Origin of the sequence: Pseudomonas sp. NPDC089395 (assembly GCF_044749525.1) — a bacterium.
Taxonomy (GTDB): domain Bacteria; phylum Pseudomonadota; class Gammaproteobacteria; order Pseudomonadales; family Pseudomonadaceae; genus Aquipseudomonas.
Genome location: NZ_JBIVID010000005.1, coordinates 336,808 through 387,481, shown reverse-complemented (window position 1 = coordinate 387,481; position 50,674 = coordinate 336,808). Strand labels below are relative to the sequence as shown.

General features: G+C 63.5%; 49 protein-coding genes and 2 pseudogenes (1 of these 51 cut by a window edge). 26 read left to right on the top strand and 25 right to left on the bottom strand.

The window, feature by feature from the left end; genetic code table 11:
* Together ACIPZG_RS14630 and ACIPZG_RS14625 are read left to right on the top strand one after the other, a co-directional pair.
* Positions 1 to 388: pseudogene (locus ACIPZG_RS14630) on the top strand (hypothetical protein); the annotation flags it as partial.
* Between the two features lie 91 nt (positions 389 to 479).
* Positions 480 to 1,376 (top strand): formate/nitrite transporter family protein, encoded by an 897-nt coding sequence (locus ACIPZG_RS14625; RefSeq protein WP_400714802.1) that lies wholly within the window; start codon positions 480 to 482, stop codon positions 1,374 to 1,376.
* Between the two features lie 2 nt (positions 1,377 to 1,378).
* Here ACIPZG_RS14625 and ACIPZG_RS14620 read toward each other — a convergent pair whose 3' ends face one another.
* Positions 1,379 to 2,473: an MBL fold metallo-hydrolase gene (locus ACIPZG_RS14620; RefSeq protein WP_400714799.1), complete on the bottom strand. Its 1,095-nt coding sequence runs from the start codon at positions 2,471 to 2,473 to the stop codon at positions 1,379 to 1,381.
* Between the two features lie 129 nt (positions 2,474 to 2,602).
* On the opposite strand from ACIPZG_RS14620, the gene ACIPZG_RS14615 reads away from it, so the two are divergent.
* Positions 2,603 to 3,676, top strand: a complete 1,074-nt coding sequence (locus tag ACIPZG_RS14615) for a diguanylate cyclase (RefSeq protein ID WP_400714829.1) — start codon at positions 2,603 to 2,605, stop codon at positions 3,674 to 3,676.
* Between the two features lie 4 nt (positions 3,677 to 3,680).
* Here the strand turns inward: ACIPZG_RS14615 and ACIPZG_RS14610 are convergent, their stop codons facing one another.
* The gene (locus ACIPZG_RS14610) at positions 3,681 to 4,001 is read right to left on the bottom strand and encodes a DUF2025 family protein (RefSeq protein ID WP_400640921.1); all 321 of its coding nucleotides are present in this window, start codon (positions 3,999 to 4,001) and stop codon (positions 3,681 to 3,683) included.
* A 182-nt stretch (positions 4,002 to 4,183) separates the two neighbouring features.
* Between ACIPZG_RS14610 and ACIPZG_RS14605 the strand changes: the two genes are divergently transcribed.
* Together ACIPZG_RS14605 and ACIPZG_RS14600 are read left to right on the top strand one after the other, a co-directional pair.
* Complete coding sequence (locus tag ACIPZG_RS14605) at positions 4,184 to 5,398, top strand: ATP-binding protein (protein ID WP_400714797.1); 1,215 nt, start codon at positions 4,184 to 4,186, stop codon at positions 5,396 to 5,398.
* 12 nt (positions 5,399 to 5,410) lie between these two features.
* Positions 5,411 to 5,539 (top strand): annotated as a pseudogene (locus ACIPZG_RS14600) (SDR family oxidoreductase); the annotation flags it as partial.
* Between the two features lie 54 nt (positions 5,540 to 5,593).
* Here ACIPZG_RS14600 and ACIPZG_RS14595 read toward each other — a convergent pair.
* From ACIPZG_RS14595 to ACIPZG_RS14565, 7 genes are all read right to left on the bottom strand, one after another.
* Positions 5,594 to 6,463 (bottom strand): efflux RND transporter periplasmic adaptor subunit, encoded by an 870-nt coding sequence (locus ACIPZG_RS14595; protein WP_400714794.1) that lies wholly within the window; start codon positions 6,461 to 6,463, stop codon positions 5,594 to 5,596.
* Positions 6,464 to 6,474: 11 nt separating this feature from the next.
* The gene (locus ACIPZG_RS14590; protein WP_400714791.1) at positions 6,475 to 6,681 is read right to left on the bottom strand and encodes a DUF1656 domain-containing protein; all 207 of its coding nucleotides are present in this window, start codon (positions 6,679 to 6,681) and stop codon (positions 6,475 to 6,477) included.
* On the bottom strand, positions 6,668 to 8,656 hold the full coding sequence (locus tag ACIPZG_RS14585) for an FUSC family protein (protein WP_400714788.1): 1,989 nt from the start codon (positions 8,654 to 8,656) through the stop codon (positions 6,668 to 6,670). The genes ACIPZG_RS14590 and ACIPZG_RS14585 overlap by 14 nt, the downstream gene beginning before the upstream one ends.
* Before the next feature lie 186 nt (positions 8,657 to 8,842).
* Positions 8,843 to 8,959: a cytochrome c oxidase subunit CcoM gene (gene ccoM, locus ACIPZG_RS14580; RefSeq protein WP_008097462.1), complete on the bottom strand. Its 117-nt coding sequence runs from the start codon at positions 8,957 to 8,959 to the stop codon at positions 8,843 to 8,845.
* Between the two features lie 135 nt (positions 8,960 to 9,094).
* On the bottom strand, positions 9,095 to 9,244 hold the full coding sequence (locus ACIPZG_RS14575) for a hypothetical protein (RefSeq protein ID WP_400714785.1): 150 nt from the start codon (positions 9,242 to 9,244) through the stop codon (positions 9,095 to 9,097).
* Positions 9,245 to 9,311: 67 nt separating this feature from the next.
* The gene (locus ACIPZG_RS14570; protein ID WP_400714782.1) at positions 9,312 to 9,644 is read right to left on the bottom strand and encodes an aspartate-semialdehyde dehydrogenase; all 333 of its coding nucleotides are present in this window, start codon (positions 9,642 to 9,644) and stop codon (positions 9,312 to 9,314) included.
* A gap of 108 nt (positions 9,645 to 9,752) precedes the next feature.
* Positions 9,753 to 10,451: a M949_RS01915 family surface polysaccharide biosynthesis protein gene (locus ACIPZG_RS14565; protein WP_400714781.1), complete on the bottom strand. Its 699-nt coding sequence runs from the start codon at positions 10,449 to 10,451 to the stop codon at positions 9,753 to 9,755.
* Between the two features lie 132 nt (positions 10,452 to 10,583).
* Here ACIPZG_RS14565 and rapA point away from each other — a divergent pair, with 132 nt between their 5' ends.
* Both rapA and ACIPZG_RS14555 read left to right on the top strand, forming a co-directional pair.
* Positions 10,584 to 13,430, top strand: a complete 2,847-nt coding sequence (rapA, locus tag ACIPZG_RS14560; protein WP_400714778.1) for an RNA polymerase-associated protein RapA — start codon at positions 10,584 to 10,586, stop codon at positions 13,428 to 13,430.
* 170 nt (positions 13,431 to 13,600) lie between these two features.
* A complete protein-coding gene (locus tag ACIPZG_RS14555) occupies positions 13,601 to 15,865 on the top strand; it encodes a putative bifunctional diguanylate cyclase/phosphodiesterase (protein WP_400714775.1) in 2,265 nt (754 codons plus the stop codon).
* Here the strand turns inward: ACIPZG_RS14555 and ACIPZG_RS14550 are convergent.
* Positions 15,765 to 16,652, bottom strand: coding sequence for an NAD(P)-dependent oxidoreductase (locus ACIPZG_RS14550; protein WP_400714772.1), 888 nt, complete (start codon positions 16,650 to 16,652; stop codon positions 15,765 to 15,767). The genes ACIPZG_RS14555 and ACIPZG_RS14550 overlap by 101 nt on opposite strands.
* 168 nt (positions 16,653 to 16,820) lie before the next feature.
* Positions 16,821 to 17,126 (bottom strand): DUF2288 domain-containing protein, encoded by a 306-nt coding sequence (locus tag ACIPZG_RS14545; protein WP_400714769.1) that lies wholly within the window; start codon positions 17,124 to 17,126, stop codon positions 16,821 to 16,823.
* Between the two features lie 360 nt (positions 17,127 to 17,486).
* On the opposite strand from ACIPZG_RS14545, the gene ACIPZG_RS14540 reads away from it, so the two are divergent.
* From ACIPZG_RS14540 to ACIPZG_RS14510, 7 genes are all read left to right on the top strand, one after another.
* Entirely contained in the window at positions 17,487 to 18,602 is a 1,116-nt protein-coding gene (locus ACIPZG_RS14540; RefSeq protein WP_008097477.1) for a branched-chain amino acid ABC transporter substrate-binding protein, read from the top strand.
* A gap of 187 nt (positions 18,603 to 18,789) precedes the next feature.
* Positions 18,790 to 19,713 carry a high-affinity branched-chain amino acid ABC transporter permease LivH gene (gene livH, locus ACIPZG_RS14535; RefSeq protein ID WP_008097482.1) on the top strand — a complete coding sequence of 308 codons (924 nt, stop codon included), beginning with the start codon at positions 18,790 to 18,792 and terminating at the stop codon, positions 19,711 to 19,713.
* A complete protein-coding gene (locus ACIPZG_RS14530; RefSeq protein WP_400714766.1) occupies positions 19,710 to 20,966 on the top strand; it encodes a high-affinity branched-chain amino acid ABC transporter permease LivM in 1,257 nt (418 codons plus the stop codon). The genes livH and ACIPZG_RS14530 overlap by 4 nt, the downstream gene beginning before the upstream one ends.
* Positions 20,963 to 21,730, top strand: coding sequence for a high-affinity branched-chain amino acid ABC transporter ATP-binding protein LivG (livG, locus tag ACIPZG_RS14525; protein ID WP_008097486.1), 768 nt, complete (start codon positions 20,963 to 20,965; stop codon positions 21,728 to 21,730). The genes ACIPZG_RS14530 and livG overlap by 4 nt, the downstream gene beginning before the upstream one ends.
* Positions 21,731 to 22,432, top strand: coding sequence for an ABC transporter ATP-binding protein (locus tag ACIPZG_RS14520; protein WP_016498257.1), 702 nt, complete (start codon positions 21,731 to 21,733; stop codon positions 22,430 to 22,432).
* 176 nt (positions 22,433 to 22,608) lie between these two features.
* Entirely contained in the window at positions 22,609 to 23,283 is a 675-nt protein-coding gene (locus ACIPZG_RS14515) for a COG3650 family protein (protein WP_400714763.1), read from the top strand.
* Positions 23,284 to 23,386: 103 nt separating this feature from the next.
* A complete protein-coding gene (locus ACIPZG_RS14510; RefSeq protein WP_400714760.1) occupies positions 23,387 to 24,994 on the top strand; it encodes an NAD(P)/FAD-dependent oxidoreductase in 1,608 nt (535 codons plus the stop codon).
* Positions 24,995 to 25,109: 115 nt separating this feature from the next.
* Here the strand turns inward: ACIPZG_RS14510 and ACIPZG_RS14505 are convergent, their stop codons facing one another.
* The 6 genes from ACIPZG_RS14505 to dinG form a co-directional block, all read right to left on the bottom strand.
* Positions 25,110 to 25,574 carry a glycine zipper 2TM domain-containing protein gene (locus ACIPZG_RS14505; RefSeq protein ID WP_400714757.1) on the bottom strand — a complete coding sequence of 155 codons (465 nt, stop codon included), beginning with the start codon at positions 25,572 to 25,574 and terminating at the stop codon, positions 25,110 to 25,112.
* 235 nt (positions 25,575 to 25,809) lie between these two features.
* Positions 25,810 to 26,457 (bottom strand): pyridoxamine 5'-phosphate oxidase, encoded by a 648-nt coding sequence (gene pdxH / locus ACIPZG_RS14500; RefSeq protein WP_400714754.1) that lies wholly within the window; start codon positions 26,455 to 26,457, stop codon positions 25,810 to 25,812.
* Positions 26,458 to 26,476: 19 nt separating this feature from the next.
* Positions 26,477 to 27,460, bottom strand: coding sequence for an OmpA family protein (locus ACIPZG_RS14495; RefSeq protein WP_008090629.1), 984 nt, complete (start codon positions 27,458 to 27,460; stop codon positions 26,477 to 26,479).
* Between the two features lie 99 nt (positions 27,461 to 27,559).
* A complete protein-coding gene (locus ACIPZG_RS14490; RefSeq protein WP_008090630.1) occupies positions 27,560 to 28,705 on the bottom strand; it encodes an EstA family serine hydrolase in 1,146 nt (381 codons plus the stop codon).
* Between the two features lie 140 nt (positions 28,706 to 28,845).
* On the bottom strand, positions 28,846 to 31,080 hold the full coding sequence (locus tag ACIPZG_RS14485) for a beta-agarase (protein ID WP_400714750.1): 2,235 nt from the start codon (positions 31,078 to 31,080) through the stop codon (positions 28,846 to 28,848).
* 81 nt (positions 31,081 to 31,161) lie between these two features.
* Positions 31,162 to 33,306, bottom strand: a complete 2,145-nt coding sequence (dinG, locus tag ACIPZG_RS14480; RefSeq protein WP_400714747.1) for an ATP-dependent DNA helicase DinG — start codon at positions 33,304 to 33,306, stop codon at positions 31,162 to 31,164.
* A 98-nt stretch (positions 33,307 to 33,404) separates the two neighbouring features.
* Between dinG and ACIPZG_RS14475 the strand changes: the two genes are divergently transcribed.
* On the top strand, positions 33,405 to 33,869 hold the full coding sequence (locus ACIPZG_RS14475; protein WP_008090634.1) for a CopD family protein: 465 nt from the start codon (positions 33,405 to 33,407) through the stop codon (positions 33,867 to 33,869).
* Positions 33,870 to 33,874: 5 nt separating this feature from the next.
* Here ACIPZG_RS14475 and ACIPZG_RS14470 read toward each other — a convergent pair whose 3' ends face one another.
* The 3 genes from ACIPZG_RS14470 to ACIPZG_RS14460 all read right to left on the bottom strand — a co-directional run bounded on the left by ACIPZG_RS14470 (position 33,875) and on the right by ACIPZG_RS14460 (position 35,664).
* A complete protein-coding gene (locus tag ACIPZG_RS14470; protein ID WP_400714744.1) occupies positions 33,875 to 34,150 on the bottom strand; it encodes a DUF1145 domain-containing protein in 276 nt (91 codons plus the stop codon).
* A gap of 20 nt (positions 34,151 to 34,170) precedes the next feature.
* Complete coding sequence (locus ACIPZG_RS14465) at positions 34,171 to 34,884, bottom strand: OmpA family protein (protein WP_400714741.1); 714 nt, start codon at positions 34,882 to 34,884, stop codon at positions 34,171 to 34,173.
* A gap of 87 nt (positions 34,885 to 34,971) precedes the next feature.
* Positions 34,972 to 35,664: an OmpA family protein gene (locus tag ACIPZG_RS14460; protein ID WP_400640883.1), complete on the bottom strand. Its 693-nt coding sequence runs from the start codon at positions 35,662 to 35,664 to the stop codon at positions 34,972 to 34,974.
* Between the two features lie 158 nt (positions 35,665 to 35,822).
* On the opposite strand from ACIPZG_RS14460, the gene ACIPZG_RS14455 reads away from it, so the two are divergent.
* The 5 genes from ACIPZG_RS14455 (at position 35,823) to ACIPZG_RS14435 (ending at position 40,074) form a co-directional block, all read left to right on the top strand.
* Positions 35,823 to 36,317 carry a DUF6231 family protein gene (locus ACIPZG_RS14455; protein ID WP_400714738.1) on the top strand — a complete coding sequence of 165 codons (495 nt, stop codon included), beginning with the start codon at positions 35,823 to 35,825 and terminating at the stop codon, positions 36,315 to 36,317.
* Between the two features lie 2 nt (positions 36,318 to 36,319).
* Positions 36,320 to 36,796, top strand: coding sequence for a YchJ family protein (locus ACIPZG_RS14450; RefSeq protein ID WP_400714735.1), 477 nt, complete (start codon positions 36,320 to 36,322; stop codon positions 36,794 to 36,796).
* A 2-nt stretch (positions 36,797 to 36,798) separates the two neighbouring features.
* Positions 36,799 to 37,275, top strand: coding sequence for an LEA type 2 family protein (locus tag ACIPZG_RS14445; RefSeq protein WP_008090641.1), 477 nt, complete (start codon positions 36,799 to 36,801; stop codon positions 37,273 to 37,275).
* Positions 37,276 to 37,282: 7 nt separating this feature from the next.
* On the top strand, positions 37,283 to 37,486 hold the full coding sequence (locus ACIPZG_RS14440) for an SEC-C metal-binding domain-containing protein (protein WP_008090658.1): 204 nt from the start codon (positions 37,283 to 37,285) through the stop codon (positions 37,484 to 37,486).
* A gap of 146 nt (positions 37,487 to 37,632) precedes the next feature.
* Positions 37,633 to 40,074, top strand: coding sequence for a penicillin acylase family protein (locus tag ACIPZG_RS14435; protein ID WP_400714732.1), 2,442 nt, complete (start codon positions 37,633 to 37,635; stop codon positions 40,072 to 40,074).
* Between the two features lie 47 nt (positions 40,075 to 40,121).
* On the opposite strand, the gene ACIPZG_RS14430 is transcribed toward ACIPZG_RS14435, so the two are convergent.
* Together ACIPZG_RS14430 and ACIPZG_RS14425 are read right to left on the bottom strand one after the other, a co-directional pair.
* Positions 40,122 to 40,547 carry a type II toxin-antitoxin system HicB family antitoxin gene (locus ACIPZG_RS14430; RefSeq protein ID WP_400640875.1) on the bottom strand — a complete coding sequence of 142 codons (426 nt, stop codon included), beginning with the start codon at positions 40,545 to 40,547 and terminating at the stop codon, positions 40,122 to 40,124.
* A gap of 22 nt (positions 40,548 to 40,569) precedes the next feature.
* A complete protein-coding gene (locus tag ACIPZG_RS14425; protein WP_400640874.1) occupies positions 40,570 to 40,752 on the bottom strand; it encodes a type II toxin-antitoxin system HicA family toxin in 183 nt (60 codons plus the stop codon).
* 207 nt (positions 40,753 to 40,959) lie between these two features.
* On the opposite strand from ACIPZG_RS14425, the gene ACIPZG_RS14420 reads away from it, so the two are divergent.
* From ACIPZG_RS14420 to pdeM, 5 genes are all read left to right on the top strand, one after another.
* Positions 40,960 to 41,976 carry a ligase-associated DNA damage response exonuclease gene (locus ACIPZG_RS14420; protein WP_400714729.1) on the top strand — a complete coding sequence of 339 codons (1,017 nt, stop codon included), beginning with the start codon at positions 40,960 to 40,962 and terminating at the stop codon, positions 41,974 to 41,976.
* Complete coding sequence (locus ACIPZG_RS14415) at positions 41,973 to 43,631, top strand: ATP-dependent DNA ligase (protein ID WP_400714727.1); 1,659 nt, start codon at positions 41,973 to 41,975, stop codon at positions 43,629 to 43,631. The genes ACIPZG_RS14420 and ACIPZG_RS14415 overlap by 4 nt, the downstream gene beginning before the upstream one ends.
* 82 nt (positions 43,632 to 43,713) lie before the next feature.
* A complete protein-coding gene (locus ACIPZG_RS14410) occupies positions 43,714 to 44,829 on the top strand; it encodes a succinylglutamate desuccinylase/aspartoacylase family protein (protein ID WP_400714724.1) in 1,116 nt (371 codons plus the stop codon).
* A gap of 67 nt (positions 44,830 to 44,896) precedes the next feature.
* Positions 44,897 to 47,350 carry a ligase-associated DNA damage response DEXH box helicase gene (locus tag ACIPZG_RS14405; protein ID WP_400714721.1) on the top strand — a complete coding sequence of 818 codons (2,454 nt, stop codon included), beginning with the start codon at positions 44,897 to 44,899 and terminating at the stop codon, positions 47,348 to 47,350.
* On the top strand, positions 47,347 to 48,006 hold the full coding sequence (gene pdeM / locus ACIPZG_RS14400; RefSeq protein ID WP_400714718.1) for a ligase-associated DNA damage response endonuclease PdeM: 660 nt from the start codon (positions 47,347 to 47,349) through the stop codon (positions 48,004 to 48,006). Before ACIPZG_RS14405 ends, pdeM begins: the two co-directional genes overlap by 4 nt.
* Here pdeM and ACIPZG_RS14395 read toward each other — a convergent pair whose 3' ends face one another.
* Together ACIPZG_RS14395 and dcd are read right to left on the bottom strand one after the other, a co-directional pair.
* Positions 48,007 to 48,234: a hypothetical protein gene (locus ACIPZG_RS14395; protein ID WP_400714715.1), complete on the bottom strand. Its 228-nt coding sequence runs from the start codon at positions 48,232 to 48,234 to the stop codon at positions 48,007 to 48,009.
* Between the two features lie 96 nt (positions 48,235 to 48,330).
* Positions 48,331 to 48,897, bottom strand: a complete 567-nt coding sequence (gene dcd, locus ACIPZG_RS14390; protein WP_008096785.1) for a dCTP deaminase — start codon at positions 48,895 to 48,897, stop codon at positions 48,331 to 48,333.
* Between the two features lie 329 nt (positions 48,898 to 49,226).
* Between dcd and ACIPZG_RS14385 the strand changes: the two genes are divergently transcribed.
* The gene (locus ACIPZG_RS14385) at positions 49,227 to 49,436 is read left to right on the top strand and encodes a cold-shock protein (protein ID WP_003254922.1); all 210 of its coding nucleotides are present in this window, start codon (positions 49,227 to 49,229) and stop codon (positions 49,434 to 49,436) included.
* A gap of 192 nt (positions 49,437 to 49,628) precedes the next feature.
* Here ACIPZG_RS14385 and apbC read toward each other — a convergent pair whose 3' ends face one another.
* Positions 49,629 to 50,674, bottom strand: the 3' portion of a protein-coding gene (gene apbC / locus ACIPZG_RS14380) for an iron-sulfur cluster carrier protein ApbC (RefSeq protein WP_400640861.1). The gene runs 49 nt beyond the window's last position; 1,046 of the gene's 1,095 nt are visible here — the last part of the coding sequence; the start codon falls outside the window, past its right edge; the stop codon is at positions 49,629 to 49,631.

The following is a 50,674-nucleotide window of genomic DNA, read 5'->3' as shown; positions in this document are numbered from 1 at the left end:
CATGATCAAACTCTTCAGTTCAATACTGCTTGGGTTTTTAAGAAACCCTAAACTTGGCTCAGCAATCTCAAATGACTATGTGATTTCTCGCATGGCCACTTGTGATGCTGATAATCTTTGTGACTATCAGTCCGTACTCACAAGCACCCACACGAATTGCTTGATTCGATTTGTTAAAGAGCGTTTGGTCAAGAGCTTTTCGTCTCAACCGAGGCGCGCATTCTACGCTTTCCTCATTTGCTGTCAAGCGTTTATTTTGAAGTTTTTTGAATCAGCTTTCTTTCAAAAGCCTTTCACCTCAACAACTTACCGCTTGCCTCGTTGCGTTCAACGCTGCGAGGAGGCGAATAATACGCGCTTTGAAATCAGAGTCAACACCTTGATCTGAAAAAACTTTCAATTGTCATTTGAAAGCCTCCAGGCAACTAAATGCCTTCCCCGTCGCTCTGTAGAGAAATACCCCGTGGAGCGTAACGGCCATGAGCGATGCGCAGAGCGACAAGACCCCCGGCCTTTCCCCGGACGAGGAACAGGAGGTCAGCCATAACCAGCCCCCGCGGGCAGCCGTGCTCCATGAAATCATTCGCTCCCAGGGTGACCTGGAGCTTGAGCGCACCCTCGCGGCGCTGTGGTGGTCTGCCCTGGCAGCGGGTCTGACCATGGGTCTTTCCTTCATGGCCATGGGGCTTTTCTATTCGCGCCTGCCAGAGGGCGAGAGTGCCCAGGTGGTCGCCAGCCTCGGCTACAGCGCGGGATTTCTCGCCGTGATCCTGGCGCGCCAACAGCTGTTTACCGAGAACACCCTGACCGCCGTACTGCCCGTCATGACCACACCGACTCTCGCCAACCTCGGACGCCTGCTGCGCCTGTGGAGCGTGGTACTGCTGGGCAACCTGGCGGGGACATTGCTGGTCGCCTGGGTCATGCTCGAACTCCCGATCTTCGACAGCAAGACCGACGTGGCCTTCCTAGAAGTCGGCCGCAAGGTCATGACCAACGACATGAGCCAGATGTTCGCCAAGGGCATCGTCTCGGGCTGGATGATCGCCACCATGGTCTGGATGATCCCGTCCATGGAGCACGCCAAGATCTGGATCATCCTGATGATCACTTATCTAATGGCGCTGGGTGACTTCACCCACATCGTCGTCGGTTCGGTGGAAGTGTCCTATCTGGTCTGGGCGGGCGAGCGGACCTGGCAAGAGTTCTGGCTACAGTTCGCGCTGCCGACGCTGGTCGGCAACATCATCGGCGGCAGCTTCATCTTTGCCCTGATCAGCCATGCCCAGGTCCGTAGCGATAGCGGCAAGCCGCCCTCGCAGCTATTAAGAGAAGAAAAACCCACATCACCCGCCCAGCGCGACTCCCGGGAATGACCTCATTGCCCCGCCAGCGCGCGCTCGGCCCCCCTGCCCCGCTCGCGCGCCGGCCGCGGTTGCCACCAGTTCTGCCCTTCGTGTGGCGAATCGAGACTGACCCGCTCGCCCATCTGCGGCGTGCTCAGGCGCACTTGCGCGGCGCCAGCCAAGGCGACGATACGTTCGAAGGGTTCCTGCCAACCATGGATCGACAGGTCGAAGGTGCCATTATGAATCGGCAGCATCCAGCGCCCGCGCAGGTCGAGATGCGCTTGCAGGCTTTGCTCCGGCTGCATGTGCACGTTGGGCCAGGCCAGGTTGTAGGCGCCAGTCTCGACCAGGGTCAGGTCGAATGGGCCAAAGCGTTCGCCGATCTGGCGGAAACCGTCGAAGTAACCAGTGTCGCCACTGAAGAACAGGCGCACCGGCTCATCGATCACCACCCACGAAGCCCACAAAGTCCGGTTGCTGTCGAACAACCCACGCCCCGAAAAATGCTGAGCGGGCGTGGCGATGAAGCGCACGCCGTCGACCTGTGCCTCCTGCCACCAGTCGAGCTGGGTGACCTTGTTCGGCGGCACACCCCAATCGACCAGCCGATCACCCACCCCGAGCGGTGCCAGGAAGCGTTCAGTGCGCGGGGCCAGGCGGCGAATGGCCTGTTCGTCGAGGTGATCGAAGTGATCGTGGGAGAGAATGACCGCCGCCAGGGGTGGCAATTGTTCCAGTGTCAGCGGTGGCGCGTGGAAGCGCAGTGGCCCGGCCCATTGCACCGGCGAGGCCCGCTCGGCAAACACCGGGTCGGTAATAAAGAAGCGCCCGCGCAGTTTGAGCAATACCGTGGAGTGGCCCAGGCGCCAGAGGCTGTGGTCCGGGGCGTCGAGTACCTGCTGGCGAGTCATCGGCTGCACGCTGATCGCGGTCGCCGGCCGGGTTTCGGGTGGTTTGCGCAGGAACAGGTACTTGAGGCCGATGCGCAACTTCTTCAGCACCCCGTCCTGGGGCAGGCTGGCCTGGTTATGAAAGCGTCCGTCCCGCTGGGGCGCCGACTCACCGCCGGGGTTAGCCATGGGAATCATGAGCAGCAGCACTCCGAGCAAGAGGAAAGCCTTCATGTTACTCCACAGTGATCGCACTAACCGTGAATTGGCTTGCAAGGTCATTTTTCGACGATGAAACACTGTTCAACAATATTCACGCGACTTATGCGATAAACGGCGCCTCAACAAAAGAAGAAAACCATGATGGATAACCGCCGCGGCAAGGGACTCTCTTTCGTCAAGCGCATCTACCTGCCGCGCATTATTGGCTTGGGTATTGGGCTGCTCAGCGTGGCTGCCGCTATGGCGCCGCTGTCGCCCCCCACCTGGTCCTGGCTGCTTTTGCTGTTCAACGGCCTGCTCTGGCCGCATGTCGCCTATCAGTGGGCGCGACGTTCAGCGGCGCCTTATAAGGCCGAACACCGCAACATGCTGCTGGATTCGCTGATGGGCGGATTCTGGACCGTGGCAATGCAGTTCAACCCGCTGCCCACGGTCACCGTGCTGTCGATGATGACCATGAACAATGTGGCCGCCGGCGGCAAACGCCTGGTCGGCCAGGGTGTCCTGGCGCAGTTGGCGGGCATGGCGCTGGCCAGCGCACTGCTGGGCACCGGCCTGCACCTGGACACCACACCGCTGCAGATTTACGCGTGCCTGCCAATGCTGACCTTGTATCCGCTGGCCCTGGGCTGGGTCTGCTACCACCTGGCGATCCAGCTCGCCGAGCACAAACAGCGTCTGAGCGCCCTGAGCCTGACTGACAGCCTGACCGGTCTGCTCAACCACGGCGCCTGGAAAGACCTGCTCGTGCAGCACTTCCAGGCCTGTCAGCAGCAACAACGGCCAGCCGTGATCGCCCTGATCGACGTCGACCATTTCAAGACCATCAACGACACCTTCGGCCACGTGGTCGGCGACTGCGTGCTGCGCCAGCTGAGCGAGGATCTCAAGCGCCACCTGCGCGAGGACGACCAAGCCGGGCGTTATGGCGGCGACGAATTCTGCCTGATCCTGCCAGGCACCAGCGAGGCTCAAGCCTGCCTGGCCATGGAACGCCTGCGCGAGCGTGTGGCCGGCTATCGCAACCCACAGCTGCCCCACCTGAGGATCAGCCTGAGCATCGGCTTGTCGGCATTCCAGGCAGACCTGGAGTCCCCCGAGCACTGGCTGGAGCAGGCTGACAAGGCGCTCTACAGCGCCAAGCGGTGTGGTCGCGACCAGGTCAATTTCGCCAGTGCCGAAGGCACGCCGCTCAGGCTGGCTTATCCTGACTGAACCCTCAACGCAACGTGCGCTGCGCCACGATCTCCGGCAAATCGCTGCGGCGCAGGTAGATGCGAAGCGGCTCGCCAATGTTCAGCCGTGCATCCACATGCTGCTCCAGCAGCAACGCCAGCCGCTCACGGCACAGCGCCATGCGCTGCCCCTGCTCGGGCCGCCAGACGAATTCGCTGCACGGTGTGATGCTGTCGTCCGCCACGTCCATGCCGAACGCGTCCTCGGAAAACCGCACGATATGGACCCCGCGCTTGCCATGAAAACCGACGAAGCCCTCAAGCTGGTCGGCGGCGCTGCAGATGTCCAGGGATGTGATGGCCATGACGTAACCTCGCAATAGAACGGAAGTGACGCACGCCAGGCGGGAAGCGGCTGCCTCTGCTGGGCAACGCGCTCGCTCAGCCTAGCGCAGGTGCCAACCGTTTCGCCAAGGTTTTTCGTCATCCATCAGCAGGCCCGCTAGACTGACACCCTGCCCCTCCGTCGCCAATACCGGGACCGCTCATGACCGACGCCATCAGCGCCGATATCGCCACCATCGCCCGCATCAACGCCGTGCCCGCCATTCTCCAGGTCATCTGTGAAACCACCGGCATGCGTTTCGCCGCCGTGGCGCGCGTCACAGAAAACCAATGGGTTGCCTGTGCGGTGCTCGACACCTTGGGCTTCGGCCTGGACGTCGGCGGCGAGCTCGACGTGGCCACCACGCTTTGCCACGAGATCCGCAGCACTCACCAGACCATCGTGATCGACAAAGCCAGCGAAGACGAACAGTACTGCAGCCACCACACCCCCAAGCACTATCGCTTCGAAAGCTACATTTCAGTGCCGGTATTCCGTACCGATGGCAGCTTTTTCGGCACCATCTGCGCGCTCGACCCCAACCCGGCGGCCCTCAAGGGCAGCGCGATCCAGCCAATGATGGAGTCCTTCGCCCGCCTGCTGGCCATCCAGATCGAAAGCGAGGAAAACGCCCAGCGCACCGAGCGCGCCCTGCGCCAGGAGCGAGCCATGGCCGAAGTACGCGAGCAGTTCATCGCCGTGCTTGGCCACGACTTGCGCAACCCATTGTTCGCCATTACCGCTGGGGCCGAACTGCTGGCCCAGCGCCTTGAGGATGACAAGAACCGCGCCATCGCTCGGCACATCCACACCTGTGGCCGGCGCGCTTCGCAGCTCGTGCGGGATGTGCTGGACTTCGCCCGAGGCCGGCTAGGCGCAGGCATCCCCCTGAACCAGCAGCCCTGCCCGGACCTGGCCGAAGGCCTCAGGCATGTCGCCTCGGAACTGCAAGGCGTGCATCCGCAACGCCAGATCGTGCTGGACATCGGCGCCCTCGGCGGCCTGCGCTGTGACCGTGAACGGGTGACCCAGCTGCTCTCCAACCTCATTGCCAATGCCCTGGTCCATGGCGACCCAGATGGCCCGGTAACCGTCAAAGCAGCCATCGCTGACGGCGAATTCGTGCTCAGCGTGCACAACCGGGGTCAGCCCATCGCTGCGCCGACCCTGAGCCAACTGTTCCAGCCGTTCACCCGGCCACTGGCCGAAGCACCGCAGCAAGGCCTGGGGCTTGGCCTGTACATCGCCAATCAGATCGCCCTGGCCCATGACGGGAGGATGGAAGTAGTGTCTGACGCCCAGCGAGGCACCCTGTTCAGCTTTCATCTGCCGCTGGATCGACCTGAGACGCCAGCAACCCAGCCAACCAGCTCATGAAAGCCTGCACCCGCGATGGAAGTATTGACCCGCTACCAGGCCAAGGCGCTGGGGGCACGTGGCATCCGGGTCAACATTGTTGCCCCCGGGGCGATCGAGACTGACTTTGGTGGCGGCGTGGCACGCGACAACCAGCAGGTCACTGGCGGGATGTTCCTCTGATTGGCCAGGGCCGCGACGGCGGCCCCAGGCTCCTCACCGGTCAGCCTGATCTTCATGCACCTGCACGCTGGCCGTCATCCCTGCACTGAGGTTCATGTCCTGCGGAATCTGGTCCAGCCTGATCCGCACCGGTATGCGCTGCGCCAGCCGCACCCAGTTGAATGTGGGCTCGACTTCTGGCAACAGCTGGCTGTCGGGGTTGCTGTTGCGGTCGGTGATGCCTCGGCTGATGCTCTCCACATGCCCTCGCATCGCATCGCCTGCGCCCATCAGCCAGACATTCACCGAGTCGCCCACGCGAATGCGCGGCAGCTTGGTTTCCTCGAAGTAGGCCTGAATATAGAAAGTCGAATCATCCACCAGGGCCATGACAGCCTCGCCGGTATTCACATAGTTGCCCTGGGCCAGGCGCAGGTTGGTGATGTGCCCATCGCGCGGCGCCCGCACCTCGCTGCGCGCCAGGTTGATTTTCGCCACCTGCAACTGGGCCTCGGCCTCATGCAGCTCGCCACGGGCGATGGCGGCATTGATCTGGGCGTTTTCGCGCAGCTCGGCACTGATCGCCTCCGGGCCCAGCGCCGTGCGCCGCGCCGCTTCGCGCTCGCGCAGGTGCAGTTGCTGGGTGCGCGTTTCGGCCACGGCATTGGCCTGGTCGAAGGCTGCCTGGAAACGCTCGCGATCGATGGTCATCAGCAGGTCACCGGCCTTCACCGGCTGGTTGTCCTGCACCTTGAGCTCGCGCACCCAGCCAGACACGTCGGGGGCGATCACCACCACATCGGCCCGCACCCGGGCATCACGTGTCCACGGGGTGAGCATGTAGTACTGCCAGAGCTTGTAGCCGGCCAGAACAGCGATGGCGACCACGCAAAGGGTCACCAGGGTACGGACGACAGCACGCATCGAATCACTCCTCACAAAGGCCCTAGCAGGCGGACGACCAGGTACAACACACACACGAACACGGCCGTATCGAACAGTGCTTCATGCCAGATCCAACGCGCCAACGGCGTGGCCTGCACTACCAGACGCAAGGCGCCGGTGAGCACCAGGGCCAGCAGCACGTAGATCAGAAAAGGGCTGAGCAGCACGCCGCCCAGGGCCCATTCACGCAAGCCCATGGGCTTCCTCCTGCCAATGGCACCATTTGCGCCAACTCCTCTGCAATTGCAACACGGCACCTTCGGCCAGGCGCAACGGGTCACTGGGTGGCTGACGCTGCAGGGCGGCGATGAAGTGCTCGCTGACGGCGTCCAGGCGTTGCCCGCGGCCAGCGGCCGGCCCTTGCGCCAGCACCGCTTGCAGCTGTTCCAGGTATTCGCGCTCGGCGGCGCCCAATGGGGCCTGGGCTACCGCCAGGCACATGCGCAAGTGCACCAGTTCATCCCCGATATCCAGGCCATGCAGGCCGTCATCCCAGAGCTTGCGCTCGGCGCCGGGCGACTCGCTGACCTGCCGCGCCAACTGCATCAGGCGGTCGGCCATGCGCCCGCCAAACCAGGTGTCGGCACCGCGCAGGTCACGTCGGGTCAGCCGTACCAGGTCACTTTGCGTTGCCGCCCGCAAGCGTCGGCGAAGCCAGGCTGGGTGACGGAACACCAGCAGGCGGAACGCCAGCACGGCCGCGCTCACCCCAAGGAGCATCGCCAAGGCACTGTTGAGCATGCTCGCCACGCCAAATTGCATGGCATTGAGTGGCGCCACCAGGACGATGCAATGCAGGCAATAAGACGTGGCCGTGGCGCCGGTACGTGGGTGGGCCATGCCCAGGGCGCCCAGAAACAGCGGCACGCCCAGGCCCAGGCAAAGCATGGCGAAACTGCTCCACTGCGGCAGGATGATCTGCCCGACCAGAAACGCCACCGGGATTGCCAGCAAGATGCCGCGCAAGAAACTCAGGCCGATCTGGGCGCCGTTTTCACGGCTGGCGAACAAGCTGCAGACCACGCACGTCAACACCAGCCCGCCCGGCGCAGACGGCCAGGCGGTGGCCAGCCAAAAGCAACTCATCACCAGGAAGGCCAGCGCACTGCGCGAGCCGAACAACAGCGCCAACGACCAATCATGGTGCGCGGCCAGGCCCTCCCCGACTTCCTTGGACGCCCTGCCCGCTTCGACGTCATCCAGTGCCTGGCTGGCGGCCATGGCATAGTCCAGCAGCAAGGTGATGCGAGCCAGGCAGAAATGCTCGGCAGAACTGATCTGCTCAGCGTGTGCGGCATCCCAGATGCGTTGGCGCAGCAGTAGCAGGCTTGGTTGGTCGGGTTTGGCCAACACCACGCGCACCTCTTCCAGCCATGGGCCAAGCGCGAGCGCTTGCTGCTCATCGAGTTGCCGCCATTGCCGGCGAACCGAGCGCGAAATGCGCAGCAACACCATCAACTTCTGGCTCAGCACGCGAATCGCCCTGGCCCGCAGGCGCCCGCGCGGTCCTTCGAACCAGGCATGCTCGCGCTGGGCATCGATGGCAACGATGCGCCCGAGGATCTCCAGCAAGCCCTTGCGTGCTTCGTCCTCGCCGCCGAGCATGGCGCTGGCCGCCTGCAGGCCGTTCTGCCAGGCTTGGCGGGCCTGCCCGGCGAGTTGTTGTTCAACCCGCATCGGCCACAGCAAGGCACTGGTGGCGGTGGCGCAGAAGATCCCCAGGCAGATTTCGGTACAGCGCGCCACAGCCTGGTCGAACACTTGCAACGGGTGGTCGATCGCCGGCAAGGCAATGATTGCCGCGGTGTAGCCGGCCAGCACGAAGGCGTAGGCCCACGCGCTGCGCAGTTGCGTGGAAGCAGCCGTGCACAACGCCAGCCACAACGCCAGGGTAATGAGGAACAACCATGGGGTCTGGGCGAACAGGCCAATGAATACCACCGACATGAACGTGCCGACCAGGGTCCCCGCCAGCCGCGCGAGGCCCTTCTGCACCACCATGCCCGACAACGGCTGGGCGACGATGAAGGCGGTCATCAATGCCCAGGCGGGCTGCTCCAGCCCCCAACGCATCGCCAACCACAGGGCCAGACCACCACCGAGCACGGTCTTGATGGCGAACTTGAGGGCGAGGCTGCTGGGTGCGAACAGGGCCTGGAGGGTGATGGGCACGAATCGGACCTTGCGGGGGGATGATTAGGTAAACGATAGACAACGCAAAGAAGGATAATGCCGAAACAATAAATAGTTAGCTAACCATTCTTTTGGCCAATTGTGCAGTCGATACAAAACCAACAGGCAAAAAAATAGGCGACCGAAGTCGCCCAAAATGCCTTGCGTGCTCGTGAATCTGGAAGGTCAGCGCGGCTTGCGCTTGTTCGAGTCCTTCCAGATGAAAATGCCTAGACCGGCAAAGAAAGCGAACATCAACCCGACCGTTACCACACCCGCGATAACCACATTGTCGAAGAACATGTCGGCCTCCCGATTCGTTTGCCGTTGTCCGATGGATGCAAGGTAACGAATGCGGAGGAGGGAAAAATTGATCGGGATCAATGCTGCCCGGGACCGGGCAGGCGAGGCGGGTGCAGGGTTGACCTGCGTCAAGTTTCAGCGCTTCTTGGGCTTTTTCTTCTTTGCCTTGCCCAGCGGCATGGCTTGCTCGAACGCCTGGCGCACTTCGTTGAGGCGTTTTTCCTTGAGGTCGTGGACGCGCTTGGCGCGTTCGGCATCGAAGTCGATGAGGTTGTCTTGGCTCATGTGCAGGCTCGACGGTGAACAGAGACTTGCATGATGAAGCCAGGCCCCGGCCATGACCAGCCCTGGCTCAGACTTCGATGTCGACCAGCAGCCCCTGGCGAGGGTGCTCGCCCATCAATGGCGCCACCGGTACGGTGTTGTCGGCGTTGACTTCGTCGCCCGGCACCGCGCTGTAGCGCTCCTGGTCACCCCTGTGGTTTCGGCGTTGCTGCTGCCAGCGCTGTTCGTCGCGCAGCAACAGGGCCTGCTCCTGCGGGTCGCGCTGGTGCTTGAGGTCGATGGCACTTTCACCGGACGACGGTTGCGCGGGGACCACCGGCTTGATCTCGGGGGTCGGCTTGACCGGGTCCTGTTGCGATGTGACGGGCGCAGCACTGAGCGGAATGATCGGCGGCAACATGAACGTTCTCCTGTACCCACTGTATCGGCCAACCGTCGACCACCTTGAGCACCGCCAGGTGAGCGTGTGTGGTCCGTCACGGCCGCCTCATGCCACTAAAGCCTGCGACTATTCGGCTTCGTCGTCAGGCTCGTCGTCGTCGACGGGCGGGCTGGCCTCGCTCCAGGGCCGCTTGTAGACCTGTTGCCAGACAGCATCCATGTGCTCGCGAAGTACCTGAGGGGCATTTTTCAGCGATGCACTGTCTTCACGCTCGCCACCCACTGGCTCTTCCCCCGCGGGCGTAATCAGCGACTGGCCGGTGATGGTGTAGCTGGTCTGGCCTTCGCGCATCTCGATGGCGATGTCGTGGGGATCGATTCCGCCGCCACAGAAGGCATGGCTGGCCACCGTCACTTCGGCGATGCCGTCCTCGTTCAGGTCGCTCACATCACTGACATCGGTATAGAAGTCGACATCCAGGTCCAGCCCGGAGCAGGTGGTTTCCTGCTCGATCTGCCAGCGCGCCTTGAACGCGTCGCTGGCGGCGCCCCGCCCGTACAGAGTGGCCTTGAGCACCACCTTGTCCACTTCCTGCTCGGACTCGGCATCGACCGCCTGGCCGTCGCTGCGGCTGAGCACCAGCAGGCCTTCGCCGTCCTGGTCTCGGAAATGCACGCTCTTGATCGGTGTCTGCACGCCCAGTACTTCAAGCTGCTCGATCGGGATCGCGTGCAAGGTTTCGAATTTTTTCTGATCGCAGGCGCCGAGCAACAGCAAGCTGCCCATGGCCAGGGAGGCGTTCAACCAGCGGTGCTTGAGCGGCATGTCAGTGCGTAGCCCTCGTCAGCAAGACGGTTATCTGTGATGAAACAGCTAGACTGATGGTCTTTCTAGTCTATGGTCAGCCCGGCCTATCCGTTAACATAGCCGGCTTTTCATCGCGGGAGTTCAGGCAGTATGGCGCAGCAGTATCAACCGGGGCAACGCTGGATCAGCGACAGCGAAGCAGAGCTCGGACTGGGGACCATCCTGGCGCAGGATGGCCGCCTGTTGACCGTGCTCTACCCGGCCACTGGCGACACCCGCCAGTATTCCCTGCGCAATGCGCCGCTGACCCGCGTGCGCTTCTCGCCAGGTGACCAGATCACCCACTTCGAAGGCTGGAAGCTGACCGTACGCGAGGTCGAGGACATCGACGGGCTGATGGTCTATCACGGCCTCGACGGCCAGAACCAGGCGCGCACCTTGCCGGAAACCCAGCTGTCGAACTTCATTCAGTTCCGCCTGGCCAGCGACCGCCTGTTCGCCGGTCAGATCGACCCGCTGTCCTGGTTCAGCCTGCGGTACAACACCCTGCACCACACCAGCAAGCAGATGCAATCGTCGCTCTGGGGCTTGGGTGGCTGCCGTGCGCAACCGATCGCCCACCAGTTGCACATTGCCCGCGAAGTCGCCGACCGTAGCGCACCACGCGTGCTGCTGGCCGACGAAGTGGGCCTGGGCAAGACCATCGAGGCCGGTCTGGTGATCCATCGCCAGTTGCTGTCCGGTCGCGCCAGCCGCGTATTGATCCTGGTACCGGAAAACCTCCAGCACCAGTGGCTGGTGGAAATGCGCCGGCGTTTCAACCTGCAGGTGGCATTGTTCGACGCCGAGCGCTTCATCGAAAGCGACGCCAGCAACCCGTTCGAGGATGCCCAACTGGCGCTGGTCGCCCTGGAGTGGCTGGTCGATGACGAAAAGGCCCAGGATGCACTGTTCGCCGCCGGCTGGGACCTGATGGTGGTCGACGAGGCCCATCACCTGGTCTGGCACGAAGAGCAGGCCAGCAACGAGTACAACCTGGTCGAGCAACTGGCCCAGGTCATTCCCGGCGTGCTGCTGCTCACCGCCACGCCCGAGCAACTGGGCCAGGACAGCCACTTCGCCCGCCTGCGCCTGCTCGACCCCAACCGTTTCCATGACCTGGCCGCCTTCCGCGCCGAGAGCGAGCACTATCGCCCGGTGGCCGAAGCGGTGCAGGAGCTGCTCGACGAAGGCCGCCTGTCGCCCAAGGCCCACGCCACCATCCAGGGCTTCCTGGGTGCCGAAGGCGAAGCCCTGCTGGCCGCAGTCAGCGACGGCGACAGCCAGGCCAGTGCGCGCCTGATTCGCGAGTTGCTTGACCGCCACGGCACCGGCCGCGTGCTGTTCCGCAACACCCGCGCGGCGATCCAGGGCTTCCCTGAGCGCCAGCTGCACCCTTACCCGCTGGCCAACCCGGAGCAATACCGCGACCTGCCGGCCGGCGAGCATGCCGAGCTGTACCCGGAAGTCGCCTTCCAGGCGCAGGGCGATACCAGCGATGACGAGCGCTGGTGGCGCTTCGACCCACGGGTCGACTGGCTGATCGATACCCTGAAGATGCTCAAGCGCACCAAGGTTCTGGTGATCTGCGCCCACGCCGAAACCGCCATGGACCTGGAAGACGCCCTGCGCGTGCGCTCCGGTATTCCGGCCACGGTCTTCCACGAAGGCATGAGCATCCTCGAACGTGACCGCGCCGCCGCCTACTTCGCCGACGAAGAATTTGGCGCCCAGGTGCTGATCTGCTCCGAGATCGGCAGCGAAGGCCGCAACTTCCAGTTTGCCCATCACCTGGTGATGTTCGACCTGCCGGCCCACCCCGACCTGCTCGAACAGCGCATCGGCCGCCTCGACCGCATCGGCCAGAAGCACACCATCCAGCTGCACATCCCGTACCTGCAGGACAGCCCGCAGGAGCGCCTGTTCCAGTGGTACCACGAAGGCCTCAACGCCTTCCTCAATACCTGCCCGACCGGCAACGCCCTGCAGCACCAGTTCGGCCCACGCCTGCTGCCGATGCTCGAAGATGGCGACGGCAAGGCCTGGACCGCGCTGGTGGCCGAAGCCCGCAGCGAGCGCGAGCGCCTGGAAGCCGAACTGCACAGCGGCCGCGACCGCCTGCTGGAGCTAAACTCCGGTGGCGCCGGCGAAGGCCAGGCGCTGGTCGAAGCGATCCTCGAACAGGACGACCAGTTCGCCCTGCCGATCTACATGGAAACCCTGTTCGACGCCTTTGGCATCGACAGCGAAGACCACTCGGAAAACGCCCTGATCCTCAAACCGAGCGAGAAGATGCTCGACGCCAGCTTCCCGCTGGGCGACGACGAAGGCGTGACCATCACCTACGACCGCACCCAGGCGCTGTCGCGCGAAGACATGCAGTTCCTCACCTGGGAACACCCGATGGTGCAGGGCGGCATGGACCTGGTGCTGTCCGGCTCGATGGGCAACACCGCCGTCGCCCTGATCAAGAACAAGGCACTCAAGCCAGGCACCGTATTGCTCGAACTGCTGTTCGTCAGTGAGGTGGTGGCGCCGCGGAGCCTGCAGTTGGGCCGCTACCTGCCGCCAGCAGCGCTACGCTGCCTGCTCGATACCAATGGCAACGACCTGGCTTCGCGGGTGGCCTTCGAAACCCTCAACGACCAGCTCGAAAGCGTGCCACGCGCCAGCGCCAACAAATTCGTCCAGGCCCAGCGTGACGTGCTGGCCAAGCGCATCAGTGGTGGCGAGGAAAAAATCCTGCCGACCCATATCGAGCGCGTCGCCGAGGCCCAGCGTCGCCTGGCCGCCGAGGCGGATGAAGAGCTGGCGCGCCTTACGGCGCTGAAAGCCGTCAACCCTAGCGTGCGCGACAGCGAGATCGACACCTTGCGCAAGCAGCGTGACGACGGCCTGGCGATGCTGGAAAAGGCCGCCTTGCGCCTGGAAGCGATTCGCGTGCTGGTCGCCGGTTAAATTGGCTATACCCCGGGGGCGCATTGCGCCCCCACTCCCGCCTCACGGTTTTATTTCCCGCCGTTATTGATTCAATAACCAAATCATAGAATCAAAGTGCCATTACCCAGGAAGGTTTAATCACTCCTTCCTATACTGCCTTGAGTGCCCACTCGACGAAGAGGCAAGCGATGGAATGGCTGGGTCTGCAATTGTTCGCCGAGCTGCCCGTTACCGGACGGATCGTCATCGACTGTCGGCATGAACCCCTTTTGATCCTCATCGCTTTCGCCGTGGCCAGCGCTGCCTGTTTCGCCACCCTGGACATGGCCGAACGGCAGTCCCACAGCGAACACCCTGCCGCGCAACGCCAATGGCGCATGCTCGGCGCCTGCTGCCTGGCAGGTGGCATCTGGGCCATGCACTTCATCAGCATGCTGGCGTTCCAGGCACCGGTGGAAATGCACTATGACGCGTCGCTGACTGGACTCTCGCTGCTGATCGCACTGGTAGTGGCGTGGATGGCGATGACCAGTCTCGACCGTATTCACATGCGCCTTCAGAACTACCTGCAAAGCGCGCTGCTGATCGGCCTGGGCATCATCCTCATGCATTTCGTTGGCATGGCGGCCCTCCAAACCGGCGCCCAGCAGTACTACAACACCGGCCTGTTGCTCACTTGCGCGGCCATCGCCCTGCTCACCAGCCTCGCCGCCTTGCTACTGGCGCGCTACTTCAGCAATGGCAGTGGCGGCCTGCACCAAACCATGAAGTACGGCGCAGCCCTGCTGATGGCCGGAGGCATCGTCGCCACGCATTTCACGGCCATGGCGGCCATGACCCTGGTGATTCCAGAGGACACCGCGTTAAGCCTGGCCTCCGGCGACAACAGCCTGCAACTGGGCCTGACCATCGCCTTCATCACCCTGCTGATCAGCGGCAGCAGCATCAGCGCCGCCCTTGCCGACAAGAAGCTGCAGAGCAAGGAACACGACCTGCGCCGGGTCAGTATCCTGCTCAGCCAGCTGGACCAGGCACGGGCTTCATTGCAGCAGGCTGCCCATTACGACGCACTGACCAACCTGGTCAACCGCCGCGGCTTCAACCAGCTGTTCGCCGAACGGCTGGCCGAATGCACTGCCAGCGCCAACCGGCTGGCAGTGATGTTCCTCGACATCGACCACTTCAAGCGTATCAACGACAGCCTTGGCCACGATGCCGGCGACGAATTGCTCAAGGCCATCGCCAGCCATATCAAGGCCGCCACCCGCAGCCAGGACCTGGTTGCGCGCTTCGGCGGCGACGAGTTCTGCATCGTCACCAGCCTCGGCAGCCGCGATGAAGCACGTCACCTGGCCCAGCGCATCATGCAGCGAATGAAGGAGCCGATCGACCTGGGTGGCCGACGCATGGTGATGACCACCAGCATCGGCATCAGTATCTTCCCCGACGATGGACACAGCGCCGAAGAACTGCTCAAGCATGCCGACCTTGCCCTTTACCAATCCAAGGGCAACGGGCGCAACAGCCTGCATTTCTTCAACAGCACGTTGAAGAGCCGAGCCACCCTGGAATTGCAACTGGAGGAGGAATTGCGCATCGCTCAGCTCGAGGAGCGAGGGCTATGCGTGCATTACCAACCCATCTTCGACTTGCACAGTGGCCAGGTCGACAAGCTTGAGGCCCTGGTGCGCTGGCAGCATCCACAGCATGGTTTGCTCGGGCCGGACCGCTTCATCGGCATCGCCGAAGCCAACGGCCTGATCGTCGACCTGGACCTGTGGGTGCTGCGCCGCGCCTGCGAGGACCTGGCCCAGCTCCAGCGTCACGGTTACGGCGCCCTCAAGGTCACGGTCAATTGCTCGGCAGTGACCCTTGGCCACGAGGCGCTGGCCCACGAAGTGGAAATGGCACTGTCGCATGCTGGTCTTGCGCCCCATCACCTGGAGTTGGAGATCACCGAAAACGCCCTGATGGGCGACATCCAGCGCACCGTCGGCCTGCTCAAGGGCATTCGTGACCAAGGCGTCAGCCTGTCGATCGACGACTTCGGTACCGGCTATTCGTCGCTCGCCTACCTCAAGCGCTTGCCACTGGATGTGCTGAAGATCGACCGCACGTTCCTGCAGGATGTGCCGGGCAGCCTCAAAGACCGCGAGATCATCCAGGCGATCATCGCCATGGCCCATACCTTGCACCTGAAAGTGGTCAGTGAAGGGGTGGAAACCGTCGAACAGCACGCGTTCCTCGCTGATAACGGCTGCGACTACCTGCAGGGCTACCTGTTGAGCCGCCCAGTCCCTTTGGCAGACCTGCGGCCGATCCTGGACCGGCTCGACCGCCAGGAAATAGCCCCTATTCCTTATTGCGATAGAGTTCTACCAGAGTCGCCGGATCTTTTTGCAGATACCCCTGGCTACCGTGCAATCGCATCAATTGTGCGGCAAGGCCACTGAGTGGCGTTGCCGTGCCCTGTTCACGGGACAACTTGACTGCGCCGTCGAGGTCCTTGAGCAGCGTGCGTACATGCCACTTGATCGGTTCGTAATTGCTTGCTGCCATCTGCGGCGCAAGGATCTGCAGCGGTTTGGAATCGGCGAAACCGCCGGCCAACGCTTCGGCGATCAAACGGGCATCGACCCCCGACTGCTCGGCCAGGGCCACCACTTCGGCAATGACCAGGGCGTTGCAGGCCACGATCATCTGGTTGCAGGCCTTGGTCACCTGCCCCGCCCCCACGCCGCCCATGTGCGTCACGCGCTGGCCGAGCACCTGCAATACCGGACGTGCCCGCTCAAGGTCGGCGCCATCGCCGCCGACCATGATCGCCAGCGTGCCCGCCTCGGCCCCTGGGGTACCGCCAGACACCGGCGCATCCAGCCAGGCCATGCCACACAGCGCCGCCAGTTCGGCAGCCATTTCGCGTGTGGCGGTCGGCTCAAGGCTGGAGAAGTCGACCAGCAATTGCCCGCGGCGCCCGCCCGTGGCAATGCCATGCTCACCGAACACCACCTCGCGCACCACGGCGGTATCGGCCAGGCATAGCAGCACCATGTCGTTGTCGCGGCACAACTCGGCGGGGCTCGCCGCCAGGCGCGCGCCTGCGGCAACCAGCTCGGCGCATTTTTCCGGGCTGCGGTTCCACACCGTCAGCGCGAAACCTGCGGCCAGCAGGCGCCGGCACATGGGCAAGCCCATCAGGCCGATTCCGGCGAATCCAAGTGAAGGAAGTTCAGAACTCATGGAGCGCTCCTGGCAAATTCAACATTCACTGGGCCGCACAACGACCCATTACGCATTCCGTAAACTGTTACCGCCACGCCAAATTGTTACCTACCTCTACCCGGGTGCACGCCCGCAAGCACCAAGTCGAGGCGACTGTGCGTTTTCACGCACCAAAACGGAGCACCTTCACGCAGACGTCTTCGCTTGAATCACGATGAACGGCGAAACCACCACCGCCCAGATCTCTGGATCGCGGCTTTGCAGGTCGAGCGCCTGCTCAGCGCTGACCGGCCCAACAGTGCCATCACTGCGCCACTTGGCGAAGATCTCGCTGCGATTCTCGGCCATCGCTTCGGCAACGGCGATGAGGTCCAGGCTAGGGTCGACCCAAATCAGGTCACCCTTGGCCCAAAAACGCTCCAAGGCTTTCCACTCGATGGTCGCCGTCTCGCCAAGCAATTTGGCATAGAGGGTGCTTGTTTGATCAGTCATGGGTTCGTACCCGCAAAATCGGCCAATGAAAAAAGGCCCGCATTTTTGCAGAAAAACCCGGTTTCAAATATGTAATTTGGTCGATTGGCCCCGAACGTGTGGGGTGGAGCCGAAGATACAGGCAAATTGATGGCGCTTTTTTGTATCTTTGTGTCGATCATGCGACAACCCGGGAATCAGGCGCTTTTCGCCCGCTTTTCAAGCGCTCGAACAGCGCTCTACACTGTACCGGTACAGTTCCGGGACATGTTCCGGGGGAAGGTGGGCATGCAGTGTGGCGTGGCCATACCGCAAATCCCGCCCGGTCTGTAGCCCTGGCCGCCAGGACTATAAGAATTACAACAGAATGAGTGGAGCACTATGATCAAGATTTCCAAGCTGTTCGCCGCAATGGTACTGGCTGGGGTAGCCAGCCATTCGTTTGCCGCCGATACCATCAAGATCGGCATCGCCGGTCCGAAGACGGGTCCTGTGACCCAGTACGGCGACATGCAGTTCATTGGCGCGAAACAGGCCATCAAGGACATCAACGCCAAGGGCGGCGTCGATGGCAAAATGCTTGAAGCCAAGGAATACGACGACGCGTGCGACCCTAAACAGGCCGTGGCGGTCGCCAACAAAGTGGTCAACGACGGCGTCAAGTTCGTCATCGGCCACCTGTGCTCCAGCTCCACCCAGCCAGCGTCCGACATCTACGAAGACGAAGGCGTGATCATGATCACCCCGGCTGCCACCAGCCCGGAAATCACCGCCCGTGGCTACAAGCTGATCTTCCGCACCATCGGCCTGGACAGCGCCCAGGGTCCGGCCGCCGGCAATTACATCGCCGACCACGTCAAACCAAAAGTGGTTGCCGTTCTGCACGACAAGCAGCAGTACGGTGAAGGCATCGCCACCGCCGTCAAGCAGACCCTCGAGAAGAAAGGCACCAAGGTGGCCGTGTTCGAGGGCCTGAACGCCGGTGACAAGGACTTCTCCTCGATCATCCAGAAGCTCAAGCAGAACAACGTCGACTTCGTCTACTACGGCGGCTACCACCCCGAGCTGGGCCTGATCCTGCGCCAGGCTCAGGAAAAAGGCCTGAAAGCCAAGTTCATGGGCCCAGAAGGCGTGGGTAACGACTCCATCTCGCAGATCGCCCAGAACGCCTCCGAAGGCCTGCTGGTCACCCTGCCGAAATCGTTCGACGCCGACCCTGAGAACAAGGCCATCGTCGACGCCATCAAGGCTGACGGCAAAGACCCAAGCGGCCCGTTCGTGTTCCCTGCCTACTCCGCCGTGGAGCTGATCGCCAAGGGTATTGAAGCGGCCAAGTCCGAAGATACCGACAAAGTGGCTGCGGCCATCCACGCCGGTTCCTTCAAGACCCCGACCGGCACCCTGACGTATGACGAGAAAGGCGACCTGAAAGACTTCAAGTTCGTGGTCTACGAATGGCACTTCGGCAAGCCGAAGACTGAAGTCTCCCCTCAGTAACTGCGTGACTAAATAGCTGACCGTAGAAGCCCACTGTGCGAGCAGTGGGCTTTGTTTTACGAGGTTCATGGGCCTGATTGCCGCGATCCGGCAGCGGGTTCACCTGAAAATCTTAAAACCGTCATCCGCGGTTTCCTGGCCGTCACCCGGCCGGCGAAATGCAAATCAGGTTTTTAGGAGCGCTGTAATGCCTGAGATCTACCATTTCTTCCAACAATTGGTTAATGGATTGACCATCGGCAGCACCTATGCCTTGATCGCCATCGGTTACACGATGGTGTACGGCATCATTGGCATGATCAACTTCGCCCATGGCGAGGTGTACATGATCGGTTCCTACGTGGCCTTCATCGCCCTGGCGGGCCTGGCCATGATGGGTATCCATTCGCTGCCGATCCTGATGACCGTTGCCTTCGTCGCGACGATCTTCGTCACCAGTGCCTATGGCTACAGCATCGAACGGGTTGCCTACCGCCCCCTGCGCAACAGCAACCGTCTGATCCCGCTGATTTCCGCCATCGGCATGTCGATCTTCCTGCAGAACACTGTCTTGCTGTCGCAGGACTCCAAGGACAAGTCCATCCCCAACCTGATCCCCGGGAGCTTCTCCTTCGGGCCGGGCGGTGCTGAAGAAGTACTGATCAGCTACATGCAGATCCTGGTGTTCGTGGTCACCCTGGTGGCCATGACCCTGCTCACCCTGTTCATCTCCCGTTCCCGCCTGGGGCGCGCCTGCCGTGCCTGCGCCGAGGACATCAAGATGGCCAACCTGCTGGGCATCAATACCAACAACATCATCGCCCTGACCTTCGTCATCGGTGCCGCACTCGCGGCGGTGGCGGCCGTGCTGCTGAGCATGCAGTACGGGGTGATCAACCCCAACGCCGGTTTCCTGGTGGGCCTGAAGGCTTTCACCGCGGCGGTATTGGGCGGCATCGGCAGCATCCCGGGCGCGATGCTCGGCGGGCTGGTGCTGGGCGTGGCCGAAGCCTTCGGCGCCGACATCTTCGGCGACCAGTACAAGGACGTCGTGGCATTCGGTCTGTTGGTTCTTGTCCTGCTGTTCCGGCCGACCGGCATCCTCGGCCGCCCGGAGGTTGAAAAAGTATGAACAGAAATCTCAAACAGGCGTTCTTCGCCGCCTTGCTGGTATGGGCCGTGGCCTTCCCGGTGCTGGGCCTGAAACTGAGCATCGACGGCATCAGCCTTGCGGTGCACAGCCAGGGCTCCTTCACCATCAGCATCATCGCCGTGTGCTCGGTGCTGATGTTCCTGCGCGTGCTGTTCGACAAGCAGTGGAGCTCGGTAATGGGCCGCCGCTCGGATCGCAAATTGATCCCGCCGGCAGTCAGCAACTACCTGACCCTGCCCAAGACCCAGCGCTACGTGATCTTGGGCCTGATCGTCGCGGCACTGGTGTGGCCGTTCTTCGGCTCGCGCGGTGCGGTGGACATTGCCACGCTGATCCTGATCTACGTGTTGCTGGGCCTGGGCCTGAACATCGTGGTCGGCCTGGCAGGCCTGCTCGACCTGGGCTACGTGGGCTTCTATGCCGTGGGTGCGTACAGCTACGCCATGCTCTCCCACTACCTGGGCTGGAGCTTCTGGGTGTGCCTGCCGATCGCCGGCCTGATGGCCGCCACCTTCGGCTTCCTGCTCGGCTTCCCGGTGCTGCGCCTGCGCGGTGACTACCTGGCGATCGTGACCCTCGGCTTCGGCGAGATCATCCGCCTGTTCCTGCGCAACCTCACCGACTGGACCGGCGGCCCCAACGGCATCAGCAACATCCCGAAACCGGAGCTCTTCGGCCTCACCTTCGAACGCCGTGCAGCCGAGGGGATGCAGACCTTCCATGAGTTCTTCGGGCTGGAATACAACTCGATCAACAAGGTCATCTTCCTCTACCTGGTTGCCCTGCTGCTGGCGCTGCTGGCCCTGTTCGTCATCAACCGCCTGCTGCGCATGCCGATCGGCCGTGCCTGGGAAGCGCTGCGTGAAGACGAGATCGCCTGCCGCGCGCTGGGCCTGAACCCGACCGTGATCAAGCTCTCGGCCTTTACCCTGGGTGCCTGCTTCGCGGGCTTCGCCGGCAGCTTCTTCGCCGCGCGCCAGGGCCTGGTGACGCCTGAGTCGTTCACCTTCATCGAGTCGGCGATCATCCTCGCCATCGTCGTGCTCGGCGGCATGGGCTCACAACTGGGCGTGATCCTCGCGGCCATCGTGATGATCCTGCTGCCCGAGCTGATGCGTGAGTTCAGCGAATACCGGATGCTGATGTTCGGTGCGCTGATGGTGTTGATGATGATCTGGCGTCCGCAAGGCCTGCTGCCTATGCAACGTCCACACATGGAGCTGCGTCGATGAGCCGCGAAATTCTGCAAGTCAGCGGCCTGAGCATGCGCTTCGGCGGCTTGTTGGCGGTCAACGGCGTGGCCCTGACCGTCAAGGAAAAACAGGTCGTGGCGCTGATCGGCCCGAACGGCGCTGGCAAGACCACCGTGTTCAACTGCCTGACCGGCTTCTACAAGCCCAGCGGTGGCACCATCCTGCTCGACGGCCAGCCGATCCAGGGCCTGGCCGGCCATCAGATCGCCCGCAAGGGCGTGGTGCGGACCTTCCAGAACGTGCGCCTGTTCAAGGAAATGACCGCACTGGAGAACCTGCTGATCGCCCAGCACCGCCACCTCAACACCAACTTCTTCGCCGGCCTGTTCAAGACCCCGAACTTCCGCCGCAGCGAGAAGGAGGCCATGGAGCGTGCGCAGTACTGGCTGGAGAAGGTCAACCTGACCGAGTTCGCCAACCGTACCGCCGGCACCCTCGCCTACGGCCAGCAGCGCCGCCTGGAAATCGCCCGCTGCATGATGACCCAGCCACGCATCATCATGCTCGATGAACCGGCAGCGGGCCTGAACCCGAAGGAGACCGAAGACCTCAAGGCGCTGATCGCCTACCTGCGCGAGTCGCACAACGTCACCGTGCTGCTGATCGAACACGACATGAAGCTGGTGATGAGCATTTCCGACCATATCGTCGTGATCAACCAGGGCACCCCCCTGGCCCACGGCACACCGGAGGAGATCCGCGACAACCCTGATGTGATCAAAGCCTACCTGGGGGAAGCGTAAATGCTGAAGTTCGAGAACGTTTCCACCTTCTACGGCAAGATCCAGGCGCTGCACAGCGTCAACGTGGAAATCAACCAGGGCGAAATCGTCACGCTGATCGGCGCCAACGGTGCCGGCAAGTCGACCTTGCTGATGACCCTGTGCGGCTCGCCGCAGGCGCACAGTGGCAGCATCAAGTACCTGGGTGAAGAGCTGGTCGGCCAGCCTTCCTCGCACATCATGCGCAAGAGCATCGCGGTAGTGCCCGAAGGCCGCCGCGTGTTCGCCCGCCTGACCGTCGAGGAAAACCTGGCCATGGGCGGCTTCTTCACCAACAAGGGTGACTATCAGGAGCAGCTGGACAAGGTCCTGCAGTTGTTCCCGCGCCTGAAGGAGCGTTACATCCAGCGCGGCGGCACCATGTCGGGTGGCGAGCAGCAGATGCTGGCCATCGGCCGGGCGCTGATGAGCAAGCCCAAGCTGCTGTTGCTCGACGAGCCTTCGCTGGGTCTGGCACCGATCATCATCCAGCAGATCTTCGACATCATCGAGCAACTGCGCCGCGATGGCGTGACGGTGTTCCTGGTGGAGCAGAATGCCAACCAAGCGTTGAAAGTCGCCGACCGGGCGTACGTGCTGGAGAACGGCCGGGTGGTCATGCAGGGGACCGGGGAAGCCTTGCTGACCGATCCGAAAGTGCGCGACGCCTACCTGGGTGGTTGAATGAGAAAGGGCCTTCGGGCCCTTTTTTCTGCCTGTCCGAAATGTATCGCCTGTACTGGCCCTATCGCCGGCAAGCCGGCGATAGGGCCAGTACAGGCACTGCATCAGCCCTTGTGAACCTCGCCCAGCCTGAGTAACGTGGCCAGCTCTTTGGTAAAAGTCCCCGGAGCCGTTCCATGCGCCTCACCCCTTCCCTGCTGCTCACCGCCCTGCTGCCTCTGTTCGCCGGCTGCCAGCTCCTGGCAGAGCAACCCAGCGACCCGAACATCGGCACCACGCGCCTGCAGGGGGAACTGAGTGCCGCTGGCGGCCATCTGCTGTTCAAGCCCTGCAACGAAGCCCGTACCTTCGTGATCAACGACGTCGGCGCCACCGGCATCCTCCAGGAAGCCGCCAACCTGGCCGACGACGCCAAGGACAAGCTGTTCGCCGACCTCCGCGGTCACCTCACTGGCAGCAAGCAGGCCAACAACGACGGTACGCTGGAAGTGCGCCGCCTGTACCGCCTGGAACCGTCCACCCGTGCCTGCGACGATCCCAACTTCAAGCAGCTCACGCTGCGCGCCAGCGGCCATGAGCCGGAGTGGGACATCAAGGCCAGTGGCAAGGGCATGGTGCTCAACCGTGTCGGCAAAGAGCCACTGCCCCTGCCCTTCCTCGAAGAAGAAGTCCCTGGCGGCGGCCTGACCCTCAGCAGTGAAGCCAACGGCCAACACGTGGAACTGTGGGTAGCACCGCAACGTTGCGTCGACAGCGCCACCGGTGCGGTGCGCCACCTGCGCGCCGAATTGCGCATCGATGGCCAGACCCTGCGAGGCTGCGGCTACTACGGTGGTGCACGCGACAACTGATCGCCGGGCGCTTTTATCCTGCCAGTCAGGGCGGCGAACAGCTTATACTTGGCGGTTTGTGTAAAGCCGCCGGCCGCCCATGGCCGGGATACTGGACCCTGCCATGCTACGAATCACCGAACTGAAGCTGCCCCTGGACCACCCTGACGAAGCGCTGCGCGAGGCCATTGTTCAGCGCCTGGGCATCCGCGACGAGCAACTGCTCGGCTTCACCCTGTTCAAGCGCAGCTACGATGCCCGCAAGAAGAACAGCGAACTGCTGTTCATCTACACCATCGACCTTGAAACCAGCAATGAAGCGGAGCTGCTGAGCAAGTTCGCCGACGATCGCAACATCGGCGTCGCGCCGGACGTCACCTACAAGTACGTCGGCCACGCCCCGCAAAACCTGCAGGAACGCCCGATCGTGGTCGGTTTCGGCCCTTGCGGCATCTTCGCCGGACTCTTGCTGGCCCAGATGGGCTTCAAGCCGATCATCCTCGAACGCGGCAAGGAAGTGCGCCAGCGCACCAAGGACACCTGGGGCCTGTGGCGCAAAAGCGTGCTCAACCCCGAGTCCAACGTGCAGTTCGGCGAAGGCGGCGCCGGGACCTTCTCCGACGGCAAGCTCTACAGCCAGATCAAGGATCCCCTCCACCATGGCCGCAAGGTCCTGGAAGAGTTCGTCAAGGCCGGTGCGCCGGAAGAAATCCTGTACATCAACAAACCCCACATCGGTACGTTCCGCCTGACCGGCATGGTCGAGCAGATGCGCCAGGACATGATCGCCCTCGGCGCCGAAGTGCGCTTCCAGGAGAAGGTCACCGACCTGCTGATGGAAGACGGTCAATTGACTGGCGTGGTCCTGGAGAGCGGCGAACAGCTGCACTCGCGCCACGTGGTCCTGGCCCTGGGCCACAGTGCCCGTGACACCTTCCGCATGCTCCACGCCAAGGGCGTGTACATGGAGGCCAAGCCGTTCTCCATCGGTTTCCGTATCGAACACCCGCAGACGCTGATCGACAAGGCACGCCTGGGCAAGTATGCCGGCCACCCGAAACTCGGTGCGGCCGATTACAAGCTGGTGCACCACGCCAAGAACGGCCGCTCGGTCTACAGCTTCTGCATGTGCCCTGGCGGCACTGTGGTGGCGGCCACCAGCGAACCGGGCCGGGTGGTGACCAACGGCATGAGCCAATATTCGCGCAATGAACGCAATGCCAACTCCGGCATCGTGGTGGGCATCGACCCCGAGCGCGACTACCCGGGTGGCCCGCTGGCGGGTATCGAGCTGCAGGAGCGCCTGGAAGCCCACGCCTATGTGATGGGTGGCAGCAACTACCAGGCACCGGCGCAGCTGGTAGGCGATTTCGTCGCTGGCAAGCCATCCACCGCCGTGGGCAGCGTCGAGCCGTCGTACAAGCCGGGTGTAACTTTGGGCGACCTCGCGCCGAGCCTGCCGGACTTTGCCATCGAGGCAATCCGCGAAGCGCTGCCGGCCTTCGATCGGCAGATCAAGGGCTACAACCTGCATGATGCGGTGCTGACCGGCATCGAGACGCGCACTTCTTCGCCACTGCGGATCACGCGTGGTGCGGATTATCAGAGCCTGAACCTCAAGGGACTGTTCCCGGCGGGTGAAGGGGCGGGGTATGCCGGTGGCATTCTTTCCGCAGGCGTCGATGGCATTCGCATTGCCGAGGCGGTCGCGCGGGATATGCTCGGTTTATAAGTTGTAGCGCCTGCTCCGGCCTCATCGCCGGCTTGCCGGCGATGAGGCCGGAGCAGGCAACAAAAAACCCCGAACAGGCCAAGCCCGTTCGGGGTTTTTTGTTTATCTGCTGCTATCAGTGCGTAACGCGGCTGGTACCGTCGACGGTCATGATGCGCACGCGCTCGCCCACACGGAACACTTCGTTCTCCTGCACGGCCTGCACATAGGCGCGCATGCTGCCGTCGTCTTCGCGCACGGTGAGCTCCACACCCTGGGTGCGGGTCAGGCCTTCCTCGGCGGCCGAGCCTGCCAGGCCACCGGCCACGGCACCGATCACAGCAGCGACGATACTGCCGCGGCCACCCCCGACAGCGCTACCGGCTACACCACCGACAATCGCACCAGCACCCCCGCCGATCGGCGTCTTGGTGCCTTCGATCTTGACCGGACGCAAGGCCTCGATGGTGCCCATGCGCACGGTCTGCACGCGACGGGCCTCATCACGGGAGTAGCTGTCGCCAGTCAGGCTGGAGGCACACCCCCCCAGCAACAACGACATGGTGGTGAAGGTCGCCACCAGCAAAGCGGATTTACGCATGGGTAAAGTCTCCATAAATTCAGGTGTCCATTAGACGCTGCGCCCAAGCAACTGTCACGACGCCGGCGTAACAAAATTGGTTTCATTCAGCGCCCATACAGCAAGTACAGGCGGTCTCCCAGACCTCTAACGTCTGACCAAGGATAGCCATGGATTACTGCATCGAGGTATTGGCAGACAGCGCAGCCGGAGACAGCAGCGATAGGGAAAGGGCCGCGATGCGGCCCCAAAGGTCTCAGGGAGCCAACCGCTCGCGCAGCCAGCGCGCCTCGACCAGGCGGTAGTTCAAGCGATCATGCAGGCGGCTGGCACGCCCTTGCCAGAACTCGATGCGCTCAGGCAGCAGGCGGTAACCACCCCAATGCTCGGGGCAATGCGGCTGAGTGTCGGAGAAGCGCGACTCTGTCGCTTTGACCAGCCCTTCCAGCTCTTCACGGCTGGCGATCACCTGGCTCTGCGGCGAAGCCCATGCACCCAGGCGGCTCCCCAGAGGGCGCACCTGGTAGTAGTCGTCCGACTCCTTGGCCGTCACCTTTTCCACCCGCCCTTCGATACGCACCTGGCGTTCCAGCGCCGGCCAGAAGAAGGTCATGGCGGCGAAGGGGTTGGCCAGCAGCTGCTGACCCTTGGCACTGTCGTAATTGGTGAAGAAGGTGAAACCACGGTCATCGAGCCCCTTGAGCAGCAATACGCGGCAATGGGGTCGGCCCTCGCCATCGACGGTGGCGAGGGTCAGGGCATTGGCTTCTACCGGGGGTTGCTCGGTCTTCACCGCATCGGCAAACCACTGGTGGAACAGAGCGAACGGCTCCTCCGGGGCCTTGGCTTCCGCCAGGCCATCACGGGTGTAGTCGCGGCGCATATCGGCCAGGGATTGGGTCATGGCTGCGTTTCCTTGACGATCAGTTGGTCTTCGCAGGGCTATTGGCGGCTAACTTCTTGTCAGCAGTCGCTTTCTTGGCGGCGGGCTTGGCCGGCGCGGCTTTTTTCTTGGCGGTGGACTTGGCAGCTGGCTTGGCTGCGGCTTTCTTCGCGGCTGGCTTGGCAGCGGACTTGGCAGCTGGCTTGCTGTCGACAGCCTTGGCGGCCGGTGCCTTGGCATCCTGCACGGCGACCATGGAGGCCGGGGTCGGCGCGGGTGCGGCTTGTTGGTACTTGGCCAGCAGCGCGACCATGGTGTTCTGTGGGGTCAACAGCATTTCCACGCGGCGATTGAGGGCACGGCCTTCGGGACTGTCGTTGGCCGCACGCGGCATTTCCGCACCCATGCCCTTGAGGCTCAGGCGGTCACGCTTCAAACCGCTCAGGCGGAAGATCGCCGAAACCGACGCGGCGCGCTCCAGGCTGAGTTTCTGGTTGGTAGCGGCCACGCCACTGGTGTCGGCATGGCCGAGTACCAGCACGGCGGTCTTGGGGTCGCCCTCGACTGCCTTGGCCACGCGGGTGATCGGACCCAGGCTCATCGGCAGCAGCATGTTGGGACGATCCGGGTTGTACGAACTGTCGACCGGAATGGTTACCGCCAGCACGTTTTCGCGACGCTCCAGTTGCAGCTTGCTGTCCTTGATGGCTTCGCGCAGCTTCGGCTCGTATTCGTCAAGCCATGCCTGGGTGGCTTTCTGGTCGATCTTCGGTACCACTGGCCCCTTGGCCTGCTTGTCGTCACCGCCAAATGGCCACCACCAACGGCTGGCACTTTCCGACTTGGCATCTGCCTTGGCGACCTTTTCGTTGACGGCTTGCTTCACTTCCTGCTCTGCAACCTTGTCCGAACCGAAAGGCCACCAAGCGCTGGCGCCACCTTTCGATGCATCCTGAGAATGGCTGGCACAGCCGGTCATGGCGGTCAGGCACAGGGCGAGAGCTAAGGTTTTATGTGAAGACATCAGCGATACACCATGAATTAGAAAGAATTTTCGCCAGCACACCGCAGTGCGCTGGCATTGAGGATAACAAAGGGGCCGTGCAATACCCGCGTTACCCGATCAAAGGCACGTCCCAAGGACCCGTACCAGCTGCTGGGCCCTTGGGTCCATGAGCACGTAAGGGCCAAGGGTATTGACCACGAATCCGAAGGCCACATCGTGCTCAGGGTCGGCGAAACCGACCGAGCCGCCGGCGCCTGGGTGGCCGAAGGCACGGGCACCGAGACCGAAGGTGGCATTGGCAACATCGGGCTGGTCAAGCATGCAGCCCAGGCCGAATCGGGTCTGGGTCAGCAGGGTACGATCCTGGCCGAGGCTGTGCTCGCGGGTCAGTTCGTCGAGCAGTTCGGATTCCAGCAGGCTGCCGTCGAGCAAACCGGCATAAAAGCCCGCCAGGCTGCGCGCATTCCCATGGCCATTGGCCGCGGGCTGTTGCATGCGCCGCCACTCGGGTTTGTTGGTGCTGGTGAGGATCGCCGGTGGGTTGGTGAAGGCACGGGTCGACAGCGCCTCCGGCTCACGCATGGTCACCTGCAGCAAGCGCTGGGCCGCCGCATCGCCAGCATTGCCTTTACCGCGCGCGATATGCGCCACCCGATGAAATTCTTCGTCCGCGAGGCCGACATGGAAGTCCAGCCCCAGTGGGCGCGCGGTACGCGCGACGATCGACTCGCCCGGGCCACGTCCATCTGCTCGTCGGATCAGCTCGCCGATCAGCCAGCCGTAGGTGATGGCGGCATAACCATGTTCGGTCCCGGGCGTCCACCAGGGTGTTTCGGCGGCCAGGGCATCGACCATCGCTTGCCAGTCGTACAGCGCCTGCGCCGGCAGCAACTGGCGAATCGCTGGCAAACCGGCGCGGTGGCTGAGCAGCTGTCGAAGGGTGATGCCATCCTTGCCCGCCTGGGCGAACTCCGGCCAATAGCGCGCTACGGGGACATCCAGGGCCAGCTTGCCCTCGCCCACCAGTTGCAGGGCGGTAACGGCGGTGAAAGTCTTGGTGCAGGAGAACAGGTTGGCGATGGTATCGCTGTGCCAGGCTTGCTGGCCGTCCTTGTCGGCACTGCCTGCCCACAAATCGATCACGGTTTCGCCGCCGATCTGGATGCACAACGCCGCACCGCGCTCCTGGGGATCATCGAACAAGGCGGCGAACGCTTCGCGCACTGCCTCGAATTTCAGCTCATAGTGACCCTGGATCTGCACCCGCCTGCTCTCCGTACGACCTTGCCGAAAAATGGCGTGCATTGTTTCAGCAGTTAAAGGTTTTGCCTACTGGGCAGAGCCTGGTCATGGAGAAAATTCATGCCGATTGTTCAGCGACAGGCTGCACCGCCTTTGCGCGCTCAAGGGGCTGGCTTTTCCAGCTGGCTGTGCAACTGACCAACGGCCGCCAGGTTGCTCTTGCGTACCGCTTCGACAAAGCCCGCAAACGGTACATCGGTAATTGCCACCAGGCCGAGGTGGCCGTTCTCGCCATCGAGCAAACGACCACTGGCAGGCTGGTCAAGGTACTGGAACCAATGGGCGCCAACGATCATCGGCTGGGCCAGCGCCGCCTTGAGGAAGTTGCCATACGCCGGCCCACGGTCTTCTTCTCGCGCCACCTCAAGAGGCCCGGGCCAGAACGGCCCACGGTCACGTGAGCCGAACTGGAATTCCGACACCAGCACGGGCTTGTCCAGTTCGGCCAGACGGGAGAAGTCGTAGCCGTCTTCGGGCTTGAGGGTATAGAAGTTGAAACTCAGCACATCGCAGAATTCGGCGCAGGCCTTGACCGCCTCCGGGGTGCTCACCGCGTAGCGCCCCCCCAGCAGCAGATGGTTGGGGGCATGCCATTTCAGTGAGTCGGAGATGGTCTTGAAATAGGTTTGCGCGAACACTTGCTGGAAATACTGGAAATCACGCTCGATTTCCGGGTGCTCGGGGTTGGGCAACGGTGCCTCGAAACCTGGGTCTTCCATCAGTTCCCAGGCCTGCAGGTCGATACCCCAGGCCTTGGACAAGCCCGCCTGGTTGCGGTACTTGTCGCGCAACTGCTTGAGGAACGCGCGCTTGGCCGGCACATCGGTGGTCAGGCGCAGGGTCCCGTAGGCCAGGCCGTAGCGGGCCTTGGGGTCGTTACCGGGTGCCGCCCAGGCCAGTTCGTTGTCGGCGAAGTAACCGAGCAGCCAAGGGTCGTCGCGGTGATCGCGGGCAGCGATGGCCACGGCACGTTCGGTGGCCATGGCGAAACGCGGGTCGAATGGGTCGGGCATGCGGCCCCACCAGTCCATGCCCGTACTGATGCTGGCATAGTCGCCGACGATCGACAGCGGCAAGGTGTACGGCAGGCGCTTGGCCTGGGCCAACGCCGGCTCGCTCCAGTTACCCAGGGTGTTGAAGCCCCAGGCCTGCAGGCGATCGAGGGTATGCGCCTGCCAGCGGGCATTGTCCAGCGCAGGCGGTGGGCAGTCTGCGGCCGGTTGCCCCTCCACGTGCGCGCACGGCTTGCCATAGGTGCGCTGGAGGTTGGCGGCATAGAAGTCGAACCAACGCCCTTGCTTGAAGGCGCGTCCTTGCGACGAAGCATTGCCATCGTCGTTGTTGCCTTCGCCATAGAAAGCTGCCGCCGCGTCGTCTTGGCCCGGCAATGCAGCGAACATGCCTTCGCGCCCCGTGACATAGGTACGCCCGCCATCAGCGGTCACGGCGTTGACGCCCAGGGAGTAGAACGGGTGGCCATCAGGGGTTACCAGGTACCAACGGCCATCGCGCTTCTCGGTACGGAAGAAGCCCTTGGCTTCGAACGCAGGTCCCGCCACCACACCACCGTAGGTATCCAGCGGCTGTTTCTGGCGCTCGGCCAACCAGCCCTTGAGTTGCTGCTGCTCACGGCTGTCCGCGGCCTTCAGCTGTTCGTCGTTGACGATTTTTTCGGGCCAGCGGCCACGGGTGGACTGACCATAGGTATCGATCAGCGCGTGGTAGGCCGCCTGGTAGGCCAGGTCATCATCCTGGATGCCGACCTTTTCGATCAGCAGGTTCTGCGCCACCTTGGGCGCGGGAATGGTCAGGCTGACGGACACGACCTGCTTGAGGTCGATTTCACCTGCGCTACTGGTCAACAGGAGGCGTTGCCCTTCGAATACCCAAGGCATCGGCGGGCCGGCGCGCATGCCTTGACTCAATGGCGATGTGGGTTTGAGCGGCACCATGACGGTTTGCGCGGGCCCCGCTGGCAGGTCAATGCGGCTGGTCAGGGTACGCCCATCGCTGCCCAGCACCGTGACATCGACGGTCAGTGCCCAATCCATGGCGCTCTGCAGGCGCAAGGTGAGGAACTGTCCAGCTGACCAGTCCCACACGCCCGTCTGCGGGCTCAGGCGCAAGGTTGGCCGTTCGACCGGGTTGAACACCACGCGCCGCAACACCTCGCCTTCCGTGGTCTGTTCCGCGTTGTACTGCGGCATGCCAGCCCCTTCGGTTGCCACAGTGACCACTGAGGCCGGGCGCACGAAGCTGAACAGTGTCTGCTGCCCAGCCAGCAAGGGCGTGCTGAGCAACAGGGTAAGAACAGCAGGCAAGGTGCGACGGATCATAGGGCTCAGGCTCTCCTTCAAGGCCCACTTGAGCCCACGACCGAGTGATGGACAACAGGCCGGAGCAGCATGCTCCGGCCGTCAGGAAATCTCCCGCCGGAAGGGCGGCAGCGCATTGAGAATAGCCTTGCCGTAGCGCTGGGTGACCAAGCGCCGATCGAGCAAGGTGATAATGCCGCGATCCTGTTCGGTACGCAGCAGACGGCCGCAGGCCTGGATCAGCTTCAGCGAGGCGTCGGGCACGGCAATTTCCATGAACGGGTTGCCGCCGCGGGCTTCGATCCACTCGGCCAGCGCCGCTTCGACCGGGTCATCCGGTACGGCGAAGGGGATCTTGGCGATCACCACGTGTTCGCAGTAGGCACCCGGCAAGTCGACACCCTCGGCGAAACTCGCCAGGCCGAAGAGCACGCTGTGCTGGCCATCGTCGACCCGCGCCTTGTGCTTGTTCAGGGTTTCCTGCTTGGACAGGTTGCCCTGGATCAGCACCAGCTTGCGCCAATCGCGGTCCAGGCCGTCGAACACTTCCTGCATCTGCTTGCGCGAGGAGAACAGCACCAGGGCGCCGCGGGCGTCCTCGACGATAGCGGGCAGCTCGCGGATGATCGCGGCGGTATGCGCGGCCGCATCGCGCGGGTCAGCCTTGAGGTCGGGTACCCGCAGCAGGCCGGCGTCGCCGTGCACGAACGGGCTGGGCACGACACAGGTCACGGCGTCGCGTGGCAAGCCCGAACGCATGCGGAAGCGGTCGAACTTGCCCAATGCGGTGAGGGTTGCCGAAGTCACCAGCGCACCATGGGCCACACTCCACAGGCTGCGGCGCAGCATCTCGGCAGCCAGGATAGGACTTGCGTTGACTTCGATATCGAACAGCGCGCCACTCTCGGCCAGGGTCAGCCAGCGGGCCATGGGTGGGCTGTCTTGCGGGTCTTCGGCGGTGAAGGCGACCCACAACTCCCAGTTGCCCTGGGCCCGGGTGACCAGGCTGCCGAACAGCGGATACCACTCTTCGGCCTGGTGGCTGGCGATGCCAATGTTGACCTCGCCGTCCATGCCTTCCTTGAGCAGGTCGGCCAGGCGGGTGAACAGATCATTGAGGCGGGCAAAGCCTTTTTTCAGTTCGATGCCGACTTCGCGGATCTGCTCAGGCACCACGCCGCCCTCGAAGCGATAGCGTGGGCGCTCGCGCCCTTCGGTATCTTCGCTGGGGCGAAAGTCCGCGACCTGCTCGCACAGGGTGAACATGAACTGCTGCTGGGTGCGGATTTCCCGCGCCAGCTCCGGCACCTGCTCGATCAATTTGCCCAGGTCACCCGGCAAGGGGTGCTGGGCCAGCAGCTTGGTCAGGTTCTTGGCCGTCTGCTCAAGCCAGTCGGCGGTGGAGCGCAGCCGCGAATAGTGGGCGAAGTGGCCGATGGCCTTGTCTGGCAGGTGGTGGCCTTCGTCGAACACGTAAATGGTGTCACGCGGGTCGGGCAGCACCGCGCCACCGCCCAGGGCCAGGTCGGCCAGGACCATGTCGTGGTTGGTGACGATCACATCGACCTTGCCCATGCCTTCGCGCGCCTTGTAGAACACGCACTGCTGGAAATTCGGGCAATGGCGGCCGGTGCACTGGCTGTGGTCGGTGGTCAGGCGCGCCCAGTCCTGGTCTTCCAGGGCTTCGGACCAGCTGTCGCGGTCACCGTCCCAACGGTTGCCGGCCAGCTTCTCGATCATGCTGTTGAACAGCTTCTGGCTGCGCTCGTCCACTTCGATATGGAAGCCCTCTTCCTCGAACAGCTGGGCAGTGGCCGACTGCGCGTGGCCCTCCTGCAGCAGGATGTCGAGCTTGGACAGGCACAGGTAGCGGCCACGGCCCTTGGCCAGGGCGAAGCTGAAGTTCAGGCCGCTGTTGCGCATCAGGTCGGGCAGGTCCTTGAAGACGATCTGCTCCTGCAGCGCCACGGTCGCGGTCGCGATCACCAGGCGCTTGCCGGCGGCCTTGGCGGCCGGAATCGCGGCCAGGCTGTAGGCGACCGTCTTGCCGGTACCGGTGCCCGCCTCCACCGCCACCACGGCGGGCTCGCCGGCACGGCGGCCTTCTTCGTCGCAGGCGATGTCGCCGAGCACCTTGGCCACTTCGGCGATCATCAGGCGCTGGCCGTAACGCGGCTTGAGGCTCTTGGCTTCGAGAAAACGCGAGTAGGCGCCCTGGATGGTGGCTTTGAGTTCGTTGCTGATCATGGTCTGCAGGCGCCCGGAGGGCTGGATATATTTTCAGTGTTTTGCATGGGGCGGCTATCATACCCCGCTATTGCCCTTTGTGCCGCATGGAGATCCAGATGCTCGCCTTTGCCTTACCCTACACATTGCATGTCCTGGCCGCCCTGGTGTGGGTCGGCGGCATGTTCTTCGCCTGGCTGGTGCTACGCCCTGCAACGGTTGCAGCCCTGGAGGGGCCGGCCCGGCTGCGCCTGTGGGTGGAAGTTTTCCGACGCTTTTTCCGATGGGTCTGGCTGGCGGTGGCCATTCTGGCGATAAGTGGTATCGGCATGTTGCACATGCGTTTCAATGGTTTCGAGACGGCTCCCAAGTACATTCACGTGATGATTGGCGGCGGCATCGCCATGTTCGCGCTGTTCATGCGCATTCAGGCATTGCTGTTACCGGAGTTGAAGACGGCGGTGCAGGCCGAGGACTGGGCAGCGGGGGCGGCAGTGCTCGGCCGGATCCGGCGCATGGTCGGGGTGAACCTGTTGCTGGGGCTGGCGGTAGTGGCAGTGGCCAGCTCGCGACTGCTGATGTAGGCCCGTCAGCCACGCCGCGGCAGCTGTGGCTGCCGCGGTATCGACATGACGTGGAAGATCCCCGTCAGCAGTATCTGCAATCGATCGAACCAACGATGGCTACGCCCACGCAGGCTGCCATTGAAAAAAAGCACTTCCAGCACATGCAGCCCCAGCAACGCGATGCCCGCCGCATTGATCAACAGGTTCAACGGCAAGGGTTGCGGCATCAGTTGGTTGAACAGCACCACGCCCCAGAATGCGATCGTCAGGACCTTGCCCAGGCCCAGGATGAACTTCATTTTCCGCCCCTCTCTCGTTCTCAGTTGAGGTGCAGGTCGACCCGCCGATTGTGTGCACGACCTTCCTCGGTGTCGTTTTCCGCCACCGGCTCGCTGGCCCCGCGCCCTTCACTGGTGACCTTCTGCGGTGCCATCCCCTGACTGATCAGGTACTCGGCAACACTGGCGGCACGCCGTTCGGAAAGTGCCTGGTTGTAGCTGGCGGAGCCAACGTTGTCGGTATGGCCGACCACCCTGATCCGGGACACGCCCAACTCGTTGAGCCTCGGCAACAGGCTTTGCAGCCGCTGCTGGCTACCTGTAGTGAGATCTGCGGAGTTGAACGCGAACATCACCTGGCCCTGGTCGTCGAGGGAGATCACCGCTGGTTGAGGCTCAGGCGCAGGCTGGCTGGGCGGATACTGCGGCAACGGGCAGCCCATGTGGTCGACCGCCGTGCCGGCCGGCGTGTCGGGGCAGCGGTCACGGCGATCGAACACCCCATCTTCGTCTTTGTCACCGTCCTGGGCGTAACAGATCAGGCCACCGGCAATGGCCCCCAGTGCACCGCCGCCTGCGGCCCAGCTCGAACTTTCGATGGCGCCCAGGCCACCGCCCGCCAGACCACCCAGCAGGCTGCAGATCGGCCAGGTCCTTTGATTGAGGGGCGCACTGCCATCGCTGTGGGTGGCGCAGCCTGCGAGCAGGCTGGTGACCACCAACAACGGCAACGCCGCCTTTGACATAACACTCATCATGAATGCTCCTGTGTCGTTGGCCGCAACCGGCTTACAGGAGTAAAGACGCGCCCGCGCCACTTCTCAAGGCGCGGGCGCAGGCGGTCAGCGCTGGATCTTGATCTCGGTGCGACGGTTCATCGAACGCCCATCGGCCGTGGCATTGTCTGCCACTGGCTGGGTCTCACCGGCACCGACCACCGAGACGAAGCTGGCGCGCGGGACGCCGCTCTCGATCAGGTATTCGGTCACCGAGTGAGCGCGGCGCTCGGACAGTTTCTGGTTGTAGCTGTCGGAGCCGACGCTATCGGTATGGCCAGTGACGCTCAGGCGAGCACTAGGCGCTTCCTGCTTCAGGCGGGTGGCGATGGTGTTCAGGCGCTCCTTGTCGGCGGCAGTCAGGCGCGCCGAGTCGAACTCGAAGTGCACATCACGGATGACGATGACTTCTTCTTTCTGGACGACCACTTCCTCGACCACCGGCGCCGGTTCCGGCGGGCAGCCATTGGCATCGACCTGCACGCCGCGTGGCGTGCCCGGGCACTTGTCGCGGCTGTCCGGCACGCCATCACCGTCTTCGTCGCCATCGCCGTGGGCCCAGCAGTAGCCGGCGGCCAGACCGCCGCCAAGCAGCGCGCCCCAACCCGCCCACGATGAACTTTCGATGGCGCCCAAGCCGGCACCGGTAATGCCCCCGACGGCAGCACACTTCGGCCAGTCGGTTTTTTGCAAACCTGCACAACCAGTCAACACACTGGTGAGCAGTACCAGGGGTATCGCTGTGCGTACTATGCTCATTTTGTAGCTTCTCCTAGGGGGAATCGGCATAAGACCGATCTCTGGGAGTAAAGACCGCGCAATCGATCCCTGCCAGCAATAAGCCACGACCCGGCACATGCCCCTTTGCCCGCAGGCAATGGCCCGCTAGTCTTGGTCAACCTGAACGAGGATTGGCAATGACCGACGGTTTTTCCCAACGCACGCCGCAGCAGGCCCTGGCGGCTCTGCTCGAACGCTTCACCCCGCAACGTTTGCTGCTGGTGGGTACACGCTTCCCGGCCCTTGAGGCATTTGCCCAGGCACACCCGCAGGTGACCATCGAAACCGCCGCACCCGGTCCGCTGCCAGCAGCGCTCGCCGCTCAGCGCTTCGACCTCGCCGTACTGGTTGACTGCCTGGAACACCTGCCCAAGCGCACCGGCCTGGAGCTGCTAGGGGGCATTCGCAACCTCAATGCCAGCCGCGTGGCGGTACTGGCCGATTTGCCTGCCTGTGGCTGGCAGGACACCGACTTTTTCGCCCTGGCCCTGTCGGCCAGCGAGAAATTCCGTCGCGACGAACAAGTATTGAGCTTGTTCACCTATGATCTACATGACTACAAGCAGGTCCCCGACTGGCTCAATGCCAAGTTCTGGGCCAACCCTGAAAACTTCGGCAAGTATTGGTGGTGATGATGAGTGTCTCGGTTTGCCCTTGTGGCAGCGGCAACCTGCTCGACGCCTGCTGCGGGCACTACCACGGCGGTACCCCGGCACCGGATGCCCAGACACTCATGCGCTCGCGCTACAGTGCCTATGTGCTGGGCCTGATCGACTACCTGGTGGCCACTACCCTGCCCGCCCAGCAGGCCGGGCTGGACTGTGCCGCCATGAGCGCCTGGAGCGCCCAGAGCACCTGGCTGGGCCTGGAAGTGGAAAACGCCGAGGTGCTCGGCGGCCAGCCCGAACACGCCTTCGTCACCTTTACCGCGCGCTGGCATGACCAGGAGGGCGACCACCAGCACCGCGAGCGCTCGGCATTCGTGCAGCACGACGGGCGCTGGTACTTCATCGACCCGACCGTCGAGCTCAAGGTCGGGCGCAACGACCCCTGCCCGTGCGACAGCGGGCAGAAGTTCAAGAAATGCTGCGCCAGCTACCTCGGTAACTGAGCATGATCGCCCAAGCCCGTCTGCTCCTGCTCGGCGCCCTGCTGGCCTTGCTGACGGGCTGCGCGATCTGGGGCGACGACGACTGGCGCGACCCCGAGGTGCACCTGGTCAAGGTCGAGACCGTCAAGGCGCGCCTGTTGGAGCAGGAGTTCGTGTTGCACCTGCGCATCGAAAACCCCAACGACAGCCGCCTGTTCATTCGCAACCTGGAGTACTCGCTGTGGCTCAACGACCTGCGGCTGGTCGAGGACGATGTGAGTATCTGGCGCAGTGTCGGTGGCCACGCCCGGCGCACCTTCAAGATCACCGCACGGACCAACCTCTGGCAGCAGCTCAAGCCCTTGGCCAAGCTGTTGCGCACTGAGCAACCGCTGCGCTACCGGTTGCAGGGTGAACTGGCTACCGGGCTGCTCATCCATCGGGACCTGCACTTGTCGCGCAGTGGTGAGATAATCCCCGGCGATTTCATACCGGAGTAACCCTGCAATGACCCAACAACCCCATGTTCATGGCCCAGACTGCGACCACGGTCATGATCACCACCACGATCACGACCACGGCCATGTGCACGGCCCGCATTGCAACCACGGCCACCAGGAGCCGGTTCGCAACGCCCTGAAGGACGTCGGCCGTAACGACCCTTGCCCATGCGGCAGCCAGAAGAAGTTCAAGAAGTGCCACGGCGCCTGACCAGGTGCCTGGCTGCCAGTTTCAGGCTTTGCGCCTGAAGCTGGCGACCGCTGGTAAATAAAGCTTCTACGCACCTTGCACGGCGACTGCGCGCTCACTACCTTAGCGCCTTTCAAACCCCGCCACGCCCTGCAGGAGCCCTTGTCATGGCCGCCCCCGTCTTTTTCCCCTTCCGCCCGCGGTTCACCCGCACGGCCACGCTGCTTGGCATGCTCGGGCTTGCCGGCTGCCAGATGGGGGGCTATCAGGACAGCGTGCCACCGACCACCGGTGTGCAACCGCTCAAAGGCCTGGCGCAGAACGTGTCGGTACGACGCAACGCCATGGGCGCGCCGCTGATCGAAAGCAGCAACTTCCATGACGCCCTGTTCAGCCTCGGCTATGTGCATGCCGGTGACCGTATCGAGCAAATGCTCGCCATGCGCCTGCTGGCCCAGGGGCGTTTGGCGGAAATGGCGGGCAGCGAGGCGCTGGACATCGACCGCCTGATGCGAGCGGCTAACCTCAAGCAGAATGCCACCCAGCTCTACGCCGATGCTTCGCCACGCCTCAAGCGCTTCTTCGAAGTCTATGCCCGCGGCGTCAACGCCTACCTGTTCCGCTACCGCGACAAGCTGCCGGCCAACCTCGCCAGCAGCGGCTATCGCCCGGAATACTGGAAGCCTGAGGACTCGGCGCTGATTTTCAGCCTGTATGCCTTCAGCCAATCGGTGAACCTGCAGGAAGAACTCAGTGCCCTGGCCCTGGCCCAACAGGTGGGCAGCGACAAACTGGCGTGGTTGCTGCCCGGCGCACCGGACGAACCGCTGGCAGACGCCGAGGTTGAAAAACTCAAGGGCCTGAACCTGAACAGCCAGCTGCCAGGCCTGCCAGCCTTGGCCGCGGCCAGCCAGAAGCTCGCCGACTTGGGCCTGCTCAGCAGCCCCGGCTCGGCCAACCTGGCCCTGGGCCCGCAGCGCAGCCGCAGTGGCAAGAGCCTGCTGGCCAGCGACACCCGCGCCGCCTGGGCCCTGAGCCCAGTGCAGATCCACACCGGCAAGTACCAGGTCGCCGGCCTGTCGCTGCCAGGGCTGCCCATCGTTCTGGCTGGCTATAACGGCAAGCTGGCCTGGAGCAGCAGCGCGGTGATGGCCGACAACCAGGACCTGTACCTGGAGCAACTGCGCCATCAAGGCAGCCAGCTCAGCTACCTGGCCGATGGCAAATGGCAGCCGGCCCGTGCCCGCAGTGAAACTTTCTTCGTCCGCGGCCAGCGACCGCTGCGGGAAGTCATGTACGACACCCGTCATGGCACCCTGCTCGCTCAACCCGGCAACGCCGGCCTGGGCCTGGCCCTGAACTTGCCGCAGCTCAAGGGCGATCGCAGCCTCGATGCGCTGTTCGACCTGACCCGCGCGAAAACCGTAGAGCGCGCCTTCGACAGCACCCGCGAAGTCGCCGCGGCGGCGCTCAACTTTGTCTTCGCCGAACCCGAGCACATTGGTTGGCAAGTCAGCGGCCGTTACCCCAACCGACGCGAAGGCCAAGGCCTGTTGCCGTCGCCGGGCTGGGACGGACGCTACGACTGGGATGGCTTCGCCGACCCGATGCTCCACCCCTATGACCAGGACCCGCCGGAAGGCTGGATCGGCCACGCCAACCAGCGCAGCCTGCCACGGGGCTATGGCATGCAGTTGTCCAATACCTGGTACTACCCCGAGCGCGCAGAACGCCTGGCCCAGCTGGCCGGCAATGGGCGGCACGACAGCCGCAGCCTGATGGCCCTGCAGAACGACCAGGTAACGCTGCTGGCGGACAAGCTCAAGCAGATGTTCGACGCACCCGGCATGGCCCAGCCGCTCAAGCAGGCCATTAACGCCCTACCCCCCGCCCAAGGCGACAAGGCACGCGACGCCCTGGCGCGGCTCAAGGCGTTCGATGGCCGCCTGAGCCCGGTGTCGGCGGATGCGGCGTTGTATGAGCTGTTCCTGCAGGAAGTAGCACGCCAGACCTTCCTCGACGACCTTGGCCCGGAATCCGGCCCGGCATGGCAGGCGTTCGTCAGCAATGCCCAGCTGTCCTATTCGGCCCAGGCCGATCACCTGCTCGGCCGCGAGGACAGCCCGTTCTGGGATGATCGCAGCACGCCGCAGAAGGAAGACAAACCGGCCATTCTCGCCCGCAGCCTGGCCGCTGCCGTGGATGCAGGCACCGCGCAGCTCGGCGCCGATCGCCGCGCCTGGCAGTGGGGCAAACTGCACCAGTACCGTTGGCCGGCCCCGGCCTACCATGGCCTGGGCGATGCCCTCAGCCGCTCATCAATGGCCGCGGGTGGTGACTTCAGCACCTTGGCACTGACGCCTTATGCCTGGGGCAGCAATTTCGATACCCGCCTGCCGGCATCGGCACGCATGGTCGTCGACTTCGGGCAGGCAGAGCCACTGCAGGTGCTGACCAGCAATGGCCAATCCGGCAACCCGGCCAGCGGGCATTACAGTGATGGGCTGGATGCGTGGTTCAAGGGACGGTTCATGAGCCTGCCCCTGCAACCGCAGAACTTTGGGCGGGCGTATGGCAATCAGCGATTGACGTTGGTGCCAGGTCGGTAAGCATAGGGATGAGAAAGCCGCCAGAATTGGCGGCTTTCTGTTTTTGCTCAAGCCGCTACAACTGCGAGCTCAATGCGCTGACCTAGAACATGCAGCGCATGCTCGACCTGCTCGATCTTTGAGCGGTGCAACAGATCAACCAGGCGGTCGACTTGAGGACGGTTGACGCCCAGGCGTCGCGCCATCTCGGTTTTACTCACTTTCTGGGCAACCATGGTGTTCCAGAGCGCTGCTTTCGCCGCTGTCAGGGCCGGCAGGCGTACAACGGGCTGATCCGATAACGGCGCTGCAGGCAGTGGAATGGCCTTTTTCTGATCCACATAGAAAGAGAGTGCGGATTCCATGGCATCTACAGCATCGTACAGTGCCTCCTCAACTGAATCGCCAGCACTGGCCATCTCAGGCACATCCGGGCAGCTGATCCAGAAACTGCCCTCTTCTTGGTGAATGATCACCGGATAATCGAAGATCATCTTGTGCGCTCCCCTGAACTCATCATTGTTTCAGGCCCAGATCTTTCAGGATCTTGCTTCTGAGCCCTTCGCCCATCTCTTTGGCACCATGATCCGGAAAAATCGTCTGGCGATTACCCAGGTAAACCTTGAAATGGCTTCCCTTGGCCGGCACGAACGTAGCGCCCTGGGCGCGTAACCACCGGCGAAATTCACTGTACTTCATACGGGCCTTTGATCACTGAATGTGCAGCACTTGCTGGTCGCACGCAACATTTTTGTTGCGCACCATCAATGTGAGCCCATAGTTAAACGTGAAAAGCGCTTCCACATTTCCGAATAGCTGGTAGCCGTTTTCGCCCAAACAGCCGCTCGAACTTCTGTCCTGCAGCACCGCTCTCAACAGGTAACCCCGCCACCCAGCGCCCACGCCATGGACCTCGTCATCACCCGCCCCGAAGGCCTCTACTGCCCACCCGGTGATTTCTACATCGACCCGTGGCGCCCGGTGGCACGCGCGATCATCACCCACGGCCATGGCGACCACGCCCGCAGGGGCAACGCGCATTACCTGACCGCCGCCCCCGGCGCGGGCATCCTGCGCAGCCGTCTGGGCCAGGACATCGACCTGCAGCCCCTGCCCTACGGCGAACGCATCCATCACCACGGCGTCACCCTCAGCCTGCACCCGGCCGGGCATGTGCTGGGCTCGGCGCAAGTGCGCCTGGAGCATGCAGGCGAAGTGTGGGTGGCTTCCGGCGATTACAAAGTCGAACCAGACGGCACCTGCGCGCCTTTCGAGCCTGTGCGCTGCCACACCTTCATCACCGAATCGACCTTCGGCCTGCCCATTTATCGCTGGCCCAGCCAAGCCGAAGTTTTCACCGGGGTGAATGCCTGGTGGCGGGCCAATCGTGATCAGGGCAAGGCCAGCGTGCTGTTCTGTTATGCCTTCGGCAAGGCTCAGCGAATTCTGCACGGACTGGACCCGAGCATCGGCCCGGTCCTGGTACATGGCGCGGTCGAACCGCTGAACCAGGTGTACCGCGAGGCTGGGGTGCACCTGCCACCAACCCGCTACGTCGGCGACATCCCACGTAACGACCCACTCATGCGCCAAGCCCTGGTGCTGGCCCCGCCCTCCGCTGCCGGCAGCACATGGATGCGCCGCTTTGGCGATTACAGCGATGCGTTCGCCAGTGGCTGGATGCTTCTGCGCGGCACGCGGCGGCGTCGCGGGGTGGATCGCGGCTTCGTGCTGTCCGACCATGCCGACTGGCCGGGGCTGCTCTGGGCCATCAGCCAGACCGGCGCCGAACGGGTCATGGTCACCCACGGTTCGGTCAACGTACTGGTGCGCTATCTCAGCGAACAGGGGCTCGATGCCCGCTCATTCGTGACCGAATACGGTGACGAGGATGACGCGCCCGCCACGGAACCTGAGCCATGAAAGACTTTGCAGCGCTTTACTTGCGTCTGGATGCGACCACCTCCAGCAATGCCAAGCTCGAAGCACTGCGCGACTACTTCGCCGCCGCCCCTGCCGAGGATGCGGCCTGGGCGGTGTACTTCCTGGCCGGGGGCCGGCCACGCCAGTTGGTGCCCACCCGCGTGCTGCGCGAACTGGCGACGACACTGGCCGACCTGCCCGACTGGTTGTTCGAAGAAAGCTACCAGGCCGTCGGCGACCTGGCGGAAACCATCTCCCTGCTACTGCCTGAAAACCCGCACGGCAACGAGGACGGTCTGGCCCATTGGGTCGAGGCCCATCTGCTACCGCTTCGCGGCCTGCCCGCCGACGCGATCCAGCAGCGCCTGCCGCCACTCTGGGCCAAGCTCGACCGACCCAGCCTGATGCTGTGCCTGAAGCTGATCACGGGCAGCTTTCGCGTCGGCGTGTCCAAGCTGCTGGTCACCCGGGCCCTGGCCCAGTTGGCCGGGCTGGATGCCAAGCGCGTGGCCCAGCGCTTGGTCGGCTATACCGACATCAGCCATCGCCCCAGCGCCAACAGCTACCGCAAGCTGATCGCTGAAGAGTCGGCCGATGAACACAGTCAGCGAGGGGGCCAGCCTTATCCGTTCTTTCTAGCGCACGCCCTGCAGGCACCCGTCGAGCAGTTCGACGCCTTGCTCGGCCCACCCAGTGCCTGGCAGATCGAATGGAAGTGGGATGGCATCCGCGCCCAGGTGGTCAAGCGCGATGGCCAGGTTTGGGTGTGGTCGCGCGGCGAAGAGCTGGTTACCGACCGCTTCCCGGAGCTGCATGGCCTGGCGCAGAGCCTGCCGGACGGCGTCGTGCTCGACGGTGAAATCCTGGTCTGGAAACCGGGCGCCACAGCCGAGGTGCCGGCCGTGCAGCCGTTCGCCCTGCTGCAACAGCGCATTGGCCGCAAGACCCTGGGCAAGAAGCTGCTGGCCGATGCGCCCGTGGTATTGCAGGCCTACGACTTGCTGGAATGGCAAGGCGAGGACTGGCGCAATCGTCCCCAGCACGAGCGTCGCCAACAGTTGCAGCGTCTGATCGAGGACTATCCCCTGGCGCCGGTACTGCTTTCGCCTTTGCTCGAAGGGCAGGATTGGCATGACCTTGCCGTTCAGCGCGAACAATCGCGAAGCCTGGGTGTCGAGGGCCTGATGCTCAAGCAGCGCGATGCCTTGTACGGCGTGGGCAGAACCAAGGACATGGGCCTTTGGTGGAAGTGGAAGATCGACCCGTTCAGCGTCGATGCCGTGCTGATCTATGCGCAACGTGGCCATGGCCGCCGCGCCAGCCTCTACAGCGACTACACCTTCGCCGTCTGGAACGCACCAGCCGGCACGCCGGAGCGTGCCTTGGTGCCTTTCGCCAAGGCTTACTCAGGGCTCAGCGATGAAGAAATGCGCAAAGTCGATGCAATCATCCGCAAGACCACGGTGGAAACCTTCGGCCCGGTGCGCAGCGTGACCCCGACCCTGGTGTTCGAACTGGGTTTCGAAGGCATTGCCTTGTCCAAGCGACACAAGAGCGGGATTGCGGTGCGTTTCCCCCGCATGCTGCGCTGGCGCCAGGATAAACCGGTGGAGCAAGCCGATGACCTGGCGACCTTGCAGGCACTGCTGGCCTGAACACGACGGGTTGAGGCACAGTGGCCAAATTTATGCTTCTATCTTTGTCGCAGATTGTTTTCGCCACGCCGCCAGGACCACCATGCACCATTCGACCCACGACCTGCTCTCCCCCGTACCCGGCGTCAGCCGCCAGCTGCACAGCTTCCACTTCGGACCACGCAGTGGCGCCAAGGTGTACATCCAGGCCTCACTGCATGCGGACGAGCTACCGGGCATGCTGGTCGCCTGGCACCTCAAGCGCCACCTGGCCGAACTGGAACAGCAAGGGCGCCTGCGCCGTGAGATCATCCTGGTGCCGGTGGCCAACCCGGTAGGCCTGGAGCAGGTATTGCTCGATTCGCCACTGGGGCGTTTCGAACTGCAGAGCGGCGAGAACTTCAATCGCAAGTTCGTCGACCTTTCCGACAGCATCGGCGACCAGATCGACGGCCACCTGACCCAGGACCCTGAGCACAATCTCGCCTTGATACGCGAATACCTGCGCCGTGGCCTCGACACCTACCCGGCGCACACGCCCCTGCAGTCCCAGCGCCTGACCTTGCAAAGGCTGGCCTGCGACGCCGACCTGGTGCTGGACCTGCATTGCGATTTCGAGGCCGTCGAACACCTCTACACCACGCCCGAGGCCTGGCCGCAGGTCGAACCGCTGGCCCGCTACCTGGGTGCCCAGGCCAGCCTGCTGGCCACCGACTCCGGCGGGCAGTCGTTCGACGAATGCTTCAGCCTGGTCTGGTGGCAACTGCAGCAACGTTTCGGCAAACGCTTCCCGATCCCCCTGGGCAGCGTCGCGGTGACCGTCGAACTGCGTGGCCAGGCCGACGTCAGCCATGACCTGGCCAGCCAGGACAGTCAGGCGATCCTCAACTACCTGACCCATGCCGGCGTCATCGAGGGCAGCGCCCCGCCCTTGCCGCCGCTACCACAACCCGCCACACCGCTGGCTGCCGTCGAGCCGGTGTCGACACCCCTGGGAGGCTTACTGGTGTATCACGTGCGCCCCGGCCAGCAAGTGGAAGCCGGGCAACTGATCGCCGAAGTCATCGACCCGCTCAGCGACCGCGTGACCGCCGTGCGCACCCGCCAGTCCGGGCTGCTGTATGCCCGCAGCGTGCGCCGCATGGCCACGGCCGGCATGGTCATCGCCCATGTCGCCGGCGAACAGGTGTGTCGCAGCGGCTATCTGCTGGGTAACTGACTCGGTAAAACCAATGGCTCCGTAGGGTGGTCTGTAGAAGCACAGCCTTGCAGGGACCACACCGCGCATGCCTGCCTCCACTGACCTCGCCACAGCCTGGTTCGCCGCGCGTGGCTGGAAACCCTTCGCCTTTCAGCGGCAAGTCTGGGCGGCCGTCGGCCGTGGCGAATCCGGGTTGCTGCATGCCAGCACCGGGGCCGGCAAGACCTACGCCGTCTGGCTGGCCGCGCTGCGCGCCTTTGCCGAGCCCGGGCGCCAGCCCCCAGGGCTGCAGGTCCTCTGGATTACCCCCATGCGCGCGCTGGCGGCCGATACCGCTCGCGCCTTGCAGGCTCCCGTGGACGACCTGGGGCTGAACTGGAGCGTTGCGGTACGCAGCGGTGATACCAGCAGCGCAGAGCGCGCCCGTCAGGCCCGGCGCCTGCCAAGCACGCTGATCACTACACCCGAAAGCCTCACTTTGCTGCTGACCCGGGCACAGGCCTGTCACGACTTCGCCAGCCTGCACCTGGTGGTGGTCGATGAATGGCACGAACTGCTCGGCAACAAGCGGGGCGTACAACTGCAGCTGGCCCTCGCGCACCTGCGCCGCTGGCGGCCTGATCTGGTGACCTGGGGCCTTTCAGCCACCCTGGGCAACCTGCCGCATGCGCTCGAAGTGCTGCTGCCCCATGGCGGCCAACTGGTACGGGGCCGTCAGGACAAGCGCCTGGTGGTCGACACCTTGCTGCCGCCGGCGATCGAGCGCTTCCCCTGGGCCGGGCACATGGGCCTGAAGATGCTCGACCAGGTCGCCCATGAGCTCGACGGCAGCGCCAGCAGCCTGGTGTTCACCAATACCCGCGCCCAGGCCGAGCTGTGGTACCAGGCCCTGCTGGATGCACGCCCCGACTGGGCCGGCCAGATCGCCCTGCACCATGCCTCGCTGGCCCGGGCAACCCGCGACTGGGTCGAGCTGAGCCTCAAGCAAGGCCTGCTGAAGGCGGTGATCTGCACGTCCAGCCTGGACCTGGGCGTGGACTTTCTGCCGGTGGAACGGGTGCTGCAGATCGGCTCGGCCAAGGGCATCGCTCGCCTGATGCAGCGGGCCGGGCGCTCCGGGCACGCGCCGGGCCGGCCTTCGCGTGTCACCCTGGTGCCTACCCACAGCCTGGAGCTGGTGGAAGCCGCTGCGGCGCGTCAGGCGCTGGCCGCCGGGCATATCGAGGCGCGCCGTTCGCCGCGGCTGTGCATGGACGTGCTGGTCCAGCACCTGGTCAGCATGGCCCTGGGCAGCGGCTTTCGCCCAGCTGAGCTGCTGTCGGAAGTGCGCGCCACCTGGGCGTTTCGTGAGCTGCGCGACAGCCAGTGGCAATGGGCACTGGACTTCGTCTGCCATGGCGGCAGCTCGCTCAGCGCCTACCCCGACTATCAGCGTGTCGAAGCCCACCACGACGGCATCTGGCGAGTCGCCAGCGAGCGCCTGGCCAGGCGTCACCGCATGGGCATCGGCACCATCGTCAGTGACGCCAGCCTGCAACTGAAATACTGGAGCAAGGGCGGTGGCGGCAAGCATCTGGGCAGTGTCGAGGAAGCCTTCATCGCCCGTTTGCGCCCCGGCGACACGCTGGTGTTCGCCGGGCGGGTGCTTGAACTGGTAAGGGTCGAGAACATGACCGCCTATGTGCGCCGCAGCAGCGCTCGCAAGGCTGCCGTGGCCCGCTGGAATGGCGGGCGCATGCCGCTGTCCAGCGAACTGGCCGATGCCCTGGTGGAGCAACTGGATGCCGCTGCCCACGGCCGCTATGCCAGTCCCGAGCTGCGCGCGGTGCGCCCGCTGCTTGCGCTGCAGGCACGCTGGTCGGCCCTGCCCACCCTGCAGACACTGCTGGCCGAGACCCTGGTCTCGCGCCAGGGCTCGCACCTGTTCCTCTACCCATTCGCCGGGCGCATGGCCAACCTGGGGCTGGCCAGCCTGATCGCCTGGCGGGTCAGCCGGCAACAACCGCTTTCGGTGTCGATTGCCGTCAGCGACTATGGCTTCGAACTGCTCAGCCCGAGCCCTGTGGACTGGGCCGCCTACCTGCCCCCCGCACTGTCCGCCGAGCATTTGCTGGAGGATGTGCTGGCCAGCCTCAATGCCGGTGAAATGGCCCTGCGGCGCTTTCGCGAAATCGCCCAGATCGCCGGGCTGGTGTTCGGTGGGTATCCGGCTGCGCAGAAAAGCACCCGGCAAATCCAGGCCTCCAGTGGGCTGTTCTTCGAGGTGTTTCGCAAGCACGACGCCAACAACCTGCTGCTCGGCCAGGCGCAAGATGAAGTGCTGCGTGAGGAGCTGGAAATCGAACGTCTGCAGCGTCAGTTGCTGAAGATGGGCCGCTTGCGGCTGGATCTGCGGGCACTGCAACGGCCGGGGCCGCTGGCCTTCGCCCTGCTGGTGGAAGGCATGCGCGAAACGTTGAGCACAGAGAAACTGGCAGACCGGATTGCCAGAATGGTGGCGGACCTGGAAAAAGCGGCCATGCGGGACCGCGCGCCATGAGTCGCCATCTGGTGGTCGAACATTGCGGCGAGACACTCTGGCTGCTCCCCGACAAAGCCCTCTACTGGCCCGCCCGGGAGACGTTGCTGATAGCCGATGTGCATATTGGCAAGGCCGCCAGCTTCCGGGCGTTGCACCAGCCCGTGCCACGGGGTACTACCGACACGACCCTGGCGCGCCTGGATACGTTACTGGCGGCATACCATTGCAAGCAGTTGGTGATTCTCGGCGACTTTCTTCACGCGCACACGGCGCGGGCGCCCGCTACGCTGGCCAAGCTTCGCTCATGGCGCGGCCAACACGGCGGGCTGCGTATCGTCCTTATCCGCGGTAACCACGACCGCCACGCCGGCGACCCGCCTGCCGAACTGGCCATGAACGTGATCGATGAACCCTGGCTGCTGGCACCCTTCGCGTTGCAGCACGAGCCCATTGCTCACCCCCAGCACCCGGTACTGGCGGGCCATGTGCATCCGGTCTACCTGTTGCGCGGGCGGGCCCGGCAACGGCTGCGTCTGCCGTGCTTCCTGCTCGATACCCAAGTCAGCCTGCTGCCGGCCTTTGGCGAGTTCACGGGTGGCTGGACGGTCAACCCAGGCGCGGGCACCCGGGTATTTGTCACAGGCGATGGCGACGTCTGGGCATTGAACGGTTGATCACGCCACAGGCGCGGGAGGCGGCTCGTCGGGCAAGGTCGGTTCGCCCGGCTCCATGGGTGGCGTTTCACCCGGCTCGGGCGGCTGCGGGGTATCGGGATCAGGCTGGTGGGGCACGCCCCCGGCCTGCATCGGCAGCGGATGGGCCAGCAACGACCATGACAGCAACCCGACGTGGTTGGGCTGCAGCACAGCCAGCTTCGCGCTGATTGTGGGATGGAGTTTCATTGGCTGCTCCTGACGAGAGCCGATGCGCATCATGCACATCGGCACAGTTACCCGTTGGAGTGCCAAAGGCGCGGGGAATTCCCCGCGCTCGTCGGCTCAGGTCCGCGGCAGGGTGACGCCGCGCTGGCCTTGGTACTTGCCGCCACGGTCCTTGTAGGACACTTCGCACTCTTCGTCGGATTCCAGGAAGAGCATCTGCGCCACGCCCTCATTGGCGTAGATTTTCGCCGGCAGGGTGGTGGTGTTGGAGAACTCCAGGGTCACGTGCCCTTCCCACTCTGGCTCCAGCGGGGTGACGTTGACGATGATGCCGCAACGCGCATAGGTGCTCTTGCCCAGGCAGATGGTCAGTACATTGCGCGGAATGCGGAAGTACTCGACGGTACGCGCCAGGGCGAAGGAGTTCGGCGGGATGATGCAGACATCGCTTTTGACGTCGACGAAGCTGCCGGCGTCGAAATTCTTCGGGTCCACGGTGGCCGAATTGATGTTGGTGAACACCTTGAATTCGTCGGCGCAACGCACGTCGTAGCCGTAGCTGGAGACGCCGAAAGAGATGACCCGGCTGTCCTGCTCGCCGCGCACCTGGCGCTCGACGAACGGTTCGATCATGCCGTGTTCCTGCGCCATGCGGCGAATCCACTTGTCCGATTTGATGCTCATGGCGGGGGTGTCCTGAAGAGTTACAAGGTGAAAAACGAGACGCGCATCTTACCGGTCCGAGCGCCCAGGTTAAAGTTCCATGCCACATCCCGCGCCGGACGGGGCTTGCGGCCGCCGTCGATCTGAATTTCATCAAAGGCCATCTTGGTGATTGGCAGGTTGCACAAAGTGGGTTAAGGTGACGCCACTGTGCTGCACGTGACACCGAGAATCTCTAGTTTGATGCACGATCCTGATCGGCCCATCGCTGAATTTTCTGCTCTCTTTGCGCTCAGTCCCGGCCAGGGATTTTCCTGACCGTTTTCAACTTTGTCCAAGGAGACAGAAAAATGTCCAACCGTCAATCCGGTGTTGTTAAGTGGTTCAACGATGAGAAGGGCTACGGCTTCATCACCCCTCAGTCGGGCGACGACCTGTTCGTGCACTTCAAAGCCATCCAAGCTGACGGCTTCAAAACCCTGAAAGAAGGCCAGGCTGTTACTTTCGTCGCTACCCGCGGCCAGAAAGGCATGCAGGCTGAAGAAGTTCAGATCGCCTAAGTCGATCTAGCTTCCTAGCTTTCAAAAAAACCCGCCTTCTGGCGGGTTTTTTTATGCCTGCTGTAGGAGCGGCCTTGTGTCGCGAAAGGGCTGCGCAGCAGCCCCAGATTACTGCGCCGCGGCCAATATCGCTGGGGCTGCTGCGCAGCCCTTTCGCGACACAAGGCCGCTCCTACAGGACTACGCGGGGAATCAATCCTCGCTGATGGTAATGCTCGGCATGGCCGGCGCTGCCGCCTCCTGCAACACGATCCGCGCCCCGACCTGACGGGCCAGTTCCTGATAGACCATGGCAATCTGGCTTTCCGGCTCGGCGATCGCCGTCGGCTTGCCACTGTCGGCCTGTTCTCGGATCAGCATCGACAACGGCAACGAAGCCAGCAGCTCGACCCCATACTGCGCCGCCAGCTTCTCGCCGCCACCTTCGCCGAACAGGTGCTCGGCATGACCGCAGTTCGAGCAGATGTGCACCGCCATGTTCTCCACCACCCCCAGCACCGGAATGTTGACCTTACGGAACATTTCCACGCCTTTCTTGGCATCGAGCAAGGCCAGGTCCTGGGGCGTCGTGACGATCACCGAACCGGCCACCGGGACTTTTTGCGCCAGCGTCAGCTGGATATCACCGGTGCCCGGCGGCATATCGATCACCAGGTAATCGAGGTCATCCCAGGCCGTCTGGGTCACCAGCTGCAGCAAGGCCCCGGAGACCATCGGGCCACGCCAGACCATGGGCGTGTTGTCATCGGTGAGGAAGGCCATGGACATGACCTCCACGCCATGGGCCTTGATCGGCACGAACCATTTCTGCTCGCGGATCTGTGGGCGAGTGCCTTCGGCGATACCGAACATCACACCCTGACTTGGCCCATAGATGTCAGCGTCGAGAATACCGACCCGAGCACCTTCGCGCGCCAGGGCCAGGGCCAGGTTGGCAGCGGTGGTGGACTTGCCGACCCCGCCCTTGCCCGACGCCACGGCGACGATGTTCTTGACGTTGGCCATGGCCGGCACCTGGGCCTGGGCCTTGTGCGCGGCCACCACGCAGTCGATCGACACCTGCGCCGAAGCGACGCCATCAAGGTTCTCGATCGCGGTTTGCAGCACCTGGGCCCAGCCGTTCTTGAACAGGCCGGCGGCATAACCGAGCTGCAACTGCACAGCGACCTGCCCGCCCTGGATATCGATGGCGCGCACGCAACCGGCGCTCACCGGGTCCAGGTTCAGGTAGGGGTCGG

What these genes read in the sequence shown, in the direction of transcription:
- ACIPZG_RS14625 (WP_400714802.1), top strand. Translation starts at nt 480, where the DNA reads ATGAGCGATGCGCAGAGCGACAAGACCCCCGGCCTTTCCCCGGACGAG.
- ACIPZG_RS14620 (WP_400714799.1), bottom strand. Translation starts at nt 2,473, where the DNA reads ATGAAGGCTTTCCTCTTGCTCGGAGTGCTGCTGCTCATGATTCCCATG.
- ACIPZG_RS14615 (WP_400714829.1), top strand. Translation starts at nt 2,603, where the DNA reads ATGGATAACCGCCGCGGCAAGGGACTCTCTTTCGTCAAGCGCATCTAC.
- ACIPZG_RS14610 (WP_400640921.1), bottom strand. Translation starts at nt 4,001, where the DNA reads ATGGCCATCACATCCCTGGACATCTGCAGCGCCGCCGACCAGCTTGAG.
- ACIPZG_RS14605 (WP_400714797.1), top strand. Translation starts at nt 4,184, where the DNA reads ATGACCGACGCCATCAGCGCCGATATCGCCACCATCGCCCGCATCAAC.
- ACIPZG_RS14595 (WP_400714794.1), bottom strand. Translation starts at nt 6,463, where the DNA reads ATGCGTGCTGTCGTCCGTACCCTGGTGACCCTTTGCGTGGTCGCCATC.
- ACIPZG_RS14590 (WP_400714791.1), bottom strand. Translation starts at nt 6,681, where the DNA reads ATGGGCTTGCGTGAATGGGCCCTGGGCGGCGTGCTGCTCAGCCCTTTT.
- ccoM (WP_008097462.1), bottom strand. Translation starts at nt 8,959, where the DNA reads ATGTTCTTCGACAATGTGGTTATCGCGGGTGTGGTAACGGTCGGGTTG.
- ACIPZG_RS14575 (WP_400714785.1), bottom strand. Translation starts at nt 9,244, where the DNA reads ATGAGCCAAGACAACCTCATCGACTTCGATGCCGAACGCGCCAAGCGC.
- ACIPZG_RS14570 (WP_400714782.1), bottom strand. Translation starts at nt 9,644, where the DNA reads ATGTTGCCGCCGATCATTCCGCTCAGTGCTGCGCCCGTCACATCGCAA.
- ACIPZG_RS14565 (WP_400714781.1), bottom strand. Translation starts at nt 10,451, where the DNA reads ATGCCGCTCAAGCACCGCTGGTTGAACGCCTCCCTGGCCATGGGCAGC.
- rapA (WP_400714778.1), top strand. Translation starts at nt 10,584, where the DNA reads ATGGCGCAGCAGTATCAACCGGGGCAACGCTGGATCAGCGACAGCGAA.
- ACIPZG_RS14555 (WP_400714775.1), top strand. Translation starts at nt 13,601, where the DNA reads ATGGAATGGCTGGGTCTGCAATTGTTCGCCGAGCTGCCCGTTACCGGA.
- ACIPZG_RS14550 (WP_400714772.1), bottom strand. Translation starts at nt 16,652, where the DNA reads ATGAGTTCTGAACTTCCTTCACTTGGATTCGCCGGAATCGGCCTGATG.
- ACIPZG_RS14545 (WP_400714769.1), bottom strand. Translation starts at nt 17,126, where the DNA reads ATGACTGATCAAACAAGCACCCTCTATGCCAAATTGCTTGGCGAGACG.
- ACIPZG_RS14540 (WP_008097477.1), top strand. Translation starts at nt 17,487, where the DNA reads ATGATCAAGATTTCCAAGCTGTTCGCCGCAATGGTACTGGCTGGGGTA.
- livH (WP_008097482.1), top strand. Translation starts at nt 18,790, where the DNA reads ATGCCTGAGATCTACCATTTCTTCCAACAATTGGTTAATGGATTGACC.
- ACIPZG_RS14530 (WP_400714766.1), top strand. Translation starts at nt 19,710, where the DNA reads ATGAACAGAAATCTCAAACAGGCGTTCTTCGCCGCCTTGCTGGTATGG.
- livG (WP_008097486.1), top strand. Translation starts at nt 20,963, where the DNA reads ATGAGCCGCGAAATTCTGCAAGTCAGCGGCCTGAGCATGCGCTTCGGC.
- ACIPZG_RS14520 (WP_016498257.1), top strand. Translation starts at nt 21,731, where the DNA reads ATGCTGAAGTTCGAGAACGTTTCCACCTTCTACGGCAAGATCCAGGCG.
- ACIPZG_RS14515 (WP_400714763.1), top strand. Translation starts at nt 22,609, where the DNA reads ATGCGCCTCACCCCTTCCCTGCTGCTCACCGCCCTGCTGCCTCTGTTC.
- ACIPZG_RS14510 (WP_400714760.1), top strand. Translation starts at nt 23,387, where the DNA reads ATGCTACGAATCACCGAACTGAAGCTGCCCCTGGACCACCCTGACGAA.
- ACIPZG_RS14505 (WP_400714757.1), bottom strand. Translation starts at nt 25,574, where the DNA reads ATGCGTAAATCCGCTTTGCTGGTGGCGACCTTCACCACCATGTCGTTG.
- pdxH (WP_400714754.1), bottom strand. Translation starts at nt 26,457, where the DNA reads ATGACCCAATCCCTGGCCGATATGCGCCGCGACTACACCCGTGATGGC.
- ACIPZG_RS14495 (WP_008090629.1), bottom strand. Translation starts at nt 27,460, where the DNA reads ATGTCTTCACATAAAACCTTAGCTCTCGCCCTGTGCCTGACCGCCATG.
- ACIPZG_RS14485 (WP_400714750.1), bottom strand. Translation starts at nt 31,080, where the DNA reads ATGATCCGTCGCACCTTGCCTGCTGTTCTTACCCTGTTGCTCAGCACG.
- dinG (WP_400714747.1), bottom strand. Translation starts at nt 33,306, where the DNA reads ATGATCAGCAACGAACTCAAAGCCACCATCCAGGGCGCCTACTCGCGT.
- ACIPZG_RS14475 (WP_008090634.1), top strand. Translation starts at nt 33,405, where the DNA reads ATGCTCGCCTTTGCCTTACCCTACACATTGCATGTCCTGGCCGCCCTG.
- ACIPZG_RS14470 (WP_400714744.1), bottom strand. Translation starts at nt 34,150, where the DNA reads ATGAAGTTCATCCTGGGCCTGGGCAAGGTCCTGACGATCGCATTCTGG.
- ACIPZG_RS14465 (WP_400714741.1), bottom strand. Translation starts at nt 34,884, where the DNA reads ATGAGTGTTATGTCAAAGGCGGCGTTGCCGTTGTTGGTGGTCACCAGC.
- ACIPZG_RS14460 (WP_400640883.1), bottom strand. Translation starts at nt 35,664, where the DNA reads ATGAGCATAGTACGCACAGCGATACCCCTGGTACTGCTCACCAGTGTG.
- ACIPZG_RS14455 (WP_400714738.1), top strand. Translation starts at nt 35,823, where the DNA reads ATGACCGACGGTTTTTCCCAACGCACGCCGCAGCAGGCCCTGGCGGCT.
- ACIPZG_RS14450 (WP_400714735.1), top strand. Translation starts at nt 36,320, where the DNA reads ATGAGTGTCTCGGTTTGCCCTTGTGGCAGCGGCAACCTGCTCGACGCC.
- ACIPZG_RS14445 (WP_008090641.1), top strand. Translation starts at nt 36,799, where the DNA reads ATGATCGCCCAAGCCCGTCTGCTCCTGCTCGGCGCCCTGCTGGCCTTG.
- ACIPZG_RS14440 (WP_008090658.1), top strand. Translation starts at nt 37,283, where the DNA reads ATGACCCAACAACCCCATGTTCATGGCCCAGACTGCGACCACGGTCAT.
- ACIPZG_RS14435 (WP_400714732.1), top strand. Translation starts at nt 37,633, where the DNA reads ATGGCCGCCCCCGTCTTTTTCCCCTTCCGCCCGCGGTTCACCCGCACG.
- ACIPZG_RS14430 (WP_400640875.1), bottom strand. Translation starts at nt 40,547, where the DNA reads ATGATCTTCGATTATCCGGTGATCATTCACCAAGAAGAGGGCAGTTTC.
- ACIPZG_RS14425 (WP_400640874.1), bottom strand. Translation starts at nt 40,752, where the DNA reads ATGAAGTACAGTGAATTTCGCCGGTGGTTACGCGCCCAGGGCGCTACG.
- ACIPZG_RS14420 (WP_400714729.1), top strand. Translation starts at nt 40,960, where the DNA reads ATGGACCTCGTCATCACCCGCCCCGAAGGCCTCTACTGCCCACCCGGT.
- ACIPZG_RS14415 (WP_400714727.1), top strand. Translation starts at nt 41,973, where the DNA reads ATGAAAGACTTTGCAGCGCTTTACTTGCGTCTGGATGCGACCACCTCC.
- ACIPZG_RS14410 (WP_400714724.1), top strand. Translation starts at nt 43,714, where the DNA reads ATGCACCATTCGACCCACGACCTGCTCTCCCCCGTACCCGGCGTCAGC.
- ACIPZG_RS14405 (WP_400714721.1), top strand. Translation starts at nt 44,897, where the DNA reads ATGCCTGCCTCCACTGACCTCGCCACAGCCTGGTTCGCCGCGCGTGGC.
- pdeM (WP_400714718.1), top strand. Translation starts at nt 47,347, where the DNA reads ATGAGTCGCCATCTGGTGGTCGAACATTGCGGCGAGACACTCTGGCTG.
- ACIPZG_RS14395 (WP_400714715.1), bottom strand. Translation starts at nt 48,234, where the DNA reads ATGAAACTCCATCCCACAATCAGCGCGAAGCTGGCTGTGCTGCAGCCC.
- dcd (WP_008096785.1), bottom strand. Translation starts at nt 48,897, where the DNA reads ATGAGCATCAAATCGGACAAGTGGATTCGCCGCATGGCGCAGGAACAC.
- ACIPZG_RS14385 (WP_003254922.1), top strand. Translation starts at nt 49,227, where the DNA reads ATGTCCAACCGTCAATCCGGTGTTGTTAAGTGGTTCAACGATGAGAAG.